The organism is Burkholderia sp. AW49-1 (assembly GCF_053427845.1).
In genome coordinates this window covers 1-57384 of sequence record NZ_JBSAXF010000020.1, presented here as the reverse complement: position 1 = coordinate 57384, position 57384 = coordinate 1, and the positions used below count along the sequence as shown (strand labels likewise).

Genomic DNA, 57384 nt, shown 5'->3' with positions numbered 1-57384 from the left:
GGACCGGCGTATTGCCGAACACGGAGCTTGCCGATGCCGCCGGCATCGCCTGCGACGACGGCATCCTTGTCGATGCGTTGGGCCGCACCTCGGTGCGGAACGTACTGGCCGTCGGCGATGTGGCCAACATGGCGCAGCCGCCTTTCCCGGGTAGTCCAGCCAGAATGCGGTTTGAATCTATCCAGGCCGCCAGCGACGGCGCGCGCGCCGCGGCCTCGGTGCTGGTCGGTCAGCCGCAACCGCTTTCGGCCATACCATGGTTCTGGAGCGAGCAGCACGACCTGAGATTCCAGATGGCCGGTCTGCCATCGTCCGGAGACCAGGTGGTGTTGCGCGGTGCACCCGCCAGCGATCGCTTTACGGTGTTCTACCTGCACGACGGTGCGATGGCGGCTGCGCATTCCGTGAACCGGCCGTCGGACCACGTGCTGGCGCGCAAGCTGATCGCCCAGCGATCGCGTATTCCCGCTGCGACGCTGGCCGACCCGACGGTGGATCTCAGATCCATGATCGACGCCGGACAGGTGAATTGACCGTCATTTTCGGTGTACACCGGGCGCCTCGCGCATGCGAGTCACCGGTCGTATGTCGGCCATCACGTGAATCCGCGTGCGCTCCGGCAGCGGATTCGGTCGCGGAAGATGACGAGCAGGGTGGTGGCCGCAGCCGTCGGAATGGGTGCGAGGCACCCTGCATTGCGGTCGGGCTCGGTGATCGGGCCGCGCCGGCTCGTCCGGCTTCTATCCGTCGTTCCGAACCGGTCTTTTAGTATGCGAAGGCAGCTCGCCGAAGAGTGCCAGGTAGTCCTCGGCGAAATGGCTCATGTGGAAGAATCCCCATCGGGCGGCGGCGTCACCGATCAGGAGTTTGGATGGATGCGTCGACATCAGGCTTCGACGCACGCCGTTGAGCCGCACGGACCGAAGGTAATTCAACGGCGTCGTTCCGGTCACGGATCGAAAGCTGTTCTGCACGGTACGCCGGCTGACCTGCAGTTGCCGGCACAGCTCCATCACGCTGGGAACCTTGACGCTCTCGGACATGGTCAGGTGATGACATTTCTCGACGATGAAACTTTGGGTGGAACTGCCGTTGCGTTGGCGTAGATTGCAATCCGGGCTGCTGATCAGTCGAATCATTTCATGAAGAACGAATTGCTCGAACGGGCCTTCGTCGTGCTGGATAGTGCCGCCTTCGTCGTCGGCGAACGCCTCGGAAAATATCGCAAGCAGGCGACGGCGGCACGCGTTCAGGCGCTGTCTGGGCAACGTGATGACGGGTTGCTTGAGGAGCGTGGTGATCGCGTGGGCGTTCGCAACGGTCGATAGTGCCGATTCGAACATATCGCGATCGAAGTTGATCGAGAGCATGTCCATGCCCGTTGGCATATGAAACATGAACTCCTCGCCGCTACGCAGGAAGAGAACGCTGTTGCAGTCTGCCTTGCGGCCTTGCATGACGACCGGTCCGGACGCCGAAATCGGTATGGCGAAGCAAATCTTTCCCGACGGAGCTTCGCCGTGTTGAACGACGCGCTGGTTTATCCGTTCCCGGAATAGGTGGCAGCGCGCGCTCGCAAGTTGCATCAGCGAGCTTTCGAGCGAACCCGCCGATATCTGGCTGTAGGTTTGATTCCAGTGCTTGATCGACGCGGCGTGGGCATTCACGTCATCAAATCGGTCGATGCTCTTCATGACAGGAAACCTCGACGGGGCGGCGAAGGACGTGCGTAGCGCGACTGATCGTTTTTTGGGCAGGAGAAATTCTGCGAACAAATCGTGTGTTATCCCAGCGGGGGAAACCCGCGGATGTCGAGCCGGGACGCGCGAGCCCGTCCGCCGGTCCGATGACTCCGTCAAGTTCGGCGTGTCGAGGCGCCGTAAGCAGTTGCGACTGCTACGAAGTCCGATGTCGGCGATGCGATGTGCGGCGGGGTGATCGAAGATTGCGCTAGAAATTCGCGACGATAATCAGGTTGGCATAGAAGTTTGCGGCCGCGCTGCCGGTCTGATTTCCGCCGTTTGCAGCGTATTTTCGCGGTTTGTAGACACCGAAGTTCGGGGAAAACTGGAGATGCTTGGTCAGAGCCCAATCCAGATAGAGTGTCAGCTCGGACGCGTCGAGATCGAGGGTCGAGCGATTGGACAACGTCCGGAAGTTGAAATACATCAGGGTCACGGTAAATTTTTCGGACGGGTGGACTGTGAGCCCGACGTCCTGGATGCGCGTATTGAAGTTGTATGAAAACGAATAGTTGGATGCGATTTCACCCTGGTAGCGATCGCCGAATCCGCCCTGGAACAGCGAGTCGAAATCCTTCGAATAACGCGTGTAGCGATAGCTCAACGACGGCTGCCACCGGACATTCTGGAACGTATATCCGGCTTCGGCATACCACCCGTTGTCGTTGCCGGATCGTTTGGTTTGGTATGCATATTCGAACGCGAAGTGCGTATTGGAGATCCCGGCGTCACCGTCGCCTCGAATGCTGTACGTGTTCATCCCCGGGCGATCGAGGCGGCTTGGGGTACTGACATATCGCTTGTCGATGCTGATGCCATGGACAAAGGTGAGCCCGAGCGTTCCCGGCTGGGCCGTATAGTCCAGGGTGCCTACGGCCAGTTCGGTATCGGCTTGCAGATGATTGTTCGATTTGAGCCAGATTGCGCTTCCATGCCATCCGGTGTCGCCGCCCAGTCGTAGCACCGCGGTTCGCGAGAAAGCCACGCGCGATGCCAGGTAGTAAGCGCCGCCGCGATCGTAGCGGCCGTCGTCCACAGCTCTGCCGGCACTGACTTTGTCGCCTTTGATCAGGAAACCGGAGCCCACGTTGACGTACTGGCTGCCGGCGGAAATGTCGATGCCGTCCTTTCCCAATGCAGGAATCGAGTCGCCGGATTTCCAGCCGAGGTAGGCGTCCTCGAGCGCGTTGCGGCGTTCGCGTCCGGTCGTAAAGCCGCCGGGGTCGCCGTCGCCCCACGTGGCCGAGCCGAGAAGACTCACGGCCCCGTAGATCGACCCTGCGCCGGGGATCGCCGTGCCGCCGCTCAAGCCATACTTCAGATAGCCTTCCTGCCATCGGGTAGCGCCCGGCCGGTCGATATAACTGCGCTGGACACTGAAGAACCCGTAGCCCACGCTCAGATTCGCGTCGATGTTCGTGCTCCCGTCGTTGTAGAACTCGTATGCGCTTGCAGGCGACGGAAATGTGCCGATGACGATCAGCGCTGGAAAGAAAATTCGGATAACGGAATACATGGAATTGTCCTGAAATGTGCGGCGCGCTGGAGTTTTTCTGCACGCGGTGTGCCCTGCGCAGCGCGCACTGTCGACGGGGGATGGCGCGTCATTGAAGTCGTCACGAGCACCGCGAATCGCGGGTTCGAGTGTTCAGTCGCGATGCCGTGAGGTGGTAGCCCAAATCAGCACAAAGTACGAGGGTCGGGTGCAGGCGGCGATGCGAAACGTGGCGGTGCAATCGAGCCGTTGCCGTTGGCGGTTTCCTTCCGCGAGGGTATTCCCCCGGTTCCGTATGGAGTTGCCATTTCTGGATAAACGGTTGTCTGGAGACGCTGTTTAATACTTGCGTCGAGCAGCCGACGGGTGTGCTCCCCTGGTCGACAGTGCGGCGGCATGGCGGCCGGGGCGAACTGGAATCGCGGGGGGCACCGCGCCGCATGAAGGAAAAGCCCGCGCGGGAATACCGCTCATCAGCGAATACGAGATGCCGGAAACGGAAGGGCGGCGCTTTCGTCGCAGCGTGGCGTGGGATGCACGAAAGACATTCGTGAAGCGACGCCGTGGGTCACGTGTTTCGCGCAGTGACCAGGCTCATCAACAGTGGAAACATTCACATGCACCGTCTGATAGAGAAAACCCGATACGTTGTCTTGATGGGAGTTTGGATCGTGGCAGGTACGGCCGCACCGGTTCGCGCGGAGGTCCCGCAAATGCCCACCGTCGTCGAAGTTCCACCCTCCGGTAAGCTGCCTCTGTCGTCGGCTTCCCGCCCTGGAACCGAATATATCGATTTGGCCAGATACGGGTACACCGAGAAGGAATACTACCTATCCGGTATCGCCCCGGTTATTACCGCGACAGGGAAGACGATGTTCCAGGCGCCATACCTGACACGGATTCTCGTCCGCGCACCGACCGACCCGGCCCGCTTCAATGGAACCGTGATAATCGAGCCGTTCAGCTGGTTCGGAGAGCGCGGCGCCGGTTGGATCCTTACCCGGAAATATCTGCTGAGTCGCGGATACGCCTACGTGGGATACACGCTCAATAGCAACAAGCCGGCGGTCGATCCGAAGTTCATATCGGACACGCCGAAGGAGCAGGCGGACCAGATCGCGTTGTATGGAAACATCGTCAATTTCGACTTCATGCGTCGCTTCGACTACGCGCGTTATGCGCCGCTGGGCGTGTATTACGATCCCGAGCATTTCGTGCTGGGCAACGTGCCGGACCCTTTCATTCCGCAATCGCAAGGCATCGGCGCCCAATTGGCGCGGATGTTGAAGTCCGATACGCCGCAAAGCCCGCTCGCGCCACTGAAGGTTCGGCGCGTCTATGTCGATAGTTGGGCCGTGACGGCGCAAGTATGGATGGACTATCTCGACCAGGGGCGTCACCAGCAATGGCGGATGCCGGACGGTCGTCCTTTGATCGACGCGTACATGGCGGGGCGCATGGCCTATGGCGAGGTGGGGGGCGAATCCATTCGCGTTCCGCGCAAGATGCCGGACGACGCACCGTTCGTGACGGTCTTCAGCGAATCCGAATTGATGCACGATGTGCTCGCCGGTATTCCGCTGCCGCCGGACACCGACAGCCCCAAGCTTCGCTATTACGAAGTGACGGGTATGCCGCACTTGCGAAAGGCCGATCTCGGCACGGGTGAGAAGGAGTGGGTGGCCGCCGATATCGGCAAGGGTAACGATCCGCGTTGCCGAACGCTCTATGACGAGCCGGTGGAGAACGTCGTATCGGCAATCCTGGATGGGATGGATAGATGGGTGCGGAACGGCGAGACCATGCCGAAGGCGCCAAGGGTCGTCCGCAACGGAAAGGCCGCGGTGCGCGATCTGGCAACTGGAAACATGGAGGGAGGGGTCCGTCCACCCTGGATTCAGGTGCCGTCCGCGACCTACATGACCGACCAGGAAACGGGTTGCGGTCTGATCTACGACACGAAGATTCCGTATTCGAAAAGCAAGATGAGAAAGTTGTACGGAAATTACCAGAACTACGAGCAGGAATTCGAGGCGGCGAAGGAAAAGTCGATCAAGGAGCGCTACCTCCTGCCGGACGATGCGGCTACGCTTCGGCCGATTGCGAAACCGGGGGACTTCTAGGGCCAGTTTTCATTCCAAGAAAGGTGTGGCGCGTTCAACTGGTCATCGCAATACCTTCTGGTCTAATGTCGCCCCAGGAGGTAAGGTAGGTGAGCAAGAAGAAGCGGTGTGGGCTATCCGCCGAACAAAAAGCGTTGTTGTGGCAAAGATGGAAAGACGGTGAGTCGTTAAGCGACATCGGCCGCTCGCTGGGCAAGCATGCAGCATCCATTCACGCGATTGTTCGACCGCACGGCGGCATCATGCCAACGGCAAGGAAGCGGCCGGCCCGCTGCCGGCGTCGACGTAGTGCTGGCGATGCCGCTCGCGGTGACGGTGCGATTAGCGATCGAAGGCGTGTCGGCGCTCATGTGACGGTCGCCATGCAGTTCGGCCCGCACGCGCCCGGACGCGGGCGCAAATGCCTTTCGAGGCTAGGCGCGGCGACCGGCACACCGGATGAATTGTTCTGAATTCGTCGGGCGGCGCGCGGGGCCGCGCTACACGCGGCGGCGGCGCCGCGCGCTCGCACCGGACGCGAGTTGCTTCAGCGTAGCGGGCGTGCCGTGGAGAAATGCGTCGACCAGCCGTTCGATTTCGGTGTCGAGATCGTCGGGCACCGGCAGCCCGTAGACCCACTTGCGAACGCCGAAATAGAAGATGCTCGCGTGCAGGCTCCAGACGAGCTCGATTTCCGCGTTGCGCTGGGCCTCAGTCGCCGGGGTGGCGATGTCGTATTCGTGGCGCAGCTCGCGCAGCACGGGCAGGAACACGCGTTCGCGCAGCCGCGACAGATAGCGCGTGTTGAAGCCCTCGCGGCTGAGCCCCGCGAAGATGAAGGTGCGGATCCATTCGCGCCGCAGGATGGTTTGCGCGTACGCGCGGTAGAACGCGACGAGCCGCTCCTGCAGCGGGACCGTGCGATCCGCGATCATTTTTTCCCAGTCGGGGCTCCACGTGTAGACCTCGTCGTACACGCGATCGATCAGCGCTTCCTTGCTCGGGAAATACCGGTACAGCAGCGGCTGGGTGACGCCGATCTGCCGCGCGAGCTCGCGCGTGCTGCCGGAAAAGCCGTGCGTCGCGAAGTGCTCGATCGCTTTCTCGACGATCTGCCGCTCGCGCGCTTCCGGCGCGAGGCGCCGGCCCGGCGTGACGGCGCTGCCGTCGGCGTCCGTCCCGCGCTCGCGGGCTGGCGTGCTGCGTTTTCTTTCGGTCATGCATCGGCTCCTGATCGCGTGCGTGCTTAAGCTATCGATCGAAAAATAACACGATCGGACCGCGAGACCGCTCGCGGCGTGCCTGTCGACGCAATGCGCGAACCGTTGCGCAAGCGCCTCGCATCGCGTCGAGCGCGTCGTCCGGCCGGGCGTCCGGGCGGCCTATTCAGGAAAATTCAGGCCCATCGCCATGACATTAAGACGCACCTTAACTAGTCTTGCTTCCGAACAGCCGTTTGGACCGGACGCCAGTCGGCACCGCCGGGCCGTTCGGCACAACCGGAGCGGAACATGCGTGATCTGATCTCGCCGGACGCACGCATCGCGTGCGCCGGCGCCACCGTCGCCATCCAGGAGGCCGAGTCATGCCGACGGTAACCGCGGCCGCGGCGCCCGATCGCGTGCGCGGCGAGGACGTGTTTCTCGCGTCGATCGCCGGCTACGTCGACACGCTCGGCTTCGTCGCGCTGTTCGGCCTGTTTACCGCGCACGTCACCGGCAACTTCATCCTGATCGGCTCGGGGCTGGCCGGCGTCGGGCAAGGGCTCGCGATCAAATGGCTCGCGTTCCCGGCCTTCATCGCCGGTATCGTCGGCGCGCGCGTGCTCGACCACCGGATGCGTTCGCTGGGCCACGGTCCGCGCGCGCGTTCGCTGTATGCGCTTCAGGCCGTGCTGCTGGCCGGGTTCATGCTGGCCGGCGTGATGGCGTCGCCGATCGCCGACGCCGATGCGCCGCGCACAATCCTGTGCGGTCTGCTCGGCGCCGCGGCAATGGGTGTCCAGAACGCGCACGGCCGGCTGACGGCCCGCTCGGTCGTCGCCAACACGGTGATGACGGGCAACGTCACGCAGGCGGTGATCGATGCGTTCGACTGGCTCGTGCCGCTTGCCGCGCCGGCCGAACGCGACGCCGCGCGCGTGCGACTGCGGCGCACGCTGCCGCCGGTCGCGGCCTTCGCGATCGGTGCGGGCGCGGGTGCCGCGGCGTACGTATTCGCCGCCTTCTGGGCGCTGGCGCTGCCGCTCGCCACCTTGTGCTTCCTCGCCTATCGATCCGGCCGGCCCGACGACGGGCCGGCATTACGCTGAATCCACGCGCGCCGCACGGCAGCGCTTGCCACTTTCAAGGAGAATTTCGATGATTGCACTGAAGTTGCGACAGGTATTGCGGATGACGGCCGCGTTGACGGCCGTGCTCGGCGCGTTGCTGGCGACCGCGCCGGCCCATGCCGACGAGACGCGTCTGCTCGAGACCTCGTCGGCGAAGGTGCCGGCCGTTTCGGTCGGCCCGCAATACGATACGACGCACGTGTGCGTCGCGCCGGAAGACTTCGACCGCTTCACCGACAGCTTCGTCGCCACGTTCGGCGGCAAGAAGTCGCAGCAGGGCGTGTTCCAGGTCACGCCGACGCCGAGCCAGACGATGTCGCAGCTCGTGTTCACGCCGTCCGGCACGATCTCGGTGTTCGGCTTCAAGACGCCGATCCCGTACCCGTTCTGCGAGGAGCGCACCGGCTACCTCGTCACCGACATGGACGTCGCGATGAAATCGGCGCGCGCGCACGGCGCGGACGTGGTCGTCGACACGTTCCCCGATCCGATCGGCCGCGACGCGATCATCCGCTGGCCGGGCGGCGTGAACATGCAGCTGTACTGGCACACCCAGGCGCCGCACTACGATCCGCTGCAGACCGTGCCGGAAAACCGCGTGTACGTGTCGCCGGAAAGCGCGAGCAAGCTGGTGCACGACTTCGTCGCGTTCTCGCGCGGCAAGGTCGTGTCCGACGTGCGCCGCGCGCCGGGCATCGAGATCGGCCGGCCGAACGACACGTACCGCCGCATCCGCATCGAGTCGGGCTTCGGCAAGATGACCGTGCTGGCCACCGACGGCCATCTGCCTTATCCGTTCGGGCGCGAGATGACGGGCTACGAAGTGGCGGACCTTGCGGCCACGCTGGAGAAGGCGAAGGCCGCCGGCGTGACGGTGCTGGTGCCGACCTTCACGTCGGACGGGCGCGATGCGGCGCTCGTGCAGTTCCCGGGCGGCTACGTCGCCGAGATCCACGCGCGGTCGAAGTGATGAAGCGCCGGTCGATGAGGCGGGCGTGGCGGAGCGTGTGGCCGGCCGCCGTCCTGGCGGGCGGCGTCGCGACGTACGCCGGGACGGCGGCCGGCGCAGAGGAAACCGCGGCGCCGGCCTCGACCGCCGCCGCGACGTGCACCGCGAAGCGTCCCGCGGTGCTGTTCAACCGCTGGCAGGAAGACTGGTCGGTGCTCGCGAATCCGTGCGTGCCGCGCAAGCCGCTCGACGGACTGAAGTACATCCCGCTGGGCGGCGACCCGTCGACTTACCTGTCGCTCGGCGCGAACCTGCGCGAGCGCTTCGAGCTGAACAACGCGCCGCTGTTCGGGCTCGGCGCCGCCCACGACGACAACTACGTGATCCAGCGCGCGACGGTGCACGCGGATCTGCGCTATGCCGGGCATTTCCAGGCGTTCGTCCAGTTCGTCGATGCGCGGCCGTACGGCAAGGACACGGTCGGCCCGGTCGACAAGGATCAGCTCGACATCGAGCAGGCGTTCGTCGCGTACGTCGACCAGTTGGGCGGCGGCACGTTCAAGGCGCGCGTCGGCCGGCAGGAAATGGCGTACGACTTGCAGCGGTTCGTGTCGGTGCGCGACGGGCCCAACGTGCGCCAGGCGTTCGACGCGCTGTGGGCGGATTATGAAATCGGCAACTGGCGGCTGATCGGCTATGTGACGCGCCCCGTGCAGTATCGCAACGACGCGGTGTTCGACGACGTGTCGAACCGGCACCTCAGATTCGACGGCGTGCGGATCGAGCACAACGCGGTGGGGCCGGGCGAACTGTCGGGCTACTGGTCGCGCTATACGCGCGACAACGCGCGCTACATCGCGGGGGCCGGCACTGAGCGGCGCGACGTGTTCGACCTGCGCTACGCGGGCAAGTCCTCCGGGTTCGACTGGGACACCGAGGCGATGCTGCAGACCGGGCACATCGGCCAGGACACGATCGGTGCATGGGCGTTCGGCGCGCTGGGCGGCTACACATTCGCGAAGACGCCGGGCACGCCGCGCATCGGCATCCAGGTCGACGGCGCGTCGGGCGACAAGCATCCCGGCGACGGACGCATGGGCACCTTCAATCCGCTGTTCCCGAACGGCTATTACTTCACGCTGGCCGGCTACACGGGCTACAGCAACCTGATTCACGTGAAGCCGTCGCTGACGTTCAAGCCGGCCGGCAACGTGACGGTGCTGACCGCGGTCGGCTTCCAGTGGCGCGCGACGACGGCCGACGCGATCTACGGGCAAGGGATGCAGGCCGTGCCCGGCACGGCCGGCAAGGGCGGCGCGTGGACCGGCATGTACGCGCAGGCCCGCGTGGACTGGCTCGTCAATGCGAACACGGCGCTGGCGGTCGAGGCGGTGCACTTCCAGCTCGCCGATTCGATTCGCGCGCTGGGCGCGCGCAACGCCGACTATGTCGGCGTGGAGGCGAAGTTCGGCTGGTGACGCGGCGCGCCGCGCGGCTCAGTGCTGCGCGCCGGCGAGCGTCTCGATGAAGTCGATGAACGCTGTGACGCGCTTCGAGCCGCGCTGATTCGGCAGATACAGCGCGGTGACGACCGAGCGCGCCGCGTCGGGCATGACGTCGTACGCTTCGAACAGCCTGCGCAGGCGGCCCGACTGGACGTCGCCGTCGACCAGCCAGTCGGGCAGCAGCGCGATGCCGGCGCCGTCGAGCGCGGCATCGCGCAACACTTCGCTGTGGTTCGACTTCAGCCGTCCGGCGACCAGCACTTTCGTCGTGCCGTGCGCATCGGCGAACGACCACGCCTGCTGGTCGCCGCCGAAGTGAAAGCGCAGGCACTGATGGTCGACCAGTTCGGCCGGGCTACCCGGCGCACCGTGCGCATCCAGGTAGTCGTGGCTCGCGACGACGAAGCGCTGGAAGGTGCCGAGCTGCCGCGCGACGACCTCCGCGGACGGCGCCGCCTCGCCGAGCCGGATCGCGACGTCGATCCGGCCCGCGACGAGATCGACGCGTTCGTCGGTGAGCTGCAGGTCGAGGTCGAGCTTCGGGTAGCGCGCGAGGAAGGCCCCGATGTGCGGCGCGATGCGACGCATGCCGTACGCTACGGGCACCGACACGCGCAGCGGTCCGGACGGCTCGTCGCCGCGATCCGAGACGAGCGCGTCGGCTTCCGCGAGTTCCTCCAGCAGCCGCTTGGCCCGCGCGTAGTACACGGAGCCGGCATCGGACAGCGTGACCTGGCGCGTCGTGCGGTTCAGCAGCACGGTGCCGAGCGATGCCTCGAGCGCATCCACCGCGCGCACCACCGACGAGGCCGCGAGATCGAGACGCCGCCCCGCGCTCGAGAAGCCGCCGGCTTCCGCTACTTCCACGAACGCGCGCAGCGCGGAGAATTTGTCCATGTCGTTGCCTTTGTGCATGCCGCAACGATGCGTTGCGTGCCGCTCGCATTCTATCGCTGGCCGGCAAGCGCTATCTTCGAGACTGCAATCAACAGGAGAGCGCAATGAATTCCGTCGAAGTCACGATCACCTACGACCTCATCTGCCCGTGGTGCTGGATCGCCGAGCGCAGGCTCGCGGAGGCGATCGACGAAGCCGGGCTCGCTGGCGACGCGAAGGTCCGGTTCGTGCCGTTCGAACTGAACCCGACGATGCCGGCCGCGGGCATGGACCGCAAGGCGTACCGCAGCGCGAAGTTCGGCAGCTGGGCGCGCTCGCAGGCACTCGACGCGCAGGTGGCTGACGCCGGCCGCGCGGCGGGCCTCGTGTTCGATCATGCGCGGATCGCGCGCACGCCGAACACCCGGCTCGCGCACCGGCTCGTCTGGTTCGCGCAGCAGCGCGGCGGCGCGGCCGCGCTCGTCGATGCGCTGTTCGCCGCGTACTTCCGCGACGGCCGCGACATCGGCGATGCGAACGTGCTGGTGGAGCTTGCGGCGGGTGCCGGTCTGGCCGGCGACGCGGTGCGGGCGCTTCTCGCCTCCGACGAAGGGCTCGACGCGGTGATCGCGCTCGAGGCCGATGCGGTGCGCGCAGGCATCGCGTCGGTGCCGTCGACGCGGATCGGATCCACGGTCGTCAGCGGCGCGCAGCCGGCCGCCGTGTTTCGCGACGCGTTGCTCGCCGCGCATCGAATTCATCATCCCGTCGCATGAATCCGGCCCGAGGCCGCGGCGCGTCGATTTTCAGAACGTTTCATATCCGGCTCAGGATTATTGCGAAAGCGGCCGGTACGCTCGATGTCGCGTGCATTTCGCCTGCCGGAGCGGCAGGCGCCGCGCGACGTCGACACGCAACCGGGGAACTCGGACATGAACACACTGAACCGGCGCATGCGCACGTTGCGCTCGGGCGCCATGGTGCTCGCCGCATGGTGCGTCGGCCTTCTGGCCTCGGGCGCGCTTGCCGCCGGGCCGGGCGGCGGCAGCCAGCCGCCCGGCTTCTACCGGCAGAAGCTCGGCGACCTGCAGATCGTCGCGCTGTCCGACGGCACCCATCCGTTTCCGGTCGATACGGTGTTCCGCGACGTGTCGAAGGATGAAGTCCGACGCGATCTCGATCGCGAGTTTCTCGAGCCGCCGGTACAGGGGTCGATCAACGCGTTCCTGGTCGACACGGGATCGAAGCGGATTCTCGTCGATACGGGCGCCGGCGTGCTGTACGGCGACTGCTGCGGCAAGCTGCTCGACAATCTGCGGGCGGCAGGCTACGCACCGGAGCAGATCGACGAGGTGCTGCTCACGCACCTGCACAAGGATCATGTCGGCGGCATCGTGTCGGACGGCAGGATGACCTTCCCGAACGCGGTCGTCCGGGTGAACGAGATCGAGGCGAATTACTGGCTCGACCCGGACAACAAGGCGCAGGCGCCGGCGTTCCTGGCATCGTTTTTCGACGCGGCGGCCGCGTCGGTCGCACCTTATGTCGCCGCCGGCCGCTTCAGGACGTTTCGCGGCGAAGCGACGCTCGCCCCGGGCATTCGCGCGGTGCCGATGCCCGGCCACACGCCGGGCCATACGGCCTATCTGATCGAGAGCGGCGATGCCGGGCTGCTCGCGTGGGGAGACATCGTGCACGTCGCGGCGATCCAGTTGCGGGATCTCGACGCGACCGTCCAGTACGACAGCGATGCCAGCGAGGCCCGCCGCACGCGGCGCGACGTGTTCAAGCGCGTGGCCGACCGGCGCTATCTTGTCGGCGCCGCGCACATCGCGTTTCCCGGGCTCGGACACTTGCGCAGGGACGGGGCGCGGTACGATTGGGTGCCCGTCAACTACGACGCGACGCCGTCGCGATGACGGGACGATGCCCGCGATGGCGTCAGCGCGACATGCCGCGCCGCCATGCGCCGGGCGGATGGCCGACGATGCGCGCGAAGAGGCGGTTCAGGTGACTCTGGTCGGCGAAGCCGCACGCGGCCGCGATTTCCGCGAGCGTCATGTCGGTCGTCTCGATCAGCTCGCGGGCGCGCATCACGCGCTGCTCCAGCAGCCATTGATGCGGCGTGCGCCCCGTCGTGCGCGAGAACGCGCGGATGAAATATCCGCGCGACAGATCGCATTCGTTCGCGACTTCCTCGATCGATACGCCGAGATTCGCCTTCTCCATCAGCAGTTCCTTGGCGAGCGCCGTCTTGGCCGGCGACAGCAGGCCCTTGCGCTGCAGGTCGCGCGCATGCGCACTGCCGTACCGGCACGCGAGATGCGTGCCGATCGCGACGCCCATCTGCTCGACGAACAGCGTGTTCAGCGCACCCGGCACGTCGAGGCTGTCGGCGACCGCGTGCGCGAGGTGGCCGAGCACCGCGTCCTGCACGTCGGGCGCGCAGGTCAGGCCGGCGATTTCGGTGCCGTCGTGCTCGCGGCCGAGCTGGCCGAGGTAGCTGTGCGACAGCTCGATCAGCATGAAGTCGAACTTGCCGTACAGGTCGGCGCGGAAATTCCGGGAAAAGTCGCGGATGTAGATGGAGTTGTGCTGAAACCGTCGCTCGGATTTGCCGGTGCCGCCGTAGATCGTGCGCCGATGCCCGCCGTTCAGCGATACGCCGATCAGGAAGCCGCGATCGCTGGCGGCCATCTCGATGCGCTCGAATTGCTCGTCGCGCATGCATTTGCGATGGAGCGTCAGGCCGCCGGCCGACCTTTCAATATCCTTGGAAAGCAGGCTCGACATGCATCCGAGCGTGTCTTTCGGTGGCGCCGCGGCGGGCGCGACGAGGGCATCTGACATGATGGAGCGTCCTTCGAGGGGTACGGCGCGCGAGCATTCTTGCGCGCAGTTTATACGGCGCGCCCGACAGGCCCACTGTAACTTGAATAAATGTCCGCTTGCTGATGAAAAATGCGTCGGCCGGGCCGGCTCATTGTGCCAGCGCGCGAACGATTTCGCCGGCGCCCGAACGGCCCGCGGAGACAGCGGGCCGAATGATACTGCCCCATTCGGGTTCGCGCCGCCCGGCTGTTCGCCGCGTGCCGTCGCGGCGGGCGCCAGTGCATTTTCATTCAAGATTTTTCTTTATGCGGCGTTTAGACTCGGCCCACTTTTTGACATTTCGTGCCCCGCGTGCCGCGCAGGCCCGGTGCGGGCTTCCGCCCCGGTGAACCGTGCGTTCACATGGCGGTCATCGTGGGGAACCTGGAGGCGGCCATGATCCAGATCGGGAATTTGTCGGTGGACTTCGAGCAGCGCGACATTCGCCATCACGGCGCGTCGCTGCGGATTGGCGCGCGCGCGCTCGACATACTGGAAGTACTGCATCGCGCGAACGGATCCCTCGTGTCGAAGGACGACATCATGGACGCGGTATGGCCGGGCCTGATCGTCGAGGAGAACCGGCTGCAGGTGCACGTCGCGACGCTGCGCAAGGCGCTGGGCCCGAACCGCGACCTGATCAAGACCGTGCCGGGGCGAGGCTACCTGCTGATCGCGCATCCGCCGGTCGCGCACACCGTGGCGCCGCACGCGCCCGAGGTGGCGCACGATACCGAAGCAACCTCCCATCCGGTGCCGCTCGTCGGGCGTCAAACCGAGATCGGGCAGATCGTCGACATGCTCGAACGGGTGCCGGTCGTCACGCTCGTCGGCGCGGGCGGCATCGGCAAGACGAGCCTCGCCGCGCGCGTCGCGCATGAATTGCGCGCGCGCTCGGGCGAACGCGTGCTGTTCGTCGAACTGGCGTGTGCGACGACGCGCGACGACGTGCTGCGCGCGATTGCCACCGAACTCGGGCTCGACGCGGCCGGCGTGCCCGCCGTCGAGCGGATCGGCGATGCATTCGCCGCGTCGCGTGGCCTGCTCGTGCTCGACAACGCGGAGCACGTCGTCGATCTGGTGGCCGACCTCGTCGAAACGCTGACGACGCACAGCGCGGCGCTGCGCGTGCTCGTTACGAGTCGCGAGCCGCTTCATATTTCGGTCGAAGCCGTGTTTCGCGTGAGCCCGCTGGCGGTGCCGGACGGGCGCGCATCCGCCGACGAGATCGTGCGCCATTCCGCCGTCGAGCTGTTTCTGGCGCGGATTCGCGCCGCCACACCCGATTGCGTGGTCGATGCGGCTGGCCTCAGGTTGATCGGCGATATCTGCCGGCGCCTCGACGGGTTGCCGCTCGCCATCGAACTCGCGGCCGCGCGCGTCGCGACGCTCGGGCTCGAGGTCGTCGCGGCGCGTCTCGACGACAGGCTGAACCTGCTGACGGGCGGGCTGCGGTCGGCCTTGCCGCGCCACCAGACGCTGCGTGCCACGTTCGACTGGAGCTACGTGCTGCTGGATGCGGCCGCCCGGTCGCTGTTTCGCCGCATGGCCTGCTTCATCGGTCCGTTCACGTTCGATGCCGCGCGCGACGTCGCGATGGACCCGGGCATGCCGGCTGCCGAGATGGTCGCGCTGCTCGGCGAGCTGGTTGCGAAGTCGCTGGTCGCCGTCGAGTTCAACGGCGCGCAGGCGCGCTACCGGCTGACCGAATCGACCCGCGCATACGCGCTCGAGAAACTGCACAACGAAGGCGAATTCGACGCGGTCGCCGCACGTCATGCGCGTTACGAACACGAGCATGCGGAAGCGCCAATACTGGCGGCCCAGGCACAGCCCGCGCACGCCGCAGGACTGCGCCCCGAAGCGGACGTGGCGCTGCTTCGCGAACGCGCGGCGGCCGGCCCACAGGCCGCGGAAATCGACGGGCTGGCGCAGGCGTTGCTCGAGCCGGCGCGCATGCGCGAATGTTCGATACCCGCGCGACGGGCACTCGACGCACTCGACGCCGGCGCACCGGGGGCCGTCGACGCCGCGCGCGAGATGCGTCTGCGCGCGGCCTATGCGGCTGCACTGCTGCATACCGACGGCGATACGCACACGGCCGCCGCGATGTGGGACAGGACGCTCGCCCTCGCGGGCCGGATCGACGACGAGGCGTTCGACGCGCGCGCGCTGGTCGGGCTGTGGAACACCATGCTGACGCGCTCCGACATTCATGAATCGCTGCGCTATGCGACGCGCTTCGAGCGGGCCGCGCAGCGGCGGGGCGACCCGTCGCAGCGGCTGCTGGCGAGTGCGATGGTCGCGACCTCGCTGCATTACTTCGGCGAGCATGCGCAGGCGCGCGAGCGGCTCGAGGCAGCGACCGCCGAGCTGGCCGACGTCGGTGAACCGCCGTGCGCCGAAGCCGCGCTGGGCATCGACGTGGCGACGCTCGGCCGGACGATGCTGACGCGGCTCGTCTGGATGCAGGGCGATCCGGATTACGCGATGCGGCTGTCGGCGCAGGCGGTCGAATGCGCGCGCCGCAGCGGCTCGGGGCTGGCGTTGTGCGTCGTGCTCGGTGCCACGGCCGTGCCGATTGCGTTGCGCTACGGCGATCACGACGCCATCTCGGACTATCTCGCGACGCTGCGCGCGACCGCCGACGCGAACGGGTTCGACATCTGGCGCAACCATGCCGAATGTCTCGCCGGGCGGTTCGACATGCAGTCAGGCCATCCGGGCACCGGCCTCGCGCGGCTCGAACCCGCGCTTCGGCGCATCGAAGCGAGCGGGTTCCGACGGCTGCTCGCGCCGCTGGTCGTCGCCTACGCGGAAGCGCTGACGCGCACCGGCCGCGCGGCCGACGCATGCACGAAGCTCGATGCGACGCTCGCGCGCTGCCGCGCGCAGGGCGAGCATCTGTTCGTACCCGAACTGCTGCGCGCGCGCGGGCTGGCGACGCTCGAACAGGCCCGCGCCGCCGACCCGGATCGCGCGGCCGCGTGCGAAGCGGACGGGCAGCATCACCTGTTGACGGCGATCCAGGCAGCGAACGCGCAAGGCGCCGCGATGTGGGCGCTGCGCGGCACGCTGGACCTGGCCGATCACCTGATCGAGCGCGGGCGCATCGCGCAGGCATCGTCGCTGGTGGCCGACCTGTCGGGGCAGATCGACCCGCAGTCGCGCGCGTTCGACGTCCGGCGCCTGGCGCGCCTGCAGAACTTCGTTCGCCAGGAGACCAACGTATCGACCGGCCCGACGCGCGCGCGACGCGAGGCGGCGGATGCGATGCAGTCGGCGGCGTGACGGCGCGCGGGCCGATCGTTCAATGTTCAAGGAGGAAGGGATGGTCGGTGGATCGTCAAACCGGATGCATGCCGAGTGCGGTCGCATGCCGGCTTTCGGCGCGAACGGGGGGGGCTGACGGTGCTGGAGACGACGGCATTCGCCGAAGTGGCGGACCTCATCGTGTACAACGGCAAGATCGCGACGCAGGACGAGCGGCAGTCGTTCGTGACCGCGCTCGCGGTAAAGGACGGCCGGATCCTCGCAACCGGCAGCGGGCGCGACGTGATGCGTCATGCGCGCGACGGCACGCTGCGCATCGACCTGAACGGCCGCACCGTGATCCCGGGGCTGAACGATTCGCACCTGCACGCGATTCGCGGCGGCCTGAACTTCAACCTGGAACTGCGCTGGGATGGCGTGCCGACGCTGGCCGACGCGCTCCGCATGCTGCGTCGCCAGGTGCTGCGCACGCCGGCGCCACACTGGGTGCGCGTGGTCGGCGGCTGGACCGAATTCCAGTTCGCGGAAAAGCGCGGGCCGACGGTGGCCGAGCTCAACGCGATCGCGCCCGACACGCCGGTCTTCATCCTGCACCTCGGCGACAGCGCGCTGCTGAACGCGGCCGCGCTGCGCGCGATCGGCTACGGCCGCGACACGGGCGACCCGCCCGGCGGCGAGATCCAGCGCGATCGCCTCGGCAGGCCGACCGGCATGCTGATCGCGCGCCCGGACATGGGCATGCTGCACGCGGCGCTCGAGCGCGGCCCGAAGCTGGACCACGACGAGCAGATGAATTCGATGCGGCAGTTCATGCGCGAACTGAATCGCCTCGGCGTGACGAGCGCGATCGATGCCGGCGGCGATTTCCAGTCCTATCCGGACGACTATGGTGCGATCATGGCGCTCGCGAAGCGCGGCGAAATGACGGTGCGCATCGCGTACAGCCTGTTCGTGCAGCATGCCGGGGGCGAGGTCGAGGACTACGCGCAATGGATGACGCTGGCGAAACCCGGCGACGGCGACGCGTTCCTGCGCATGAACGGCGCGGGTGAACTGCTCGTGTATTCCGCGGCAGATTTCGGCAATTTTCTCGAGCCGCGCCCCGATCTGCCGGACGCGCTCGAGGCCGAACTGGCCGCCGTGGTGCGGCTGCTGGTGCGGCACCGCTGGCCGTTCCGATTGCACGCGACGTACGACGAATCGATCGGCCGTTTCCTGAACGTGCTCGAAGCCGTGCACCGCGAGGCGCCGTTCGACGGACTGCGCTGGTTCCTCGACCACTGCGAGACGATCTCGGATGCGAACATCGCGCGCATCGCCGCACTGGGCGGCGGCGTGACGATCCAGCACCGGATGGCGTTCCAGGGCGAGTACTTCATCGCGCGCTACGGCGCGCAGGCGGCCGCGCGCACGCCGCCGATCCGCGCGATGCTCGCAGCCGGGCTGCCAGTCGGTGCGGGCACCGATGCGACGCGCATCGCGAGCTACAACCCGTTCGTGTCGCTGTACTGGATGGTGTCCGGGCGCACCGTCGGCGGAACGGCGCTTTATCCCGAATGCAACCGGCTCAGCCGCATGGAGGCGCTGCGCCGCTACACGGTGGGCAGTGCGTGGTTCTCGAACGAAGACGATCGCAAGGGCGCGCTGGTGCCAGGCCAGTATGCGGATTTCGCCGTGCTGACGGACGACTATTTCACGATCGACGAGTCGCGGATCACGTCGCTGTCGTCGGTGCTGACGGTCGTCGACGGCAAGGTCGTGCACGCCGGCGACGAGTTCGAAACGCTGGCGCCGCCGCCGCTGCCGGTCAGCCCCGCGTGGTCGCCGGTGGTCGAGTTCGGCGGATTCGCGCGGCGTGGCTGGACGGCCTCGATGCCGAGGCGCGCGGCGGCCGACGGCAACCCGGATGCGCGCGTCATGCGCGGTCATGCGGGCCGTTTCGCGCAGCGCCTGCAGGCGGCCGCGCGGGAGGTCGTCGAGCAGTGCGAAGGATTGATCTGCCGCGGCGCTGCCTTTTAGGACGGCATGAGTCGACGGGCGGGATGGCGGTGCCGGTGCGTGGCGCGCGGCGAATGGATAATTTTGTGACCCGGCAACGGGCAGAAGGAGACGAGATGAGTGCTGCGCACACGTGTGCACCGGCCGCCGACGACGTTGCCGGCGTTCGCATTCCCCGGACGCCGATGACGATCGAAGCCGTCGAGGCCGCATGCGCGTCGCTGCCGCGCGTGATCGTCGATCATGCATGCCGGGTGTTCGTCCTCGCGTCGCTGGTCGCCCGCCGTGCCGGCGAAACGCTCGATGCCGATGCGCTGTACGTGGCCGCGATGTACGCGAACATGGGCTTGAGCCCGGCCTACTCCCGCTCGACCGAACGCTACGAGATCGACAGCGCCGATGCCGCGCGGGCGTTCCTGCTGCGGCACCACACGTCGCAGCACCTGTGCGACGACGTGTGGTGCGCGATCGCGCTGCATACGACGCCCGGCGTGGCCGCGCGCGCGTCGCCGCTCGCGCGTGCGCTGGCGTCCGCCGTGTCGACCGACCTGATGGCGACCGGCTTCGACGCGTATTCGGCGGACGAGCGCCGCGCGCTGCTCGCCGCCTACCCGCGCGGCGAAGGGTTCGGCGATGCGTTCCTCGACGCGCTCGCGCGCGGTGTCGCGCACCGGCCGGCGTCGACCTTCGGCACGTGGAGCGCGGATGTGCTCGATCGGGCCGATCCGGATTTTCTCCGGCCGAATTTCTGCGGCCGTGTGCTCGGTTCGCGCTGGCAGGACGCCTGAGCGCATTATTCGTCATCCTGATGATCTGGCCGGTCGCGGCGGCAGCGGGAGCTGCCGCCGGCGCCGTGCGCGGACGGTCAGGCGGTCAGGCCCGCCGCGTCGTGACGCGCGTAGTCGACGTATCCCGCGCGGTCGCCGCCATACCAGCCGACCGTCTTCGGCGCGGCGAGCGGCGCATTAGCCGCGATCCGCTCGACGAGGTCGGGGTTCGCGATGTATGCGCGCGCGAACGCGACGAGATCGGCATCGCCCGCGTCGATCAGCGCATTCGCGGCGTCCGGCGCGATGCCGCCGTTGACGATCAGCGTGCCGCGGTACGCGTCGCGCGTGTTGGCGACGATGCGCGGCAGGTCGGGCTCGCCGCTCCAGCCGTTGGTGTCCGCCGCGTGCACGTAGGCCACGCCGGCTTCGTCGAGCATGCGCCCGACGTAGGCGTAGGTCGCATCCGGATCCGCGTCGCGCACGTTGTTGTACTTCGCGTACGGCGAGATGCGCACGCCCACGCGATCGAGCGGCAGCACGCCGCCGACGGCGTCGACGATTTCCTCGAGGAAGCGCGCGCGGTTCGCGAGCGAGCCGCCGTAGCGGTCGTCGCGGCGGTTCAGCGTCGACGACAGGAACTGGTGCGGCAGGTAGCCGTTGGCCGCGTGAATCTCGACGCCGTCGAAGCCGGCCGCCTTCGCACGAAGCGCCGCCTGGCGGAATTCCTCGACCGTCGCGGCGACCTCGTCGGTCGTCATCGCGCGCGACGGCGTCGCATGAATCTTCGTGTAGTAGCCGTTCTGCAACTGCGCCCACACCTGCAACTGTTCGAGATCGTCGTTGACGCCGGACGGCGACAGCGGCGCCGCGCCGCCGAGCAGCGTCAGCGAACTGACCCGGCCGCCGTGCCACAGCTGCGCGAAGATGCGACCGCCGTTGGCATGGACCGCGTCGGTGACCTGCTTCCAGCCGGCCGCCTGCTCGTCGGTGACGAGCCCCGGCGTGAGTTCGAACGCCGCGGAGGCCGGGCTGACGTTGGTCGCTTCGGTGACGATCAGGCCGGCGGACGCGCGCTGGGCGTAGTACTCGGCCATGAGCGCGGTCGGCTGGCCGCGCGACGGCGCGCGCGAACGCGTCATCGGCCCCATCACGATACGGTTGGGAAGCGGCAGGCCGCGCAGATCGTAGTGGCTGAGCAGGGTAGACATGATGGATTCCTTGTGCGTGGGGCAGGGCGCCGCCGCGAATCATCCGGCTGCGGCCGGTGCGGCGGCTGGCCCTGCGGGAAGTCGGAGATGACGTGCCGGCAGCGTTCCGTTGCGCGAGAGGCCCGAGCGGCATTCGCGCGTGAACCGGTGCCGGCGCCGGTTCAGGCCTGTGCGTGGCGTTCCGCGTGCGGCCGCCCGATCACGAGGTAGTGGGCGAGCGCGACGATCGGGAACACGCCGGCGACGGCGGCGACGAGCGGCCAGCCGCCATGCTCGTACAGCGGGCTGGCGAGCGCGGAGCCGATGGCGCCGCCGACGAAGATGCTCGTCATGTACAGCGCGTTCAGGCGGTTGCGGCTCGCCGCATGCAGCGCATAGATCTCGCGCTGGCCGAGCACCATGTTCATCTGCACCGCGAAGTCGAGCACGATGCCGGTGACGACGAGGCCGTACAGCCCGGCGCCGTGGACCAGCGCAACCGCATACGACAAGGCGCCTGCGAACAGTGCGATCAGCGTGGCCCGCACCGTGTGGCCGGCATCCGCGAGGCGGCCGGCGACGGGCGCCGACGTCGCGCCGATCGCGCCGACCAGTGCGAACAGGCCGATGGCCGATTGCGACAGGCCGTAGTGACGCGTGAGCTCGACCGGCACGGCGGTCCAGAACAGGCTGAACGACGCGAACATCAGGCCCTGGTAGAACGCGCGATGGCGCAGCACCGGCATCGTGCGCACGAGATGCAGCAGCGAGCCGATCAGTTCGAAATAGGTCGCGCGATGATCGGGCTGGCGCGACGGGATCGTCAACGCGAGCACGGCCGTCACGAGCGTCATCAGCACGGCGGCGGCCGCGAACACGAAGCGCCAGCCGAACGCGTCGGCCACCACGCTCGACAGCGGACGCGCGAGCAGGATGCCGAGCAGCAGCCCGCTCATGATCGTGCCGACCACGCGGCCGCGCGAATGATCGGGCGCCAGGTGCGCGGCGAGCGGCACGAGGATCTGCACGGCGACCGAGCTGAAGCCGATCAGCAGCGAGATCGCGAGGAACGGCCCGGGCGTATGTACCATCGCCGCGGCCGCGAGGCTCGCGATCGACACGACGGCGGTCGTGATCATCAGCTTGCGGTTCTCGAGCAAGTCGCCGAGCGGCACGATGAAGAACAGGCCGAACGCGTAGCCGATCTGCGTCAGCGACACGATGAGGCTCGCGGTTTCGCCGGACATGTGCAGGCTGGGTGCGATGAGTTCGGTGATCGGCTGCGCGTAGTACAGGTTCGCGACGATCGCGCCGCAACTGAACGCGAACAGCAGGATGAGGCCCTGCGTGAGCTTGGTCGCGTGCCCGTGGGCCGCGAGCGGGGTGGATTCTGCTGACATGATCGACTCCTTGAAAGAGATGTCGGGAGCCCGTTCTTCGGGCGGGCGGTGCGATTGCCGATGCGGCGAAACGACAGCCGCCGCATTGCCGTCAAGATTATTGATCGATCGATAACAAGGGAATACGCCCGCTGCGCAATCGAGCATTGCGTGGCGCGCAAAGGGGGCGGATCGCGCGGGGAATCATTCGCGGGCGCCGTGCGGCAGCGTCGGCACGAGCGTGAAGCGGCGGGCCTCCGGCGCGGATATCGCGGCTCGCGAAGCCCATGAAACCAGTCTGGATCGCGCGGACTGAATTGTCCTGAAACGCCGCTTTAAATCATTTGATTCATGCGGCGCGCGACGAGGGTGTCGCTGTCAGCCGCGCTTGCCCTGCAGCGTCGGAATCTCGGCGAACAGGCCCGCGAGCCAGTCGACGAAGAGCTTGAGCTTGACCGGCGTATGCCGGTTGGGCGGATACAGGATCGAGATCGGCCGGGACGGCGGGTTGAAATCGGTCAGCACCTCGCGCAGACGCCCCGATTTCAGGTACGGCTCGACCAGGTACAGCGACGTCTTGATCAGGCCAATCCCCGCGAGGCCGCATTCGATGTAGGTGTCGGCGTCGTTCACCGCGACCGTGCCGCACATCTGCACGATGCGCGGTTCGCCGTCGACGACGAAATCCCACGGACGCGGCCGGCCCGTATCGGCCGAGATGTGGCTGACCGCGATGTGCTGCGCTAGGTCGTCCACCGTTTCGGGGGCGCCGCATCGTTCGAGATAGGCGGGGGCCGCGCAGGTGCAGGTGGTGAGGCTGCCGATCCGTTTCGCGACCATGCCCGAATCGTCGAGCGCGCCGATGCGCACGACGCAATCGACGCCTTCGCCGATCAGGTCGATCTGCCGGTCGGTTACGCCGAGTTCGACCGAGATGCCCGGATTGGCGGCGAGAAACTCCGGCAGCGCGGGCACCATGATCTGCTTCGCCATGGCCGGCGGCAGGTTCACCTTCAGGCGGCCGCGCGGCACGTTGCGCGCCTGCGAGACGGCCGCTTCCATGTCGTCGATCTCGCGCAGCACGCCGACGCAGCGTTCGTAATAGGCCTGCCCGTCCTCGGTCAGCGAGATGCGGCGCGTCGTGCGGTTCAGCAGCCGGCAACCGAGATGCTGTTCGAGCGTGCTCAGCAGCGCGGACACGCGCGGCGTCGTGAGTCCGGTCGTGTCCGACGCGCGCGTGAAGCTGCCCGTCTCGACGATGCGCGTGAACACGCGCATCGAAAGCAAGGTATCCATCGTTCAGAAATCTCCAGCCTGTCGATTGTCGGCGCCGGTGCGTGCCGGCGCGATCGGTTGTGATCCGCGGCTATGCGTCGATGCGTTTCCTGAGCGAATCGCCGGCGAACGGCATTTCGCGCATGCGCTGCCCGGTCGCGTCGAAGATCGCGTTGGCCAGCGCGCCGGCGGTCGGCCCCATCGACGCCTCGGCCGCGCCGAGAAACGGCGCGCCGGGGCGATTGATCAGGTGCACCTTCACGCTTTGTGGCGCGGCCGGGAAACGCAGGATCGGATAGCTGCTCCAGTCGAAACTGCGAATGCGCTGTGTATCGTATTTCAATGCCTCGTACAGCGTCCAGCTCGCGGCCTGCACGATGCCGCCCTCGATCTGGTTGCGGATGCCGTCGGGCGACACGATCTGGCCGGCGTCGACGGCGACTTCCGCGCGGTCGAGCGTCACGTGGCCCGTCTCCGGCACGACCGTGACCTCGACCGCGATCGCGACGTAGCCCATCAGGTTCTTGTATTTGCCGAACGCGAAGCCGACGCCGCGATTGCGTGCACGCGGCGGCCGCGGCCAGCCGAATTTGGTCGCGGCGAGCTGGATCACCTGGCGCGCGCGGTGATCCTCCATGTGGCGCAGGCGGAATTCGACCGGATCGACGCCGGCGGCGTGCGCCAGCTCGTCCATGAAGCTCTCGATGGCCCAGACGTTCGTGTGCGCGCCGAGCGAGCGCATCGCGGAAGTCTGCAGCGGCATCGTCGGCGAGAAGTTGTTGACGATGTGCATGTTCGGCAGCGCGTACAGCGGGATCGCATTGCGATCGCCGCCGCCCTCGGGCTGCAGCATCGGCGTCGACGGCGCGGATACGAACGGCGGCTCGAGCATGCGGGCGGGCAGAAGCCGGCCGGCGTTGACGATGCGCTCGTTGTGCGAACTGCTCCACAGCGCGTAGTTCCAGTCGACAATGCGGCCACCCGCATCGAGCGATGCGCTGAGCTCGGTGACCATCGCCGGCGTGAAGTGGTCCCACGTATGTTCCTGCTCGCGCATCCACTGCACGCGGATCGGCTTGCCGGGCATCGCGGCCGCGATCAGCGCCGCATGCGCGGCCGCGTCGTCCGCGCCGTTGTGCCCGTAGCAGCCGGAGCCCTCGGTATGGATGCAGCGCACGTTCGCCTTCGGCATCGACAGCATTTCCGCGAGCGCGTCGCGCAGCGGATAAACGCCTTGCGAGTGGGTCCACACGGTCAGCGTGCCGTTCTCGAGATGGGCGACCGAACACGATGGCCCGATCGAGCCGTGCAGCAGATAGTTCTTCAAGAACGTGGCGGAGAGCGTCTTCGTCGCCGGCGCGCTCGGCGCATGCGTGCTGGCGATCTCGATGCGTTGGGGCGCGATCCGCTTCAGGTCCGCGTGGACCGTCTCGCGGTCGGGCAGCGCCCGGCCGCCGGACCAGTGACAACCGGCGGCCAGCGCGCGCTGCGCGACCACCGCCTGCCATTCGCCCTGGGCGACGACGGCGAGCATGCTGCCGTTGCGCACGATCCGCACGACGCCCGGCATTTTCAGGATCGCGGCTTCGTCGAACGACAGCAGTTTCGCGTCGTACACCGGCGGCATCACGACCCGCGCATGCAGCATGCCGGGCAGCGTCATGTCCTGCACGTAGCTGACGCCGCCCGTGACCTTGTTCGGAATGTCCACGCGCGGCAGCGACGTGCCGATCACGGCGAACGTGGCCGGCGGCTTCAGCGGCGACGTCGGCGTGGCGTTGCGGTGCAGGTCGACGGTGCGCACCGCGTCGGTGTAGCGCATCGTGCGGCCGTCCGGCGCCTTGATGACGGCGTCGGCGACGGTCAGCGTGCGCGGATCGACGCCGAACTGCTTCGCCGCGCCGTCGACCAGCAGACCGCGCACCTGCGCGGCGGCGTTCAGCAGCGCGGAGCCGCTGTCCGCCATCGTGTGGCTGCCGGCCGTCAGGCCTTCGTCGGGCGACGCGCCGGTGTCGGCGGTCAGGAACGTGATCAGCGAGGGCTTCATGTTCAGCTCCTCGGCGGCCACCTGCAGCAAGGCGGTGCGCACGCCGGTGCCGAGCTCGACCTTGCCGGTAAACACGGTGACCTTGCCGTCGGGCGCGATCTTGATCCACGCGTCCAGCAGCGGGTTGGTCTTCAGGCTGCCGGCCAGCGTTTCGGTGGCCTTGGCGACGTGGACGGCGGCGCCTTCGTCCGCGATCACGACCTCGGCGAGAGCGCGCGCGGCGGGCGCGAGGGTGAACGCGACGAAGAGCGCGCCGGAAACCATGAAGTGCCGGCGGCCTTCGTCGATGTCGTCGGGTGCGTTCATCAGATTTCCTTGTTGATCATGACGGGCGCGGCGGACGGTTCCGGCTCGGGCATCCCCGCGACCTGGCGTACGGCCGCCAGGATTCGCATGTGGGTGCCGCAACGGCACAGGTTCGGTTCCATGTGGGCGCGCAGCTCGTGTTCGGTCGGCTTCGGGTTGCGTTCGAGCAGCGCCTGCGCGCGCATGATCATGCCCGCGATGCAATAACCGCACTGCGCCGCCTGATGATCGATGAACGCCTGCTGCAACTTGCCGGGATGCTCGGCGGTGCCGAGGCTTTCCAGGGTCCTGACGCGACGCTCGCCGAGCGCGGCGACCGGGATCAGGCACGAGAACATCGGCTTGTCGTCGACGATCACGGTGCACGCGCCGCATTGCCCGAGGCCGCAGCCGAACTTCGCGCCGTGCAGGTGCAGGTCGTTGCGCAGCGCGTACAGGAGCGGCGTCGAGGGATCGATGTCGAGCGTGTGTCGCACGCCATTCACGGTGAGGGCGATCATTGCGCGCGGTCCTCCTTTCTGAGCTTCGCGGCGAGGGTGTCGACGCCGGTCCATGCGGCGCGATCGGAATATGTTTCGCGGAGATAGGCGGCGAGATCCGCGATCTGCCCGTCGTCGTACTGGTCGATATAGGACGGCATGTAGTTCAGCGTGTCCTCGCCGTGCCAGCCGATACCGTTGAACATCATCTGGATCGCGTTGCGCGGCGTGTCGGCGGCGATCGCCGTGCTGAACGCGAGCGTCGGCCGCTCGCCGATCGACTGCATCGGCGACGCCGGCCCATGGCACTGCGCGCACGACGCCTGGAACAGCACCGCGCCGCGCTGTCCGGCGGGCGTCGTCGGGCCGTGTCCCGCGCCGGCCGTTGCCGGACGGGCGGGGGCCGGCTTCTGGATGGACAGGATGTACGCGGCGATCGCCTCGACGTCCTCCACCGGCACCGTCGCGAGATCGCGCGTGACCGGCAGCATCGGTCCGGCGGCCGCGACATGCTCGCTCGCGCGGCCGGTGCGCAGGTACGTGACCAGTTGCGCCTGCGTCCACGGCCGGACCGCGTGACCGAGCGTGTTGAGCGGCGGCGCTTCCCAGCCGTCGACGATGCCGCCGTCGAACGCCTTGCCGGCCTGTTCGCCGCCGATCGCATTGAGCGGCGAATGGCACGACGCGCAGTGCCCGAGGCCGTCGACGAGCGCCTTGCCGCGATTCCATTGCGCGGATTGCGACGGGTCGGGCTGGTATGCACCCTCGCGCAGGAACAGCACGTTCCAGAACGCGACCAGCGGCCGGAAGTTGAGCGGGAAGATCAGGTCGTTCGCCGGCGTCTTCGTCTGGACCGGCTCGCGCGTCATCAGATACGCGTATGCGGCCGCGATGTCCTGATCGGACATTCGCGTGAAATGGATGTACGGAAAGGCCGGGTACAGCGGATGGCCGTCGCGGGCGATGCCGCTGCGCAGCGCGCGCGCGAATGCCGCCTGCGACCAGCGGCCGATGCCCGTGTCGGCATCCGGCGTGATGTTGGTCGCGTAGATCGTGCCGAACGGCGTCGCGAGCGGCAGGCCGCCGGCGAACGGCTTGCCGTCCTTCGCGGTGTGACAGACGACGCAGTCGCCGAGCGCGACGACGCGCGCGCCTGCGCGAATGAGCTGCGGATCGAACGACGCGCGCGCGGGCGGATCGATCGGCGCGATCGACGGCCGGTACATGATGCCGATCGCGACCGCGAGGCCGACGACCGCGACACCTGCCGCGCCGAACCAGAGACGTTTGTGCTTCATGCGCGCTCCCGGCGAGCCGGTTCATTCAGCGTCGTGCAATTGGCGAGGCAATGGAAAGGGCGCCGGTCGCGCGGCTCGCACGATGCGGCGCGGATCCGCTTGCCGTGACAGGCGTGCCGGCGTGTGCCGGCAACGGAGGTTGCGGCCGGGGCCGACGGATGGCGATGGCGCATGGCCGACCGGTTCGGCCATGACGAGCCGGGCCGGCGATGGCGATTCGCGGCGGAGTTCATGTCGTCGTTCCAGAAGGTGGGATTGCGCGCGGGCCGTGGCCCGTGCGGCGGATGATGGGGGCAGTCTACGCGGCGGGCGGCGCCGTTACCTGAAACCGCGCTGAAACGTTCTGAACGCAGGCCACGGGCGGGTTTCGGGGTGCGGGCGCGATCGTCGATCGTCATCCGTCCGTGATCTGCGCGCGCTAGATCCGCAGCAGCTTGCCCGCGTTGCCGCCGAGTATCATCGAACGCTGTTCCGCCGTCAGGTCGACGCGATCGAGAAAGCGGACCGGTTGTTCGTAGCCCATGTCGAAGCAGTAGTCGCTGCCGAGCACGAGCCGATCGACGCCGACGTTCGCGATCAGGAAGTCCAGAACGGGCCCGGAATGAGACACCGTGTCGTAGCTGAAGCGCCGCAGATAGCTGCTCGGCTTCTGCGCGAGCCGGCGCGTTTCGGGGCGCACGGTCCAGCCCGCATCGAGGCGTCCCGCGACGATCGGCAACGCACCGCCCGCATGCGGCAACGTGAAGTGCAGGTCCGGGTGGCGATCGAGCACGCCGCCGAGGATCAGGTGCGCGGCCGCGATCGCCGTATCGAACGGATTGCCGAGCAGGTTGCTCAGGTAGAAATCGCCGAGCCGCGCGCCGCCGACCGTTTGCTGCGGATGCAGAAACACGGGCAGGTTCAGTTCCGCGATGCGCGCGAAGACCGGCGCGAACAACGGATCGTCGAGATCGCGGTTGTCGATGTTGGTGCCCATGTACACGCCGCGCACGCCGGGCAGCTGCGCGGCGCGTTCGAGTTCGTCGATCGCGTCGGTCGCGTTCAGCATCGGCAGCGTCGCGAGTACGACGAATCGTGCCGGATGCCGCTGGTAGACGCGCGACGCGGCCGAATTCCAGTCGCGCGCGAGCTTCGCATTGAACGGCCGGTCGCCCCAATACGCCATCGGCACGCTGAGCGACAGCGCCTGAACGTCGACGCCGGACGCATCCATGTCTTCGAGCCGTGCGTCGACGTCGATGAACTTCATCGGCAGTGGCCCGAGGCCGCCGGCGGGCGTCCGGAACGTGAACGATGCGTCGTCGCACGTGAACGACCCGCCGAAGCGCTTGCCCTCGCCGCCGACCAGATCGCAAAAGCTTTCGGGGTAGTAGTGCGCGTGGACGTCGATCGCACGCGGCCTCGGCAGCGACGGGACGGTCGATGCGGCCGGGGCGTTCGCGGTTTCGGCGGCCGATGCCGAACGGCCGGCCACGGCCGTGCCGGCGAGTGCGGCAAACGTGCCGAGCAGGCGTCGCCGGGCCGGCGACGGGCAGCAGGTGCAGGTCAACGTGGCGTCTCTCATGCGGATATCGACTCCTCGAATCGTGCGGCTCGGCCGCGTTGCGTGATGCCCGTTTCGCACGCGACGAGCTGGGTGTCGAACTGCGCGCGCTCGTGCCGCGCACGGGCCGAGCGATCGGTGACGGAGAACAGGACGACGCCGGCGAACGCCGCCGCCATCGAGAACAGTGCCGGGTATTCGTACGGATAGACCGCATGCGCGTGACCGAGCACCGTCACCCACACGGTCGGGCTCAGCACCGTGAGCGTGACGGCGGTGGCGAGCCCGAGCAGGCCGCCCAGTACCGCGCCGCGCGTCGTCAGCCCGCGCCAGTAAATCGAGAGCAGCAGCACCGGAAAGTTCGAGCTCGCCGCGATCGAGAACGTGAGGCTGACGATGAACGCGATGTTCTGCTTTTCGAACGCGATGCCGAGCAGGATCGCGAGCACGCCGAGCACCACGGTCGTCGCGCGCGCCACGCGCATTTCCTCGCGGTCGGACGCGCGCCCGCGGCGCAGCACGTTCGCGTAGAGGTCGTGCGAGATCGCCGACGAGCCCGCGAGCGTGAGTCCGGCGACCACGGCCAGGATGGTCGAGAACGCGACCGCGCAGATGAAGCCGAGGAACACGTTGCCGCCGACCGCATGCGCGAGGTGGATCGCTACCATGTTGGCGCCGCCCGTGACGGCGCCGGACGCATCGTGGTACTGCCGGTCCGGCGCGACCAGCGCGATGGTGCCGAAGCCGATGATGACGATCAGCATGTAGCCGATGCCGACGATGCCGGTCGCATGCAGGATGCTCTTGCGGGCCGCCTTGACGTCGCCGACCGTGAAGAAGCGCATCAGGATGTGCGGCAGACCCGCCGTGCCGAAGATCAGCGCGAGGCCGAGCGACACGGCCGAGACCGGATCGGAGACCAGGCCGCCCGGACGCAGGATCGCCGCATGCTTCGGATGCACGCTCACGGCCTGCGCGAACAGTGCGTCGAGACTGAAGCCGAAACGGCCTAGCACCATGAACGCCATGAACGCCGCGCCGGCGAGCAGCAGCACGGCCTTGACGATCTGGATCCAGGTAGTCGCGAGCATCCCGCCGAAGAATACGTAGACGACCATCAGCACGCCGACGACCAGCACCGCGATCGTGTAGTCGAGACCGAACAGCAGCTCGACCAGCTTGCCCGCGCCGACCATCTGCGACACCAGATACAGCAGCACGATGACGATCGAGCTCGACGCCGCGAATGCGCGGATCGGCCGTTGCCGCAGGCGATAGGACACGACGTCGGCGAGCGTGTACTTGCCGAGATTGCGCAGCGGCTCGGCGATCAGGAACAGGATGATCGGCCAGCTCGCGAGAAAGCCGACCGAATAGATCAGGCCGTCGTAGCCGCTCGTGAACACCAGCGCGGAGATGCCGAGCAGCGACGCCGCCGACATGTAGTCGCCGGCGATCGCCCAGCCGTTCTGGAGCGCGGTGATCCGGCCGCCTGCCGCGTAGTGATCGGCCACGCTGTGATTCTTGCGCGCGGCCCAGCGCGTGATGACGAGCGTCGACGCGACGAACAGCAGGAACATGCCGATCGCGACCGGGTTGTGCCCGTGCGCGAGCACCGCGGGGCTGGCCGCGAACGCCGGCGCCGTGCCGACGGCGGCGATCGATGCGAGGAGCAGGCGTTTCATTGCGCATCTCCGTCGCGAATGGACGCGACGAGCGCGTCGTGGACCGAATTGGCCTGGAACACGTACAGCGCGACCAGCGCGAACGTGACGACGAACATGCCGAAGCCGACCGGGATGCCCCACGGCGTCGGGCGGCCCGGCACGATCGGCTGGCCGAGCAGCGTCGGCGAAAACGCCAGCGTCAGGATGAACGCGAAATAGAGGGCGAGCATGAAGAGCGTCAGCGACCAGGCGAGCAGCCTTCTGCGCCTGACGAGCGTGCGAAAACGGGCATCGCGCAGCAGCGGATGCGGGGCCTGCGCCGGCGAGTCCGGATCGGGTGCGGTGCCGGCGGCGACCGGAAGCGTGTGGTTCACGGTGTCTCCTCGATGGATCGAATGTCGTGGCGGCGGTGCGGGCGTCGCGCGTGTCGTGCGCGCTGCCCGCCGTTGCCGGGCTCAGACGTGCGGCGGCACGGCGGTTTCCCGCATCACGACTTCCGGCGTTCGATAGCGGTCGGCCATTTCGCGCTCGGTGTCGTTTTTCAGTTGCGCCTGCATGTAGGCGCCGAGATGGCGCGCGTGCTGCACGATCGCGACGCCGAACGCCGTGCGCGTTTCGCTGTATTCGTTCAATGCGTCGAGCGTGTCGGCGCGCGTGGCGAGTGACGCGACGAGCGCGAGCGCATCGCAGGCGGCCTTCGTGACGCCCATTCCGCAATGCGGCCGAGCGACGAACGCGGCATCGCCGAGCAGCGCGATCCGGCCGAACGCCATGCGTGGCACTTCGAGGTCGTAGATCGGCTGGAACAGCGGCTGCGTCGCGCGCGACACGACTTCCGCGAACTGCGGCGCGAGCAGCGCGTGGGCCGCGTCCTCGAGATCGGCGAGGACGTCGCGCCGGATCAGCGTCGGCGGAATGCCGCCCGCCCACAGCTTGCCGGTCTCGTCGGTCAGCAGGTTCGGAAGGTCGGTGTCCTCGCTCGTCGCGCGATACCAGACGAAGTTGTAGCGGCGCTCGCCGGGCAGCGTGCTGTTGCCCTGGCCGGCGACCGGATAGCCGAGGATCTGTTCGTGCGGCGGCAGGCCGAATGCGAACTTGTCGAACAGGGTCGTGTGGGTCGCGTCCGACAGCGCGGCTTCGTCGACCAGCCCGCGCCACGCGACGTAGCCCGCGTATTGAAGCCGCGCGTCCGGCACGAGCCGTTCGCGAATCGCGGAGCGGAACCCGTCGGCCGCGACGACGAGGTCGGCGTGCACGACCGAGCCGTCGGAGAGCGTGACGGAAGCGTGCGCCGGGCCGTCCGACACGTCGGTCACGACGGCGCCCGGGTGATAGTGCTGATCGGGCAACGCCGCGCGCAGCACGTGATACATCTTGCTCCACGCGGTGAGCGTCTGCGGCAGCCGGCGCGCCGACGCCACGGCGCCGTCCTGCGACAGCGTGATGCGCGACTCGACCTTGACGCCGATCGATTCGTCGATGCGCACGCCCGCGGCGCGCATCACGTCGAACAGTTCCGGATGCGTGACGATGCCGGCGCCGCGGCCCGACAGCGCCTCGGGCACCCGCTCGTACACGTCCACGTCCCAGCCGTTGCGCAGCAGGAGGTTCGCGGCGAACAGGCCGCCCAGCGAGCCGCCGACGATGACGGCCTTGCGGTGGGTTGAAGTGACGTCGTTCATGTCAGTCTCCGATGGATGCGCGGGCCGCTGCGGCCGCGTCGGGAAGCGCCAGGCCCTCGACCTCGGCGGCAGGGAAGTTGAGTTCGATCGTCACGCCGGACGGATCCTCGATGAAGACCTGGTGCAGCCCGAGGCTCGGCACCGTGCGGTCGCGCCACGGGATGTTCTCGGCGCGCAGCGTGTGCCACGTCGCCTCGACGCCGGTCGCGAGGAGCGCGATGTGATCCACGGTGCCCGTGCCGGTGGCCGGCAGCGCCTTGTCGCCGAGATAGGCCGCGAGCCCGTCCGGGTTGGCCGGATCGACGCCGATGATGTGAACGATTCCGTAGTCGGCTTCGTCGCCGCCCTTGTAGAGCCACGCGCCCGGAAAGTCGAACGGCGGGCGATAGCCGCGTTTGAAGCCGAGCACGCGTTCATAGAACCGGCACGATTTTTCGAGATCGAGCGTGCGGATCGAGTAGTGCGCGAGTCTGGATACAGGCATGGGACACCTCGTGTTTATCGGGCGATAAGTTATCGTTCGATAAATTCTAGTGGAAAAGATCGGCAGGACAAAGCCGCGATCGAGCGGTGTTTACCCGCGGTCGAAAAGGGTGCCGGATGCCGGCGCGCGATGCGCTACGACGCGATCTCGCCGGCCATGACGTCGTCGGCGTAGCACCACACCCAGCGCTCGCCTGGCTCGATCGAACGGGCGAGCGGGTGGCCGGTTTCGTGGAAATGCCGGCTCGCATGCCGATTCGGCGAAGAGTCGCAACAACCGACTTGCCCGCAGCTCAGGCACAGGCGCAGATGCACCCACCGGCTGCCGGACTTCACGCATTCCTCGCAGTAGTCCTTGTCGGTATTCAGCACGCGTGCTTCGGCGAGGTGAGTGCAGGTCGTGGCCATCTTTCGCTCCGATGCCGGCGCCGCAGAGCGCTCGCAGCGCGGCCGGCGCGAAGCTGCGAGCGGAGGTGGACAGGCTTCATTGTGGACGGTCGCGGTGCGAGCGGACCTTAATTCTTATGAAGCGCGGCGGCGCGAAGGCGATGACGACGTACAGTCGCAAGTGCGGCCGACACGAAATGCGGCAACGCGGTCACCGGGAGGGTCTCATGTTGCAGTCTCAGCAGGTCAAGGTCATCGGTTTGCCGAACAGCAAGGAGGCCTATGCAATTCGCGACTTCCTGAAGCGCGGCGTGGTCGAGTACGCGTGGTGCGAACTGACGTCCGACACCGACTGCATGCGCGAGCTGGGCATCGCGCCGCTGCGCGACATCCGGCTGCCGGCCGTCGTCTTTCCGGACGGCACGCGCCTCTACCAGCCGACGCTGCCGGAGATCGCCGCCAAGCTCGGCTGGGTCGCCCGGCCGCGCTTCGTCGAGTACGACGTGTCGATCTACGGCGCCGGCCCGGCGGGCTTGTCGGCCGCTGTCTATGCGGCGTCGGAAGGGCTGCGGGCCGTCGTGATCGAGCGCGATGCGGTCGGCGGACAGGCGGGGACCAGTTCGCTGATCGAGAACTACATGGGCTTCCCGGACGGCATACCGGGCGCCGAACTGACCGAGCGTGCGCGCCAGCAGGCGGTCAAGTTCGGCGTCGAGCTGCTGATGATGCGCGAGGGCGTGCATGCGACGTTCGTCGACGGCAAGATTCGCGTCGACCTGGCCGACGGCTCGATCCTGACCGCGCGCGCGAATATCTGTGCGACCGGCATCGAATACCGCAGCCTCGGTTTGCCCGACGAACAGCGGTTTCTCAACGCAGGCCTGTTCTACGGCGCGGGATCGAGCGAAGCGTCGATGTGCGAGGGCAAGCACGTGTTCGTCGTCGGCGGCGGAAATTCGGCCGGCCAGGCCGTAATGAACTTCGCACGGCACGCACGCGAAGTCACGATGATCGTCCGCGGTGCGTCGCTCGCGGCGACGCTGTCGCGCTATCTGATCGACCGGATCGAGCGCATGCCGAACGTGACCGTCCGCTACGGCACGACCGTCGACGCGCTGCAGGGCGACGATCGGCTCGAGGCGATCGTGCTGCGCACGGAAGACGGCGCGCGTGAAGTGCTGCCGGCCACGCACCTGTTCGTCTGCATCGGCGGTGCGCCGAACACCGAATGGGCACGGGATACGAACATCATCCGCAACAAGGGCGGCTATCTGGTCACCGGCAGCGATCTTTACGACTGTCCGGCATTCCAGCGCGTGTGGCCGCTCGAGCGCCGGCCGTACTTTCTGGAAACGAGCGTACCGGGTTCGTTCGCGGCGGGCGACGTCCGGTCGGGTTCGGTCAAGCGGGTGGCGTCGGCGGTCGGCGAGGGGGCGATGGCCGTGACCTTCGTCCATCGATTCCTGAGCGAGGACGCGCACCGCCAGGGCGGAACCTGAACCGCGCGTTTGCCGCTGGTATCAGCGCGGCGTAGACACCGGCAGCCGGAACGTCATGACGGTACCGTGCCCGTCGCGTGGCGCGGCCTCGAGCGTGCCGCCATGCGCTTCGATGATCGAGCGGCAGATCGCGAGGCCCATCCCCATGCCGTGCGATTTCGTCGTGAAGAACGGGTCGAAGATCTGGTTCGCGATGTCCGCGTCGATGCCGGCGCCGCGATCGGCGATGCAGACGACCGCGTGGCCGTCGCCGACCTGCGATGTGATCTCGAGTTCGCGCGGCGCGATGAGTCCGTCCATCGCGTCGAGTGCATTGGTGACGAGGTTCAGGATCACCTGCTGGATCTGGGTGCGGTCGGCCATCGCGTGCACGCCTGCGCAGTGCAGGTCGACGCGCAGCACCACATGCTTCGCGTCGATTTCCGTCTCGGTGAGACGCAGCATGTCGCGAATCAGGTCGTCGATCGCGACGGGCGCAAGCGCGGGCGGTGCCTGGCGCGCGAGCGATCGCAACGCGCGGACGATGTCGGCCGCACGCACGCCGGACGCACGGATGTCCTCGAGACTCGCGAGCGCCTCGCCGAGGTCGGGTTGCGGGCCGCGCAACCAGCGCAGGCACGCGCCGACGCTCGACACGATGCTCGTCAGCGGCTGATTGATCTCGTGCGCGATCGATGCGGCCAGTTCGCCCATCACCGTCATGTGCGCGGTGCGCGCGAGTTCGGTGCGCGCGTGCCGCAGCTCGGCCTCGGTCTCGACCCGGCGGGCGTTCTCGTCGATCAGTTCCGCGTAGAGCCGCGCGGATTCGAGCGCGTTGGCAGCCTGCGGTGCGAGCACTTCCAGCATCGCGATGCGCCGCGGCGAGAACACGCCGTTGCTCAGTGCATTCTCGAGATACAGCACGCCGATCAGCGCGCCCTGTTTCAATAGCGGCAGGCAGAACAACGAGCGCGTCGGGTGCGCGCGCAGGCTGTCGACGTGGTCGGGAACGCCGTCGCGCTGCGCATTCGCGAGCACGATCGGCTTGCGGGTCCGCGCGACGGTGTTCAGGATCGACAGCGGCACGTCCTGTTCGGTCGGCTCGCTGCGGGCGATGTCGACGATCACGTCGCTGCCCGCGATGCGCGCCACCGCCTCGATGGTCAGCCGGTCGCGCCGGGCGAGCAGCAGCAGGCCATGGCGTGCGCCGGCGTACACGAGCATGTTGCGCATCAGCGTCTGGATCAGGCGCTCCAGCACGATTTCCTCGGACAGCGAGTGGGCCACGCGCATCGCGAGCGCGAAATCGAGATCCTCGCACGCGGGCGCTGCCGGGCCACCCGGCGACGGATCCATCACGAGGAACGGATGCCGCGCTTCCATCGCCAGGGTCTTGCCGGTCGCGCCCCAGCGCCGGTAGCACGCATGGGCGAGCCGCAACTGATGGCGGGCATGGCCGGCGAGCCCGAGCGATGCGGCATGCTCCGCGGCCCGTTCGTGCGCGAGCGCCTGTTCGTGCACGAAACCGCGTTCCGCCGCGAGGCCGGCCGATGTTTCGTACTGCTGCATTGCGGTGACTTGCTCGCCGCGCACGCGCGCGAATTCGGCGTCGATCAGCGCAAGCTTGTTGAGAAACGTACCCGGATTTCGCTCGCTCCACGCCGCGAACCTGGCACGCTGCGGCGCGAAGCGCTCGAGCAGGCGATTGGGCGGCGTTGCGCCGTCGTCGGCCGCGAGGCCGGCCAGCACGCTGAACAGGTGGAAATCGGCAAGCATGATGTGCGCGGGCGTCGACCACGCACTCGATGCGGCCGCTTCGAGCGATTCGCGTGCCGTCGCCGCATCGCCGAAGATGAACGCAGCCTGGCCGACGAGCACGTCGGTCCAGAACGCCAGGACCGACATCGGGGTCCGGGTCGACGCGCGGGCCCGCCACGTGCCGATCCGACGGTCCTGGCCGAACTGCAGCGCGTCGATGAATTCCGATTGGGTGGAGACGAGGTCGACGATGTCGTCGTAGTGCGTGCCGCGCGCGATTTCCAGCAGCGGGTCGATTTCGTCGCGGATCGCGGGCAGCGCTTCACCCATCGACAGCAGATCGCTGACGATGTGGTTGCAGCTGTAGCACATCCAGCGCAGCTCGGCGCTCGCATTGCCCGCGGCTTTCGCATCGCGTGCGCGTTCGAGTGCATAGGACAGCGGCTGCGTCCAGACGCTCACCTGGTCGAGCGCGATCAGCGTGGCGGAGCGATAGCGCTCGAAGCCGTGGCGGTCGACCAGCGCGAGCGCGACCTTGGCGAATTCGAAGCCGTCCTCATACGCGTCGTGATGCTCGGCGATGCTGACGCCATACCACGCGAGCCCCTGCACCGACGCGGCGGTGACGCCGTGGCGCAGCGTCAGCCGCACCATCGTCGCGAAATGCAGCAGCATCAGCCCGCCGCTCGGATAGAACATCGCGGCTTCGAGCGCGGTCAGCAGCGCCATCGCGGCTTCGACGCGCGTGTCGGTCATCACGGGCAGGTCGACCAGATCGGCGATGGCGCGGCCGTCGAGCGCCGTGTGCACGGCCTCGCAGGCCGCCGCGAGATCGGCCTCGGCCGGCTCGGCGGGCAGCTCGACGCCGAGCAGCGCCAGCCCGGCCAGCGCGACGTCGATGGCTTGCCGGTAGTGCGACTCGACCGTGAGCTGCGCGGCCTTCAGCCGATGCGCCTCAGCCCGGTCGGCGGGCGTGCGCGTCCGCGCCATGAGCATGTCGATCGCGTCGGACGCCTGCGCGGTTTCGCCGATCGCGAGCAGCAGGCCGCCGCGCAGTATGCCGATCCGGCTTGCGAGACCGTAGTGTCGCGACCACGCATGCGGGCCGAGCAACGATTGCGCCAGCGCCAGCAACGACAACGCGCGATCGCGCGCGGCGGCCGTGGCGGCGGCCGCCGCGGCGTCGGTCAGCGCGCCCGCGAACGCGAGCGCGAGCGCGTCGTCGAGCGGCACGTCTTTCGCCAGTTCGATCTGGGCAGCCAGTGCCAGCAAGGATTCGGGCGACGGCGCGTTCGCGCGTGCCAGCATCGCGGCGGCGATCCGCGCGTGGCGCAGCGCGCGCTCCGGGCTCCCCGTGAGCGCGTAGACCGCCTCGAGGATGCGGTCGTGAACGAAGCGCCAGCGGTCGCCGGAGAGCGACACGAGGCCCATCTGGCGCGCCGGGTCCAGCCAGAAGCGGAGTTCGGCCAGCGTTTTGCCGGCGGCGGCGCGCAACAGCGCTTCGTCGGTGTCGATGCCGATACAGGCCATCAGCGCCAGCAGCGTTCTCGATTCATGCGGCAAGCGCTGCATCCGGATCGCCAGCAGGCTCACGACATTCTCGGTCTGGTGGTGCGCGTCGATGTCGCCCGCGCTCCATTGCCACGTTTGCAGCACCGGATCGTAGCCGAGCAGTTGCTCGTCGATCAGCGTGCGCAGCAGCTGCTGGATGTGGAAGGGATTGCCGCCCGTCCTGCGATGCACGATGTCGCCGAGCCCGGACAGTCGGCCCGGCGCTTCCCCGAGCATGCCGGACAGCATGCGCGTGACGTCGGGCGCGCCGAGCGGCGCCAGCGTCAACGACGACCGGCGGCCGCGATCGATCTGCTGGAGGAAGCGACGGAACGCCGGCGGGTAGTCGTGCGACGGCCCGCTCCGGTAACCGGCGACGATGCAGCAATGCGCCGGCGGATCGAGCATGATCGATGCGAGAAACGCGAGCGTCGCGTCATCGGCCCACTGGATGTCGTCCAGCGTCATGACGAGCGGTTCGGCCGGCGCCGCGAACGCGCGGAATGCATTCACGACGATCTGGCATAGATGACCTGCCGGAATCGCATCGGTATGGTCGAACGCGACGGGCTCGACATCGAGGAGCCACGCGGTTTCCGGGAAGATCGCGGAGAGGATGCTGGCCTGCCGGCCCACGCGCTCGCGCAGCCGCGCGGCGATCACCGCGATTTCGTCGTCGCGCCTGGCCAGCGCGCTGCCGAACAGCGCGCGCAACGCCTGCAGCACGGGCGCATACGGCCGTGCGGGCTGGAACTGATCGACCTTGGCCGACGTGCACCAGGCCGTGCCGGATGCCGCGCGCGCATGGCGGATGAAGTGTTCGGCAAGCGCGGTCTTGCCGACGCCGGCCGGCCCGTCGATCAGGACGACGGCCGTCTCGCCGGTGCGCGTGACGGCTTCCAGGGTCGCCTCGAGCAGGCGGATCTCCGCGTCACGACCGACCGGCAGGTCGGGCGCGTGCAGACCGGCGAACGGATCGCGGCCGCCGAGCGCGAACGGTTCGACGTGGCCCGCTGCCCGCCAGTCATGCAGGATCCGTTCGAGATCGTGCTGCACCGTTTCACAGGACGGGTAGCGATCGGCGGGCTCCTTGGCGATCAGCTTCAGGATCAGATCGTTCAGGATGACGGGGACGTCGGCGCGAAATGCCGTGGGCGGCGACGGTTGTATCGCCACGTGCGCGTGGACCCAGTCGGACGTCGACGCGGCCTTGTAAGGCATCGCGCCGGTCAGCAGGCGGAACAGCGTGATGCCGAACGCGTACAGGTCGGCGCGCTCGTCGACGGATGCGCCTTCCGACACTTCCGGCGCCGCGTATGCGGCGAAATCCGTGCGCATCGTGCCCGCCGCCGCTTTTTTCGTGCCGCGCTCCCGGGCATGGGCGAACGCGCGGAGCATGACCGTGCCGTCCGGTGCGATGACGAAACTGGCCGGCTGGAGATCGCCGTGCAGCCAGCCGTGCCGATGCAGTTCGCCGAGCGCGCGTGCGGCGCCGATCGCGGTTTCGAGGAAGACGTCGAGCGGCAGTTGCCCGTCCGTCAGCGTGTCGAACGCACGCACGTCCAGGCGCGGATAGACGAGCACCGGGCCGTCGGCCGCACGGATCAGCGCCGTCGGCGCGAGCGCCCGCGCCGGTTCCAGGAGCCCGGCCAATGTGTATTCCTGCTCGAACTGCCGGCAGCGCTGATCGGATACCCAGCCGGTCTGGCACGCCGACCACACATCCCCCGTTGCGGCGTCGGTCAGGTCGAACGTCAGGACGTCGCCCGAGCGCACCACGTTCGACAGGCGGGCGCGCGCGAGCCAGTCGGCATCCATTCGATTCAAGTCGTCCGGGTCACGCAAGGGCTGATTCACGGTTGGGGCAGGCTGGGTGGAGCAGGTCGGAAACGGCTCGCGATGCGGGATCGGCCGGGCTCGGGTCGCGCGCGTCCGGGCGGCGACCCGTGCATTGTCCGTCAGCCCGGCGGATTTTGCAGGCCTCCTGCGCCCCGCCGACCGGTCCATGCCGGACTAAACCTATGGATAATGTTCGCGGCGCCGGTTGCGACCTACGATACGGTCAAGCCTTCCGGCATGCATTGGCACGGCCGGACGGGCAACCCAGAAGCGCGTCGTCTCGCGAGGCGGCGCAAGGTGCCACGCAGCATAAGCGAGTGCGGATCATGTACACGTTCGGGCAGGTGACGGTTTCCCTTGAATGCCGCGAGGTTTGCGTCGACGGGCAGCCCCGGTACGTCGGCGCCCGGGCATTCGAGATCCTCGAACTGCTGGTGAAGGCGGCCGGCCGGCTCGTATCGAAGGACGAGATCATGCAGGCCGTGTGGCCGCACACGATCGTGGTCGAGAACAACATCCAAGTCCACATCTCGACGCTGCGCAAGCTGTTCGGCGGCAAGCACGGGTGGATCCGGACCGAATCGGGTCGCGGCTACCGGCTCGCACCGCCGGCCGACCACGCACAGGCCGATCGTCCGCCGGTCGCGTTCGAATCGGCGGGCGCGGCCCGCGCGGGCGCCGCGCCGCGCAAATGCCCGATGATTGGTCGTGAGACGGAAGCGGCCGAACTGCACGCGCTGCTGGAGTGCGAGGCGCTCGTCACGCTGGTTGGCCCCGGCGGCGTCGGCAAGACGCATCTGGCGCTGGAGGTCGCGACGGCCTGGTCGGCGGCGCGCGGGATCGAGATGGTCCGGGTCGATCTGGCCGGCCTGCAGGTCGGCGCGACTCCGGCGTCCGCGGTGCTGGGCGCGCTCGACCTGCCGCGCGGTGCATCCGCGCGGCCCGCCGATGTCGTGCGGGCGATCGGCGAGCGGCGCGTCGTGCTGCTGTTCGACAACGCCGAGCCGTACGTCGACGATCTGGCGGATCTGAGCGAAGCGATCGCGGATACGAATCCTGGCGCGATACTCGTCGTGACGAGCCGGGAGCCCTTGCGTGTGGCGGGCGAGCGGGTCTATCGCGTCGGTCCGCTGTCGGTGCCGCCGGCCGGCGCGAACGCCGGCGATATCGCCGCGAGCGGCGCGGTCCGGATGTTCCTGGCGCGTGCGCGCGCGATGGGCACGGACCTTCCGGCAGATGCGAAAACCCTCGACGCGATCGCAACCATCTGCCGCCGCCTGAGCGGCCTGCCGCTCGCGCTCGAACTCGGGGCGGCCCGTGTCGCGTCGCTCGGCATCCAGGGGCTGGCGGCGGATCTCGACAAGTCCGTGCTGTCGCTGTCCGGCGGCCTGCGCACGGCCCACCCGCGCCAGCAGACCCTCAGGGCCACCATCGAGTGGAGTTACCGGCTGCTCGACGATATGGAGCGCACCGTGCTGTGCCGTCTCGCCGTGTTTCCGGATGCGTTCCGGCTCGATGCGGCCTGCGCGCTCGCCGCCTGCGACGAACAGGGCGCGGAGGAGGTGCTGGACGCGCTCGTCGGCCTTGCATCGAAATCGCTTCTGGTCGTCCACTCGATCGGGCTGTCGAAGCATTACTCGTTGCTCGAGGTCGTGCGCGCGTATGCGCTCGAGAAACTGGCGGAATCGGGCGAAGCCGGGCGCCTCCATGCGCGGTGCGCATCGTTTGCTGCCGACACGCTCGCGGACACGCCGCACCCGGCGCCGGTCGAGGCGTCGGCGCAACCCATGCTGCTTGCCGGATCGTGGGAGTGAGCCGCGTGCCGCACGGCGATGTTCTCGATTGACCCAATTTTCTGGTTCTTATTTCATGGCCCTTGTTTGCATCATCGATGACGATGCGTCGGTCCGAAAGAGTCTTGCCAGCCTGCTGAAATCGGCGGGCCATACCGCATTGCCGTTCGCGTCGGGCGAGGAATTCCTCGCGACCGGCCCGCTGGACGACGCGGCGTGCGTGCTGCTCGACCTGAAGATGAAAGGGATGGGCGGTCTCGACGTCCAGCGCCTGCTGGCGCGGCGCAACGCGGCGCTGCCGGTCATCCTGATGTCGGCGCACGGCGACGACGAGTCGGTCCGCCGGGCGCTCGCGCAAGGCGCGGTCGCGTTCCTGCGCAAGCCGTTTCCATCTGACGACATGCTCGACCTGATCGATCGGATCGCATCCGGCGCACCGCCCACGTGAACGGCCCGCCGGCCGTCACGTTGCGCGTTCAGGCGTAACCGCCCGGATTTTTCTCGGTTTATCATTCGATAATGAAGCGGATGACTACACAGGGAATGCGATGGCGAGCACGCCGGATATGACTTCGAACCGTAACCACGGTGCGGGCGATCCCGCGCCGATCGTCTATGTGGTCGACGACGACGATACGCTGCGGCGCGCACTGAGCGCGCTGTTGCGCTCGGCGGGATTTCGCGTCGAGACGTTCGCGACGTCGCGCGCGTTCCTCGCCTTCGAGCGGCCCGACGCGCCGAGCTGCCTGATCCTCGACGTGCGCCTGGCCGACGAGAGCGGGCTCGCCGTTCAGGAGCAAGCGGTGCGCGCGGGCCTGAACGTGCCGATCCTGTTCATGACGGGCTACGGCGACGTACCGACCACCGTGAAGGCCATGAAGGGCGGCGCGCTCGATTTCCTGACGAAGCCGTTCGACGACGAGACGATGCTCGATGCGGTAGGCCGTGCACTGGCCCGCGACGGCGAACGCCTCGTTCGCGAGCGCGCGCTGGATGCGGTGCGGCAGGCTTATGCATCGTTGACGCCGCGCGAACGCGAGGTCATGAGCCACGTGATCGCGGGCCTGATGAACAAGCAGATCGCGTCGAATCTCGGGCTGCAGGAAATCACGGTGAAGGTGCATCGTGCGCAGGTGATGAAGAAGATGCAGGTCCGCACACTGCCGGATCTCGTGCGCCAGGCCGAGGCGCTCGGTGTGCGTCCGGCCGGCGCGGGCGACTGAGCGGGCGCGCCGGGGTGTTCGACGCGACGGCATTGGCGTACCCGCCGTCGAAGGCGATCCATGAGACGTCACCGCTTCGCCGAATGCGTATGGGAGCGATGGATGCGGCGCACCTGCGCGGAACACCGCAAAAAAGTTAGCCAAGCTTAAGAGCGGCGTGAAAATACCTGACGCCGTTCCAGCGACGGCGGAACGCACGTTCAGGCATTTTCAGATCGGCCCGGCGCGATGCGTGTCGCCCGCCGAGGCCGACGCCGGCGGCGTCCACCCGCCGCCCAGCGCGCGCACGAGACCGATCGTCGCGATCGCGAGCGCCTGGCGGCTGTGAATCAACTGGCGCCGCGCGCTCAATGCATCGCGATCCGCGTCGATGACTTCCAGATAGCTGACGTAGCCGTGCGCATAACGGCTCAGCGACAACCGCGCCGCCGCCTCGGTGGCGCGGGCCGCGCCGTCGTAGCGCACGATTCGCTCCTTCTGCGCGGCGATGTCGTCGAGCGCGTCCTGAACCTCGCGCAGCGCACCGAGCGCGGTCGCGCGATAGTTCGCGTCGGCGACGTCGGCGCCCGCCGTCGCGGCGGCCACCTCGGCGTCGCGCTTGCCGCCGTCGAGCAGCGTTTCGGCGATGCTCGCGCCGAGTCCCCACAACGAACTGTTGCGATCGAGAAACGTGCCGAGATCGCGGCTGGCGAAACCGCCCTGCGCGGTCAGCGTCAAGGTCGGCAGCCACGCGGTGCGGGCGACGCCGATGTCGAGCGATGCCGCGTCGACACGGCGCGCGGCCGCATAGACGTCAGGCCGTTGCGCGAGCAGGGTGGACGGCAGGCCGGGCGGCACGTCCGGGACGCGAATGGCCGATGCGGTCGGCGCGACGGCGAATGCGGTCGGCGACACGCCGGTCAGCACGGCGAGCGCGTCGACGAGATTTTCGCGCAGCCGCTTGCTGTCGGCGAGATCGGCGCGTGCCGTATCGAGGTCGGCCGATGCGCGCAGCGCGTCGAGATCGCTCGCCGCGCCGGCCCGCACGCGCGCGGCGATCACGTCGAGCGCGGTGCGCCGCAGCTGGATCGCGCGCGCGAGCGTCGCGAGATCCTGTTCGACGAAATGGAGCGTCAGGTAGTCGGCCGCGACGTCGGTCGCGACGCGCAGGCGCACCGCCGCGCGATCGGCATCCGCCTGCAGCACGTTCTGCCGGCCGATCTCGGCGTCGCCGCGCAGGCGCCCCCACAGATCGACTTCGTAGCTCGCGTTGAACGGCACCGACCAGTTGTGCATCGTGCGTTTCGGCAATGCGTTGTCGACTGTGCCCGACACGCGCGCGCGGCTGAACGACGGCGCCACGCCGGCCGTGGGCGCCAACGCGGCTTCGCGCACGCCGAGCAGCGCCTGCGCCTGATCGACGCGCGCCGTGGCGGCGCGGATGTCGGGATTGCCGTCGAGCGCGGCATCGACGAGCGTGACGAGCGGTGGCGCACCGAACCACGTGGGCCACTCCGCGAGCGGCGGCCCGGATTCGTGCGCCGCATCCGTGTGGCGAAACCGGTCGGATCCGACCGGTACGGGCGCGAGCGGCCGCGGCGCGATCGTGCACGCGCTGAGCAGGCCGGCGGCGAACAGGGCGGCGATGCGGATCATGGTCGCGTGCGCTCGCGCTGCAGCGTGACGACGACCGACAGGCCGGGCCGGATGCGCGGCTCGCTCGATGCCTGGCCGTCGAGCAGGATCTTGACGGGCACCCGCTGCGTGACCTTCGTGAAGTTGCCGGTCGCGTTGTCGGGCGGCAACAGGGCAAACTGCCCGCCGGTCGCGGGCGACAGGCTGTCGACGTGTCCGCTGAAGGTCCGGTCCGGCAGCGCGTCGAAGCGCAACTGCACGACGTCGCCGGTGCGCACGTGCCGCAGCTGGGTCTCGCGGAAATTCGCGACCACCCACGGGTGCGGCTCGACGAGCGTCAGCAGCGCCTGGCCCGGTGCGACGTGCTCGCCGGTCTCGACGGTCTTCTTGCCGACGTAGCCGTCCGACGGCGCGACGACCGTCGTGTATTGCAACTGAAGCTCCGCGTCGCGCAGCTCGGCGTCGTTCTGGTTCGACACGGCGGCGGCGGCCTGCCACGCGGCCTGCGCGCCGCGCTGCTGCGCGTCGGCCGCGGCGACGCGCGCGCGGGCGGACGTGCGTGCCGCATTGGCGGCATCGAATTCCTGCTGAGACAACCCGCGCGGCGTTTCGCGGGTCAGCTCGCGCGCGCGGGCGTAATCGAGTTCGGCCTTCTCGGCGTCCGCATGCGCCGACACGCGCGTCGCCTCGGCCTGCTCGACCAGCGCCATCGCGCGGCTCGCATCGGCGTGTGCCTGCGCGACGCGCGCCCGCTGCAGCGCGACGCGCACGTCGAAGTTGCGCGGGTCGAGGCGGACGAGCGGTTCGCCCGCGTGCACGAACCGGTTGTCGTCCACCAGCACGCGCTCGACCGTGCCCGCCACGCGCGGCGAGATCACGTGCAGGTGGCCCGTCACGTAGGCGTCGTCGGTGCCGCGCTCATGCGCATCGAATTCGTAGACGAGCAGCGCGACGAGCAGCAGCGCGCAACCGGCGATCAGGACGATCGGCCACTTGCGTGAGCGCGCGGCGGGCGGGGACGGTGCGTCCGGCGGGTTCTGGGTCACGGTCGGGATACTCCATCGAACAGACGTTTTTTCTCGCATCGCGCTATGCTTGCGCGAGCCTCATGTGTGGAAATCACTCGACGATGAACACCACGTTCGCCCCCGGCGGCGCGACACCGGGGCCGGCCGCCGCGCCGGCCGCTGACGTACCGACGTTTCGCTCGATCGCCGCGATCGCGTCCGTGCTGCTCGGCGCGATCATCGGTTCACCGCATCGCAGATGTTCGTCGGCCCGCTCGCGATCGCGGCGGCCTTCGTGTTCGGCACGCGCCGCGTGCTGCTGGCGGGCGCGTCGGTGTTTCTCGTCGTCGAAAGCATGCTGCCGCTGTGCACGAACTTCGGCACGTTCATCGTGTTCCAGAGCCTCGCCGGCTTCGCGTCCGGCGTGTTCGTGCCGCTGACCGTCGGCTTCGTCGTCCGCACACTGCCGCCGCGGCTCATTCCGTTCGGCATCGCCGCGTATGCGATGAACCTCGAGATGTCGCTGAACCTGTCTGCGACGCTCGAAGGTTGGTACAGCGAACATTTGAGCTGGCGCTGGCTGTTCTGGCAAAACGCGCTGCTGACGCTTCCGTTCATCGTCTGCCTGCTGCTGTCGCTGTCGAACGAGCCGATCAAGCGTTTCGCGTCCGGTATGGACGCGCGCGGCATGCTGCTCGGCGCCGGCGGATTCACGTGCCTGTGCATCGCGCTCGACCAGGGCGAACGGCTGTTCTGGTTCCAGTCGCCGTTGATCGTCGCGCTGCTGTGCATCGGTATCCTGATGGTTGCCGCATTCCTGATTCACGAGCTCACGTCCCGGCGGGCCGGGATCGATCTCGGCTACCTCGCGCGGCCCAACATCGCATGGCTGATCGTGCTCGTCGGCCTCGTGCGCTTCACCGTGCTCAACACGAGCTTCATCCCGTCGGTGTTTCTCGCGAGCACCTACGGGCTGCGTCCGCTGCAGATCGGCGATACGCTGCGCTGGATCGCGATTCCGCAACTGCTGTTCGCGCCATGCGTCGCGTGGCTGCTGCAGCGTGTCGATCCGCGTCGGATGATCGTGGCCGGCTTCCTGATGGTGGCGGTTGCGTTCGCGCTCGGCGCGCGTCTCACGTCCGCCTGGGCCGAACCCGACTTCATCCCGTCGCAGTTGCTCCAGGCGCTCGGGCAGACGATGGCGCTCACGTCGGTCATCTACTTCTTCGGCAAGCACGTGACGGCCGAGCACGCGCTGACGTTCGGCGCCGTCGTGCAGACGACGCGCCTGCTGAGCGGGCAGCTCGGCACGACGTCGATCGCGGTGATCCAGCGCATCATGGAAGCTACCCATTCGAATCTCGTCGGTCTGCATGTCACGCTGTCGGATCCGCAAACGCTCGACCGCCTGCGGGCCGGCGCGGCGTCGCTCGTGTCGCACGGCGCCACCTTCGCGGCAGGCGACCAGGCGGCCTATGCGCTGCTCGACCGGGCGGTCCGGGTCCAGGCGACCACGCTCGCGCTGGCCGACAACTTCCGGGTCGCGATGGCGGTTGCGGTTGCAGGGGTGATGATCGGCATGCTGCTCAGGCCGGCGCGCGCACCGTAAGCACCCGCCATCGCGCAGCGACGATCTTGGCGATCGCGCTCGCCGCAACGAGATGGTGCCGGCCTGAAAAATCCTGAATCTTGCTGAAGCGCGCCGGCGCAACGGCCGGACGCGCCGTGCCGCGACGCTTATGCCTTCAGGAACGCGAGCAGTTCGGCATTGATCAGATCGGCATTGACGACGCACATCCCGTGCGATCCGCCGGGAATCACCTTCAGCTGCGCGTGCTTCACGATCTTCGCGGACAACCGCGCCGAATCGTCGATCGGCACGATCTGGTCGTCGTCGCCGTGCAGGATCAGCGTCGGGACGTCGATTTTCTTCAGGTCCTCGGTGTAGTCGATCTCGGAGAATTCCTTGATGCACAGATACTGGCCGTGCACGCCGCCCATCATGCCTTGCGCCCAGAATGCGTCGATCGTGCCTTGCGACGCCTTGGCGTTCGGGCGGTTGTAGCCGAAGAACGGCACGGCGAGATCCTTGTAGAACTGCGAACGGTTCTCGGCGACGTTCTTGCGGATGCCGTCGAATACCTCCATCGGCAGGCCGCCCGGGTTGGACGCCGATTTCACCATTTGCGGCGGCACCGCGCCGATCAGCACGGCCTTCGACACGCGCTTCGTGCCGTGGCGCCCGATGTAGTGCGCGACTTCGCCGCCGCCGGTGGAATGGCCGACGAGCGTGGCTTCGCGCAGGTCCAGCGCATTCATCAGCGCCGCGAGATCGTCCGCATACGTGTCCATGTCGTTGCCCTGCGACGGCTGGCTCGAGCGGCCGTGACCGCGCCGGTCGTGCGCGATCACGCGGAAGCCGTGCTGCACGAGGAACAGCATCTGCGCGTCCCATGCATCGGCGCACAGCGGCCAGCCGTGCGAGAAGACGACCGGGCGGCCGCTGCCCCAGTCCTTGAAGTAAATCTGCGTACCGTCTTTCGTGGTGATCGTGTTCATCGCATGGGCTCCTTGATGGGCGGAAGCGGCGTGTTTGGGCGCGGCGGCAGCGGCGGCCGGCAGCGTGGCGGCGGCAACGGCGGTCGCGCCGGCCAGCAACATGTCTCGGCGACGCGCCGAGGGAACGGCGTCGTTATCTGCGGGACGCATGGGAACTCCTTGAACGTGCGGTGGAACGGTGCCGCGCTGGTTGGTTGGGTCGGATCTGCCCGCCTGCGGCGATCGCGCCGGCAGCCGGCATGCGTTCGCGTTCGCGCCCGCGGGCGCGCAACGTAGCGAACGAATGCGGACAGGAGCCTATCGCGCGGCCGCGCGTCCTGTACTGAAATCGCGCTGAATTGTCTTGAACGGAGTGGCGGCGCGCGGCGCGTGACCGCATCGGTCAGAAAAATTAAGCCCGGCATCAAGACTCTTTAGCGTCGGCCCGCTATCGTCAACGTCAGGTCATCGTGTCGCGGAGCGTGCCAGTTCGCGGCGGCGGATGACGCATCGCGATGCGCCCGGTGTGACACGTCCGGCCCGTCGCCATTTGCCTGGATACGTTGCCATGAACGCCTTCACTCGCTGGGAACACGTGATGACACTGCTCGACCCGTCGCCCGCGGTGAGTCGCAGTGCGTTGTTGCAGCTTCGCGACGCGGACGCCGCGCGCCGCCGCCATCGTGACGAGGCGCCACCCGCCTCGAGCGGCGATTCGCGCCGCCGATGCGCGATCGTCGCGGTCGAGCGACAGACCGATTCGTCGGTGTTGATATCGTGGAGCGATCCGACGCGATGTCGCTACGACGAGCAGCGCTGGATCAGCGCCAAGTCGCGCGCCCTCGGGCGCTGCGCGCTGACCGGCACGACGATTCGTCCCGGCGACGCGATCTACAAGCCGCAGTGGCGCGGCGCCAAGCGTCCCGCGAACTATCGGGAGGTGATCCTCGCGGCCGAGCTGGACCGGTTCATCGTCAAGCTGTCCCGTTCGTGACCGCGGCCGGCGGCCGCGGCCCCTTGACACTCGAGGAATCAGCATGAGCACGTTCACGACACGAGACGGCGTTTCGATTCACTACAAGGACTGGGGCGCGGGGCGTCCCGTCGTGTTCATTCACGGCTGGCCGCTGAATGCGGACATGTGGGACGTCCAGATGCATCATCTCGCGTCGAACGGCTTTCGCGCCATCGCATACGACCGGCGCGGGTTCGGACGGTCCGGCCAGCCGTGGACGGGATACGACTACGACACGCTCGCGGACGATCTCGCGACGCTGATCGACACCCTCGGGCTGCGCGACGTGACGCTCGTCGGCTTTTCGATGGGCGGCGGCGAAGTGGCCCGCTACATCGGCCGGCACGGCACGCGCCACGTCGCGAAGGCCGTGCTGATCGGCGCGGTGACGCCGCTGGTCGTGCGCCGCGACGACCATCCGGACGGCGTCGACGTCGCCGTGTTCGACGGCATTCGCGCGGGCATCGTGGCGGACCGCGCGGCATTCTTCGAAAGCTTCTGGCCGTTGTTTACCGGATCGAACCGCGCGGCTTCCGCGATCTCGCGCGCCGCGCTCGACTGGACGTCCTTCATGGCGCTGCAGGCAGGGTTGAAGGGAACGCTCGATTGCGTCGGCGCATTCTCGGAAACCGATTTCAGGACGGATCTCGACCGCTTCGATGTCCCGACGCTCGTGATTCACGGCGACGACGATCAGACGGCGCCGCTGTCCCTGACGGGGGCCGCTACCGCGCGGCGCGTGCCGAACGCGACGCTGAGCGTCTACGAGGGCGGCCCGCACGCGCTGTATCTGACGCACGGGCAACGGTTGAACGACGAACTGCTGGCGTTCGTCCGCGCATGACGCGACGGTGGAGGACGGCGGCGTAGCGGGCACGGCCGGCCGTGCTCAGTCCGCCCATTGAGACCCAAGCAGCAGGCCGCGGAAATTCGTCCGACGATAGTCCGGGTCGCAACGCTCGAGCGCGTCGGGTCGGTGCACACGTTGCCGAACGCGGTCTCGGGGCGATGCGCGGTGCCCGCAGCGCGTGCCTCGGGGAACAGCTCCTTGAAACACGGGCCACGCGGCCACGCGTTCGCGATCTCGTTGCGTTCGGCGCGGCTCACCTCGTCGAAACGACGCGCGAAGAGATCCGTCTCGATGCCGGCGCCGAGCAATACGGTCAGGGGCGTCATGCAAGGGTGAATGCCGAAGGACGAACTCGGTGCCCATCGTCTCGCGCCGCGCCGCTGAATGTCTCGAGCGCGGCCGGAATCATTCTGAAAGGAAGAATCGCCCGGCCGCCGGAACGGGCATCGGTTTCGCCAGAATGCCGCGAATCACGTTTTTCCGGAACATTAATGCGATTCATTCAATTCGCCACGGCAAACGGCGGGCGGCCAAAGCGAATTCGGAATGATGGGGTTTTGTCGCCCGAAAATGATTCATCGGTGAATCGCTGTTTCGCTTATTGGCGATGCTGCCGGACGCCGTGATGCGCGATCCTGCGCGGGTGCGACAGTAAATGCCGGCACGTGGTACGCGTTCCTGGTTCTCATCGATTCAAAAAATTTGTCCATTGGGTTCTGATAATTTGAATCATTGTTCGAAGCGAATGCCGTAGCATTGCCACGGTAGCGGTGTCATTTCTGACAGGGCATCGACGAATGGAAAACGATTAAGAATTCACATGATCCGGATTGGAACGCTTCACGTCTTTCTCGACAGACGTGAAATTCGATCGAACGGCAAACTGCTGAGAATCGGCAGCCGCGCATTCGAAATTCTCGAACTCCTGATTCGGGCGAACGGTGCATTGGTGTCGAAGGACGAGATCATGCAGCGCGTGTGGCCGCACACGGTCGTGGAGGAAAACAACCTGCAGGTGCATGTCGCCGCGTTGCGCAAGGCGCTGGCCGGCGACCGGAACCTGATCGTCACGGTGCCGGGGCGCGGCTACCGGCTGGTCGGCGGACAAGCCGAGCGCGCGGCACCCTTGCGCCCCGCGACGTCGCGGCTGGCGCAGGCGCCGACGGAACTCATCGGCCGGGAACAGACGGTTGCCGAGGTCCTGGCCGCGCTCGACACCGCACGCGTCGTGACGCTGGTCGGCGCCGGCGGGATCGGCAAAACGCGAGTCGCGCTCGAAGCAGCCATGCGCGCCGAAGCGAGCTTTCCGGACGGGGCGGCGTTCGTGTCGCTTGCGACGGTTGCGTGTCCGCAGTTCGTTCCCGACGCGCTGGCCGGCGCGTTCGAGCTTGCGCAGCCGGCGGGATCGCTGACGCTCGAGGCGGTACTCGCCAGCGTCGCACATCGGCGGATGTTGCTGGTGCTCGACAATTGCGAACATCTGCTCGACGCCGCGGCGCGGATCGCGACCGCGCTGACCGAGGCCGATGCCGGCCTTCGCGTGCTTGCGACGAGCCGAGAGGCGCTGCGCATCCAGGGAGAGCGGCTGTGTCCGGTTCTGCCGCTCGAGGTGCCCGACGCGGGCGCGGACGAACGCGAGATCGTGGGCGCGAGCGCCGTGCAGCTGTTTTCGGCGCGCGCCCGCGCCGCCGATCCGCGCTTTCCGCTCGACGAACGCAGCCTGGCGCTGATGGCGTCGGTCTGCCGGCGCCTCGACGGCCTGCCGCTCGCGATCGAACTGGCCGCGGCCCGCGCGGCCGTGCTCGGCATCGACGTGCTCGCCGCGCATCTCGACGACCATTTCCGGTTGCTGACCGGCGGTTTTCGCACGGCGTTGCCGCGTCATCAGACGCTGCAGGCGATGTATGACTGGAGCTACCGCCTGCTCGGCGACGCGGAACGCCTGCTGTTGCGCTGGCTCGGCGTGTTCCGGGACGGTTTCTCGATCGACGCGGTACGGGCGATCGTCGGCACGAAGGGACTGGCCGGCGCGGACCTGCTCGATACGATCGCCGGTCTCGTGTCCAAATCGCTGCTGAGCCTGGAGAGCGCGCACGGCACGCCGCGCTACCGGTTGCTGACGACGACGCGCGCCTATGCGCTGCAGCAGCTCGAGAACAACGGCGAGTGCGCGGCCGCGGCGCTCGCGCATGCGAACTACTTTCACACGCTGTTCCGGCTTGCGCCCGGCGACGACGACGGGCAGCTCGCGGAATCGCGGCTCGACGTGATCCGGCGCGAGCTCGGCAATCTGTGCGCGGCGCTCGACTGGGCGTTTTCGCCGAATGGCGACGTGCAGGTCGGCATCGCGCTGGCGGCGGTCGCGGTTCCGTGCCTGTTCGACCTGTCGCTCGTGGACGAATGTCGCGAACGGGCGCGCACGGCGCTCGACGCGATGCGCGATCTCGACGACACACCGGAGCACGCCGACGCGCGCGTGCGGCTGCTGGCCGCGTATGCGGCCGCGCTCGCCCATACGTCGCGGCCGACGCAGATCGCGCACGACGCATGGTCGGCCGTGCATGCGCTCGGGTTCGAGGCGGGCGAGGCCGAGGTGTCGCCGCGCGACGCGTAGCACCCGTGTGCCGACGGCACATTCAGAACATTTCAGACCGAATACAGGACCTGGCCGGCCGGCGCGTCTACATTGCATGCGCGGGGACTGTCCGCTCATCGCTGTCGCGACGCCACTGACTGCCGGCGCAGGGTCCCCGCCCGTCGCGAAGCGCACCCTCAGCCCATTCCAGCATGCCGAACCTGTCCGACACGGTCGCCTACGGCGCGCCGATCGTTCTTGCCGACCTGATTGCGTGGCGGCTGCTTGGGGCCGGCCGTTCGACGACGAAGGCGATCTGGCGCTGCGCGTCGTTCGCCGCGTTGACTTATGCGCTGTTCTCGACCGGCGTGAGCCCGCTCGCGGTGCCGTCGTCGCCCGACCGCCTCGACCGCCTTGCGATTCAGGCGATCGCCGTTGCGTGGTGGCTGCAGTGCGCGCTTGTGTTCACTCTGATGCTCGATCATCTGCTGCTGCCGCGTGCGTGGCGCAACCAGCGGCTGTTTCATGACATCGCGGCGGGCGCCGTGTTCGGTGCCGCGGCCGTCGCGGCGTTGGGCTACGTCCTCGGGTTGCCGCTGAGCGGGGTGGTCGCGACGTCGGGCGCCGTGGCGGTCATCCTCGGCCTCGCGCTCCAGAACACGCTGAACGACGTGTTCTCGGGCCTGGTCCTGAATACCACGCAGCCGTTTCGCCTCGGCGACACGGTGTCGATCGGCGAGCTCGAAGGTCGCATCGTCGAAAGCAACTGGCGCGCGACCAAGATGATCAACGGCCTCGGCAATCTGGTCGTCGTGCCGAACAGCGCGGCGGCCAAGGCGACGATCGTCAACCTGAGCGAGCCCGCGAGCGTGCACGGCGTGACGCTGACGATCGAGATCGATCCCGGCGTGCGGCCCGCCGTGGTCGTCGACGCGCTGGATCGTGCCGCCGCCAGTTCGCTCGACGTGCTGACGCGCCCCGCGCCGGTCTCGGTCGTCAAGGCGTTCAGGACCAACTCGATCGAATACGAGCTCATCTGTTACGTCGACACGCTGCAGAAGAAGATCGAGGTCCGCAACCGCCTCTACGATCTGACCCATCGGCACCTGGCCGCCGCGGACGTCGCGTTGCGCCCGCTTGCCGGGGCCATCGCGGAGCATCGTCCGGTTTCGCGCGGGCAGCGCCTGTTGCGTGCGGTCGAACTATTCCGGCAGCTCGACGACGCGGATCTGGCAGTGCTGGCCGACGCGCTGGCGTCGCGCGTGTTCCACAAGGGCGAGGTGATCTACGCGTCGAATGCCGGTGCGCGGCTGCTGACCATCGTCGGCAGCGGTGTCGCGTCGGTGTTCGTGCCGGGCGCGGCCGGCGACATGGAGGTCAGGCGCATGGCGCCCGGCGACGCGATCGGCCAGTCCGTCGTGCTCGCCGGCACGCGGCTTCATGCGAGCGTCTACGCGGTGACCACCGTGACGGCGTATCAATTGAGCAGCCGCGACCTGTCGCCGCTGATCGCCAGGAAGCCTGAACTGGGACGGCTGATGTGCGAATCGCTGACCGAGCACATCGCGACCGAGGAGCGGATGCTGATCCCGCCGGCCGCGAAGGCTCACGCGTCGTTCAATCTGATCGAGTGGCTCGAGAAGGAGATGAAGCGCCTGCACGATGCGTTCGGTTGACGCGGTTTCATGGCGTTCGGCCGGGGAATCAGGCAAGCGTGGTGAACCGGTCGACGAGGTCGTGGCGATCGAGTTGCTCGACCCACCAGTGCAGTGCGCGTCCGGCTTCGTCGCCGCGCCACGCGATGTAGCAATGGGTCGTGTCGCGCATGCCGGTCACCTGACGCGCGACGAGCCTGCCCTGCGCGATCGCGCGTGCCGCGATGCAGTCCGGGAGCGTGCCCACCGCGAGTCCTTCGCATTGCGCGGCCAGTTTCGCGGCGAGCGTCGGCACCGCGAGATACGGTTGCCCGGCATCGACGGCGACCGAACGCGGCTGCAGTTCGCGGGAGGTATCGGAGATCACCGCGCCGCGATGCTCGACGACCGACGCCATCGACAGCGGCTCCGGCAGCGCCGCGAGCGGATGGTCGGGAGCGACCGCGAACACGTGCCTGAGCGTGCCGATCGGCCGCGTCACGATGTCGGGCAGCTCCGGCGGTTCCCCCGACGCGCCGACGACCAGATCGGCGCGGCGCGAAATCAGCGCATCCCAGGTGCCGCCGAGCACTTCGGTGGAGAGTCGCAGCCGCGTGTCCATCTCGAGACCGTAGAACGCATGCACGTACGGCCACATCGCCTCGAAGGGCAGGATCTCGTCGACGCAGATGCGGACCTCGGTTTCCCAGCCTTGCTGCGCGCGCTGCGCCTTGCGTTCGAGCTGTTCGGCGGCATGCAGAAGCCGACGGCCTTCCTCGACGACGACGCGGCCCGCGTGCGTGAGCCGCGCCCGGCGCCCGCTTCGGTCGAACAAGGCGACGTCGAGGTCGCTCTCGAGCTTTTGTACGAGGTAAGTCAGCGCGGACGGTACGCGGTGCAGCAGTTCCGCGGCTTCGGCGAACGTACCGGTGCGGTCGATCGCGTCCAGTGCTTCGAGCGCTTCGAAGGACAGCTTCATGGCGAATTCCACGGGGGAAAGGGCATCGGGCTGTCATGTTAGCGTCAAGCGGCACTGAATCCAATACGGGTCGGGGCGATTGATCGTCCGACGCGGCATTGCCGCATCCGGTCAACGCATGCCGGTCAGGTCGGCGTGGATTCGCGGCGCTTCGCGGCAGCGTCGGACGCGTGCGCGCCAGGCAGCGCGCCGAACATGTGCTGACTGCACTTCGCGTCGCTCCACGCGGTTCCGAGGCGGATTCCGCCGACCATCCGCCGCGCGACGGGAAGAATCTGTTCGCCGACCAGAATGCCCAGCAGGCCAATCAGGGCGACGGTCGGCGGCGCCGGCGATTGCACGCCGATCAGCGCGTAGACGATGCCGGCGAGCATGCCGGCGAAAAGCGAAGCAGTGTACGGTTTCATGGAATTGGAATGGAGTGACGGCCGGGTGAAAAATCTGGATAACTACCGATCTGGCGTCGATCCGAAAGTCTCGGTTCAGCCTATCAGGTCCGTGCGTTCGTCACGTGTCGATTCAACCAAATTCAGATCTCTTAAGACTGAATGTCGAGGGTCACGAGAATCAGAACGATTAATTGGCGTGATCGAGAATTTGCGTATTGAATGATGCGGGCCGGCTGTCGAACCTCCCGACACAGCGCATCGGACGCCTCGCGGATTCGTCGGCGAGGCGAGCCTTATTTTTCTCCGCGTCAAAGGACATCACCGCCATGAGCAACCCGAAGCTTGAAGTACTTACTCCGCACAACAGCCAGCTGATCTTCATCGACCAGCAGCCGCAGATGGCGTTCGGCGTTCAGTCGATCGATCGCCAGACGCTGAAGAACAACGTCGTCGGTCTCGCGAAGGCCGCGAAGGTATTCAACATCCCGACCACGATCACGACCGTCGAAAGCACCAGCTTCTCGGGTCACACCTATCCCGAACTGCTCGACGTGTTCCCGAACCAGAAGACGCTGGAACGCACGTCGATGAACTCGTGGGACGACCAGAAGGTGCGCGACGCGCTGGCCGCGAACGGCCGCAAGAAGGTGGTCGTGTCGGGCCTGTGGACGGAAGTCTGCAACACGACGTTCGCGCTCTGCGCGATGCTCGAAGGCGACTACGAGATCTACATGGTCGCCGACGCATCGGGTGGCACGACGCAGGCCGCGCACGACTTCGCGATGCAGCGGATGGTGCAGGCGGGCGTCGTGCCGGTCACCTGGCAGCAAGTGCTGCTCGAATGGCAGCGCGACTGGGCGCACCGCGAGACGTACGACGCCGTGATGGCGATCGCGAAGGAACATTCGGGCGCGTACGGCATGGGCGTCGACTACGCGTACACGATGGTCCACAAGGCTGCGCAGCGCACCGCGACGCCGCACGAGTCGATCCCGGCCGTCCCGGCGAAGTAAGCGCGGACAGCTCACGACTGTCGATGCCGAAGCGGCGTGTCCGATCCGGACGCGCCGCCTCGGCGATGCGTCGACGCGGACGGCAGATCGTGAACGATTCACGATGCCGTCCGTCCGGCGTTTGCCAGGACATAGGGCCTGCATTTCAACTTGTCCGGGAGATTGATCGTATGGAACCTTATCTGGTTTCCCTTGGTGCGGGCGTGCTGATCGGTGTCATCTACAGCGCAATCAAGGTCCGCTCTCCCGCGCCGCCGCTGATTGCACTGGTCGGGTTGCTCGGCATGGTGATCGGCGTGCAGGCCATCCCCACCCTCAAACAGCTCTTTGGCTTCTGATCGAAGCGAGGTGATGCACATGACCGCAACCGGGACCCAACCGGATCTGATCCTCCATAACGGAAGATTCACGACCCTCGACCGCACGAACCCCGTCGCGACCTCCGTCGCGATCAAGGACGGCCGCTTCGTCGCGGTCGGCCG

At 67.7% G+C, this 57384-nt stretch carries 48 protein-coding genes (1 of these 48 only partly in view); 22 read left to right on the top strand and 26 right to left on the bottom strand.

The genetic code is table 11. The features are described 5' to 3' along the window. On the top strand, positions 1-533 hold the 3' end of the coding sequence (locus tag ACV22W_RS24955) for an NAD(P)/FAD-dependent oxidoreductase (protein WP_448022296.1). It extends 724 nt beyond the left edge of the window; the window shows 533 of its 1257 coding nt (coding positions 725-1257); its start codon lies off the left edge, out of view; it ends in the stop codon at positions 531-533. Positions 534-740: 207 nt separating this feature from the next. Here the strand turns inward: ACV22W_RS24955 and ACV22W_RS24950 are convergent, their stop codons facing one another. Both ACV22W_RS24950 and ACV22W_RS24945 read right to left on the bottom strand, forming a co-directional pair. Further along, complete coding sequence (locus ACV22W_RS24950; protein WP_448022295.1) at positions 741-1694, bottom strand: helix-turn-helix domain-containing protein; 954 nt, start codon at positions 1692-1694, stop codon at positions 741-743. Positions 1695-1950: 256 nt separating this feature from the next. After that, the gene (locus tag ACV22W_RS24945; protein WP_448022294.1) at positions 1951-3258 is read right to left on the bottom strand and encodes a hypothetical protein; all 1308 of its coding nucleotides are present in this window, start codon (positions 3256-3258) and stop codon (positions 1951-1953) included. 692 nt (positions 3259-3950) lie between these two features. On the opposite strand from ACV22W_RS24945, the gene ACV22W_RS24940 reads away from it, so the two are divergent. Next, on the top strand, positions 3951-5360 hold the full coding sequence (locus ACV22W_RS24940) for an alpha/beta hydrolase domain-containing protein (protein ID WP_448022293.1): 1410 nt from the start codon (positions 3951-3953) through the stop codon (positions 5358-5360). An 89-nt stretch (positions 5361-5449) separates the two neighbouring features. After that, positions 5450-5812: a hypothetical protein gene (locus tag ACV22W_RS24935; protein ID WP_448022292.1), complete on the top strand. Its 363-nt coding sequence runs from the start codon at positions 5450-5452 to the stop codon at positions 5810-5812. Positions 5813-5839: 27 nt separating this feature from the next. On the opposite strand, the gene ACV22W_RS24930 is transcribed toward ACV22W_RS24935, so the two are convergent. Beyond that, a complete protein-coding gene (locus ACV22W_RS24930) occupies positions 5840-6559 on the bottom strand; it encodes a TetR/AcrR family transcriptional regulator (RefSeq protein WP_448022291.1) in 720 nt (239 codons plus the stop codon). A 365-nt stretch (positions 6560-6924) separates the two neighbouring features. Between ACV22W_RS24930 and ACV22W_RS24925 the strand changes: the two genes are divergently transcribed. From ACV22W_RS24925 to ACV22W_RS24915, 3 genes are read left to right on the top strand one after another with little or no spacing between them, the layout of a single operon-like run. Then, positions 6925-7650, top strand: a complete 726-nt coding sequence (locus tag ACV22W_RS24925) for a YoaK family protein (protein WP_448022290.1) — start codon at positions 6925-6927, stop codon at positions 7648-7650. A 49-nt stretch (positions 7651-7699) separates the two neighbouring features. Further along, positions 7700-8641, top strand: coding sequence for a glyoxalase (locus ACV22W_RS24920; protein WP_448022289.1), 942 nt, complete (start codon positions 7700-7702; stop codon positions 8639-8641). Continuing rightward, positions 8641-10098 carry an alginate export family protein gene (locus ACV22W_RS24915; protein ID WP_448022288.1) on the top strand — a complete coding sequence of 486 codons (1458 nt, stop codon included), beginning with the start codon at positions 8641-8643 and terminating at the stop codon, positions 10096-10098. Before ACV22W_RS24920 ends, ACV22W_RS24915 begins: the two co-directional genes overlap by 1 nt. A gap of 18 nt (positions 10099-10116) precedes the next feature. Here ACV22W_RS24915 and ACV22W_RS24910 read toward each other — a convergent pair whose 3' ends face one another. Next, positions 10117-11022, bottom strand: a complete 906-nt coding sequence (locus ACV22W_RS24910) for a LysR family transcriptional regulator (protein ID WP_448022287.1) — start codon at positions 11020-11022, stop codon at positions 10117-10119. 104 nt (positions 11023-11126) lie between these two features. On the opposite strand from ACV22W_RS24910, the gene ACV22W_RS24905 reads away from it, so the two are divergent. Together ACV22W_RS24905 and ACV22W_RS24900 are read left to right on the top strand one after the other, a co-directional pair. Continuing rightward, entirely contained in the window at positions 11127-11777 is a 651-nt protein-coding gene (locus ACV22W_RS24905) for a DsbA family oxidoreductase (protein WP_448022286.1), read from the top strand. Between the two features lie 156 nt (positions 11778-11933). After that, positions 11934-12920, top strand: coding sequence for an MBL fold metallo-hydrolase (locus tag ACV22W_RS24900; protein WP_448022285.1), 987 nt, complete (start codon positions 11934-11936; stop codon positions 12918-12920). A gap of 22 nt (positions 12921-12942) precedes the next feature. On the opposite strand, the gene ACV22W_RS24895 is transcribed toward ACV22W_RS24900, so the two are convergent. After that, complete coding sequence (locus ACV22W_RS24895) at positions 12943-13851, bottom strand: helix-turn-helix domain-containing protein (protein ID WP_448022284.1); 909 nt, start codon at positions 13849-13851, stop codon at positions 12943-12945. A gap of 417 nt (positions 13852-14268) precedes the next feature. On the opposite strand from ACV22W_RS24895, the gene ACV22W_RS24890 reads away from it, so the two are divergent. From ACV22W_RS24890 to ACV22W_RS24880, 3 genes are all read left to right on the top strand, one after another. Beyond that, the gene (locus tag ACV22W_RS24890; RefSeq protein ID WP_448022283.1) at positions 14269-17163 is read left to right on the top strand and encodes an ATP-binding protein; all 2895 of its coding nucleotides are present in this window, start codon (positions 14269-14271) and stop codon (positions 17161-17163) included. 120 nt (positions 17164-17283) lie between these two features. Beyond that, entirely contained in the window at positions 17284-19164 is a 1881-nt protein-coding gene (locus tag ACV22W_RS24885) for an amidohydrolase (RefSeq protein ID WP_448022327.1), read from the top strand. Between the two features lie 95 nt (positions 19165-19259). Then, complete coding sequence (locus tag ACV22W_RS24880) at positions 19260-19931, top strand: phosphohydrolase (protein ID WP_448022282.1); 672 nt, start codon at positions 19260-19262, stop codon at positions 19929-19931. Positions 19932-20008: 77 nt separating this feature from the next. On the opposite strand, the gene ACV22W_RS24875 is transcribed toward ACV22W_RS24880, so the two are convergent. From ACV22W_RS24875 to ACV22W_RS24815, 13 genes are all read right to left on the bottom strand, one after another. Continuing rightward, positions 20009-21121: an alkene reductase gene (locus tag ACV22W_RS24875; RefSeq protein WP_448022281.1), complete on the bottom strand. Its 1113-nt coding sequence runs from the start codon at positions 21119-21121 to the stop codon at positions 20009-20011. Between the two features lie 161 nt (positions 21122-21282). Beyond that, complete coding sequence (locus ACV22W_RS24870; protein WP_448022280.1) at positions 21283-22500, bottom strand: MFS transporter; 1218 nt, start codon at positions 22498-22500, stop codon at positions 21283-21285. A gap of 357 nt (positions 22501-22857) precedes the next feature. Further along, positions 22858-23775 carry a LysR family transcriptional regulator gene (locus tag ACV22W_RS24865; RefSeq protein ID WP_448022279.1) on the bottom strand — a complete coding sequence of 306 codons (918 nt, stop codon included), beginning with the start codon at positions 23773-23775 and terminating at the stop codon, positions 22858-22860. A gap of 70 nt (positions 23776-23845) precedes the next feature. Continuing rightward, positions 23846-26107 (bottom strand): molybdopterin cofactor-binding domain-containing protein, encoded by a 2262-nt coding sequence (locus ACV22W_RS24860; RefSeq protein ID WP_448022278.1) that lies wholly within the window; start codon positions 26105-26107, stop codon positions 23846-23848. Further along, positions 26107-26607, bottom strand: a complete 501-nt coding sequence (locus ACV22W_RS24855) for a (2Fe-2S)-binding protein (RefSeq protein ID WP_448022277.1) — start codon at positions 26605-26607, stop codon at positions 26107-26109. Before ACV22W_RS24855 ends, ACV22W_RS24860 begins: the two co-directional genes overlap by 1 nt. Continuing rightward, complete coding sequence (locus ACV22W_RS24850; protein WP_448022276.1) at positions 26604-27884, bottom strand: c-type cytochrome; 1281 nt, start codon at positions 27882-27884, stop codon at positions 26604-26606. Before ACV22W_RS24850 ends, ACV22W_RS24855 begins: the two co-directional genes overlap by 4 nt. Next, positions 27881-28282 (bottom strand): hypothetical protein, encoded by a 402-nt coding sequence (locus ACV22W_RS24845; protein WP_448022275.1) that lies wholly within the window; start codon positions 28280-28282, stop codon positions 27881-27883. Before ACV22W_RS24845 ends, ACV22W_RS24850 begins: the two co-directional genes overlap by 4 nt. A 20-nt stretch (positions 28283-28302) precedes the next feature. Further along, positions 28303-29448 carry an amidohydrolase family protein gene (locus ACV22W_RS24840; RefSeq protein WP_448022274.1) on the bottom strand — a complete coding sequence of 382 codons (1146 nt, stop codon included), beginning with the start codon at positions 29446-29448 and terminating at the stop codon, positions 28303-28305. After that, complete coding sequence (gene actP / locus ACV22W_RS24835) at positions 29445-31112, bottom strand: cation/acetate symporter ActP (RefSeq protein WP_448022273.1); 1668 nt, start codon at positions 31110-31112, stop codon at positions 29445-29447. Before actP ends, ACV22W_RS24840 begins: the two co-directional genes overlap by 4 nt. Then, complete coding sequence (locus ACV22W_RS24830) at positions 31109-31468, bottom strand: DUF485 domain-containing protein (RefSeq protein ID WP_448022272.1); 360 nt, start codon at positions 31466-31468, stop codon at positions 31109-31111. Before ACV22W_RS24830 ends, actP begins: the two co-directional genes overlap by 4 nt. A gap of 81 nt (positions 31469-31549) precedes the next feature. Then, positions 31550-32776 (bottom strand): FAD binding domain-containing protein, encoded by a 1227-nt coding sequence (locus ACV22W_RS24825; protein WP_448022271.1) that lies wholly within the window; start codon positions 32774-32776, stop codon positions 31550-31552. Position 32777: 1 nt separating this feature from the next. Beyond that, positions 32778-33260: a VOC family protein gene (locus ACV22W_RS24820; protein WP_448022270.1), complete on the bottom strand. Its 483-nt coding sequence runs from the start codon at positions 33258-33260 to the stop codon at positions 32778-32780. 134 nt (positions 33261-33394) lie between these two features. Next, the gene (locus ACV22W_RS24815; RefSeq protein WP_448022269.1) at positions 33395-33667 is read right to left on the bottom strand and encodes a ubiquitin carboxyl-terminal hydrolase 14; all 273 of its coding nucleotides are present in this window, start codon (positions 33665-33667) and stop codon (positions 33395-33397) included. Positions 33668-33873: 206 nt separating this feature from the next. Between ACV22W_RS24815 and ACV22W_RS24810 the strand changes: the two genes are divergently transcribed. Next, a complete protein-coding gene (locus ACV22W_RS24810; protein ID WP_448022268.1) occupies positions 33874-35145 on the top strand; it encodes an NAD(P)/FAD-dependent oxidoreductase in 1272 nt (423 codons plus the stop codon). 21 nt (positions 35146-35166) lie between these two features. Here the strand turns inward: ACV22W_RS24810 and ACV22W_RS24805 are convergent, their stop codons facing one another. Then, positions 35167-40251 carry a trifunctional serine/threonine-protein kinase/ATP-binding protein/sensor histidine kinase gene (locus ACV22W_RS24805; protein ID WP_448022267.1) on the bottom strand — a complete coding sequence of 1695 codons (5085 nt, stop codon included), beginning with the start codon at positions 40249-40251 and terminating at the stop codon, positions 35167-35169. Positions 40252-40598: 347 nt separating this feature from the next. On the opposite strand from ACV22W_RS24805, the gene ACV22W_RS24800 reads away from it, so the two are divergent. From ACV22W_RS24800 to ACV22W_RS24790, 3 genes are all read left to right on the top strand, one after another. Beyond that, positions 40599-42086: a winged helix-turn-helix domain-containing protein gene (locus tag ACV22W_RS24800; RefSeq protein ID WP_448022266.1), complete on the top strand. Its 1488-nt coding sequence runs from the start codon at positions 40599-40601 to the stop codon at positions 42084-42086. Positions 42087-42141: 55 nt separating this feature from the next. Continuing rightward, positions 42142-42513 (top strand): response regulator transcription factor, encoded by a 372-nt coding sequence (locus ACV22W_RS24795; protein ID WP_448022265.1) that lies wholly within the window; start codon positions 42142-42144, stop codon positions 42511-42513. A gap of 118 nt (positions 42514-42631) precedes the next feature. Then, positions 42632-43288, top strand: coding sequence for a response regulator transcription factor (locus ACV22W_RS24790; RefSeq protein ID WP_448022264.1), 657 nt, complete (start codon positions 42632-42634; stop codon positions 43286-43288). Between the two features lie 210 nt (positions 43289-43498). Here the strand turns inward: ACV22W_RS24790 and ACV22W_RS24785 are convergent, their stop codons facing one another. Genes ACV22W_RS24785 through ACV22W_RS24775 form a run of 3 tightly spaced genes read right to left on the bottom strand, consistent with a single transcriptional unit; the run spans position 43499 to position 46150 of the window. Beyond that, the gene (locus tag ACV22W_RS24785) at positions 43499-44923 is read right to left on the bottom strand and encodes an efflux transporter outer membrane subunit (protein WP_448022263.1); all 1425 of its coding nucleotides are present in this window, start codon (positions 44921-44923) and stop codon (positions 43499-43501) included. Next, positions 44920-45987 (bottom strand): HlyD family secretion protein, encoded by a 1068-nt coding sequence (locus tag ACV22W_RS24780; RefSeq protein WP_448022262.1) that lies wholly within the window; start codon positions 45985-45987, stop codon positions 44920-44922. Before ACV22W_RS24780 ends, ACV22W_RS24785 begins: the two co-directional genes overlap by 4 nt. A gap of 34 nt (positions 45988-46021) precedes the next feature. Continuing rightward, positions 46022-46150 (bottom strand): hypothetical protein, encoded by a 129-nt coding sequence (locus tag ACV22W_RS24775; protein WP_448022261.1) that lies wholly within the window; start codon positions 46148-46150, stop codon positions 46022-46024. A gap of 18 nt (positions 46151-46168) precedes the next feature. On the opposite strand from ACV22W_RS24775, the gene ACV22W_RS24770 reads away from it, so the two are divergent. Then, complete coding sequence (locus tag ACV22W_RS24770; RefSeq protein ID WP_448022260.1) at positions 46169-47518, top strand: MFS transporter; 1350 nt, start codon at positions 46169-46171, stop codon at positions 47516-47518. A 128-nt stretch (positions 47519-47646) separates the two neighbouring features. On the opposite strand, the gene ACV22W_RS24765 is transcribed toward ACV22W_RS24770, so the two are convergent. Continuing rightward, positions 47647-48468, bottom strand: a complete 822-nt coding sequence (locus ACV22W_RS24765; RefSeq protein ID WP_448022259.1) for an alpha/beta fold hydrolase — start codon at positions 48466-48468, stop codon at positions 47647-47649. A gap of 547 nt (positions 48469-49015) precedes the next feature. On the opposite strand from ACV22W_RS24765, the gene ACV22W_RS24760 reads away from it, so the two are divergent. After that, on the top strand, positions 49016-49441 hold the full coding sequence (locus tag ACV22W_RS24760) for a DUF3331 domain-containing protein (RefSeq protein ID WP_448022258.1): 426 nt from the start codon (positions 49016-49018) through the stop codon (positions 49439-49441). Positions 49442-49484: 43 nt separating this feature from the next. Next, positions 49485-50306, top strand: a complete 822-nt coding sequence (locus ACV22W_RS24755) for an alpha/beta fold hydrolase (RefSeq protein WP_448022257.1) — start codon at positions 49485-49487, stop codon at positions 50304-50306. A 328-nt stretch (positions 50307-50634) separates the two neighbouring features. On the opposite strand, the gene ACV22W_RS24750 is transcribed toward ACV22W_RS24755, so the two are convergent. Beyond that, entirely contained in the window at positions 50635-50814 is a 180-nt protein-coding gene (locus ACV22W_RS24750) for a hypothetical protein (RefSeq protein ID WP_448022256.1), read from the bottom strand. Between the two features lie 318 nt (positions 50815-51132). On the opposite strand from ACV22W_RS24750, the gene ACV22W_RS24745 reads away from it, so the two are divergent. Together ACV22W_RS24745 and ACV22W_RS24740 are read left to right on the top strand one after the other, a co-directional pair. Then, on the top strand, positions 51133-52926 hold the full coding sequence (locus ACV22W_RS24745; RefSeq protein ID WP_448022255.1) for an ATP-binding protein: 1794 nt from the start codon (positions 51133-51135) through the stop codon (positions 52924-52926). Between the two features lie 173 nt (positions 52927-53099). Further along, a complete protein-coding gene (locus ACV22W_RS24740; RefSeq protein ID WP_448022254.1) occupies positions 53100-54563 on the top strand; it encodes a mechanosensitive ion channel domain-containing protein in 1464 nt (487 codons plus the stop codon). Between the two features lie 28 nt (positions 54564-54591). Here the strand turns inward: ACV22W_RS24740 and ACV22W_RS24735 are convergent, their stop codons facing one another. Then, positions 54592-55500, bottom strand: coding sequence for a LysR family transcriptional regulator (locus ACV22W_RS24735; RefSeq protein ID WP_448022253.1), 909 nt, complete (start codon positions 55498-55500; stop codon positions 54592-54594). 125 nt (positions 55501-55625) lie between these two features. After that, complete coding sequence (locus tag ACV22W_RS24730) at positions 55626-55907, bottom strand: XapX domain-containing protein (RefSeq protein WP_059534379.1); 282 nt, start codon at positions 55905-55907, stop codon at positions 55626-55628. Between the two features lie 308 nt (positions 55908-56215). Here ACV22W_RS24730 and ACV22W_RS24725 point away from each other — a divergent pair, with 308 nt between their 5' ends. Together ACV22W_RS24725 and ACV22W_RS24720 are read left to right on the top strand one after the other, a co-directional pair. After that, entirely contained in the window at positions 56216-56902 is a 687-nt protein-coding gene (locus tag ACV22W_RS24725) for a hydrolase (protein WP_175911383.1), read from the top strand. A gap of 170 nt (positions 56903-57072) precedes the next feature. Beyond that, entirely contained in the window at positions 57073-57240 is a 168-nt protein-coding gene (locus ACV22W_RS24720; RefSeq protein WP_059534375.1) for a DUF1427 family protein, read from the top strand. Positions 57241-57384 lie beyond the last annotated feature (144 nt).

What these genes read in the sequence shown, in the direction of transcription:
- ACV22W_RS24950 (WP_448022295.1), bottom strand. Translation starts at nt 1,694, where the DNA reads ATGAAGAGCATCGACCGATTTGATGACGTGAATGCCCACGCCGCGTCG.
- ACV22W_RS24945 (WP_448022294.1), bottom strand. Translation starts at nt 3,258, where the DNA reads ATGTATTCCGTTATCCGAATTTTCTTTCCAGCGCTGATCGTCATCGGC.
- ACV22W_RS24940 (WP_448022293.1), top strand. Translation starts at nt 3,951, where the DNA reads ATGCCCACCGTCGTCGAAGTTCCACCCTCCGGTAAGCTGCCTCTGTCG.
- ACV22W_RS24930 (WP_448022291.1), bottom strand. Translation starts at nt 6,559, where the DNA reads ATGACCGAAAGAAAACGCAGCACGCCAGCCCGCGAGCGCGGGACGGAC.
- ACV22W_RS24925 (WP_448022290.1), top strand. Translation starts at nt 6,925, where the DNA reads ATGCCGACGGTAACCGCGGCCGCGGCGCCCGATCGCGTGCGCGGCGAG.
- ACV22W_RS24920 (WP_448022289.1), top strand. Translation starts at nt 7,700, where the DNA reads ATGATTGCACTGAAGTTGCGACAGGTATTGCGGATGACGGCCGCGTTG.
- ACV22W_RS24915 (WP_448022288.1), top strand. Translation starts at nt 8,641, where the DNA reads ATGAAGCGCCGGTCGATGAGGCGGGCGTGGCGGAGCGTGTGGCCGGCC.
- ACV22W_RS24910 (WP_448022287.1), bottom strand. Translation starts at nt 11,022, where the DNA reads ATGGACAAATTCTCCGCGCTGCGCGCGTTCGTGGAAGTAGCGGAAGCC.
- ACV22W_RS24905 (WP_448022286.1), top strand. Translation starts at nt 11,127, where the DNA reads ATGAATTCCGTCGAAGTCACGATCACCTACGACCTCATCTGCCCGTGG.
- ACV22W_RS24900 (WP_448022285.1), top strand. Translation starts at nt 11,934, where the DNA reads ATGAACACACTGAACCGGCGCATGCGCACGTTGCGCTCGGGCGCCATG.
- ACV22W_RS24895 (WP_448022284.1), bottom strand. Translation starts at nt 13,851, where the DNA reads ATGTCAGATGCCCTCGTCGCGCCCGCCGCGGCGCCACCGAAAGACACG.
- ACV22W_RS24890 (WP_448022283.1), top strand. Translation starts at nt 14,269, where the DNA reads ATGATCCAGATCGGGAATTTGTCGGTGGACTTCGAGCAGCGCGACATT.
- ACV22W_RS24880 (WP_448022282.1), top strand. Translation starts at nt 19,260, where the DNA reads ATGAGTGCTGCGCACACGTGTGCACCGGCCGCCGACGACGTTGCCGGC.
- ACV22W_RS24875 (WP_448022281.1), bottom strand. Translation starts at nt 21,121, where the DNA reads ATGTCTACCCTGCTCAGCCACTACGATCTGCGCGGCCTGCCGCTTCCC.
- ACV22W_RS24870 (WP_448022280.1), bottom strand. Translation starts at nt 22,500, where the DNA reads ATGTCAGCAGAATCCACCCCGCTCGCGGCCCACGGGCACGCGACCAAG.
- ACV22W_RS24865 (WP_448022279.1), bottom strand. Translation starts at nt 23,775, where the DNA reads ATGGATACCTTGCTTTCGATGCGCGTGTTCACGCGCATCGTCGAGACG.
- ACV22W_RS24860 (WP_448022278.1), bottom strand. Translation starts at nt 26,107, where the DNA reads ATGAACGCACCCGACGACATCGACGAAGGCCGCCGGCACTTCATGGTT.
- ACV22W_RS24855 (WP_448022277.1), bottom strand. Translation starts at nt 26,607, where the DNA reads ATGATCGCCCTCACCGTGAATGGCGTGCGACACACGCTCGACATCGAT.
- ACV22W_RS24850 (WP_448022276.1), bottom strand. Translation starts at nt 27,884, where the DNA reads ATGAAGCACAAACGTCTCTGGTTCGGCGCGGCAGGTGTCGCGGTCGTC.
- ACV22W_RS24845 (WP_448022275.1), bottom strand. Translation starts at nt 28,282, where the DNA reads ATGACGATCGACGATCGCGCCCGCACCCCGAAACCCGCCCGTGGCCTG.
- ACV22W_RS24840 (WP_448022274.1), bottom strand. Translation starts at nt 29,448, where the DNA reads ATGAGAGACGCCACGTTGACCTGCACCTGCTGCCCGTCGCCGGCCCGG.
- actP (WP_448022273.1), bottom strand. Translation starts at nt 31,112, where the DNA reads ATGAAACGCCTGCTCCTCGCATCGATCGCCGCCGTCGGCACGGCGCCG.
- ACV22W_RS24825 (WP_448022271.1), bottom strand. Translation starts at nt 32,776, where the DNA reads ATGAACGACGTCACTTCAACCCACCGCAAGGCCGTCATCGTCGGCGGC.
- ACV22W_RS24820 (WP_448022270.1), bottom strand. Translation starts at nt 33,260, where the DNA reads ATGCCTGTATCCAGACTCGCGCACTACTCGATCCGCACGCTCGATCTC.
- ACV22W_RS24815 (WP_448022269.1), bottom strand. Translation starts at nt 33,667, where the DNA reads ATGGCCACGACCTGCACTCACCTCGCCGAAGCACGCGTGCTGAATACC.
- ACV22W_RS24810 (WP_448022268.1), top strand. Translation starts at nt 33,874, where the DNA reads ATGTTGCAGTCTCAGCAGGTCAAGGTCATCGGTTTGCCGAACAGCAAG.
- ACV22W_RS24805 (WP_448022267.1), bottom strand. Translation starts at nt 40,251, where the DNA reads ATGGATGCCGACTGGCTCGCGCGCGCCCGCCTGTCGAACGTGGTGCGC.
- ACV22W_RS24800 (WP_448022266.1), top strand. Translation starts at nt 40,599, where the DNA reads ATGTACACGTTCGGGCAGGTGACGGTTTCCCTTGAATGCCGCGAGGTT.
- ACV22W_RS24795 (WP_448022265.1), top strand. Translation starts at nt 42,142, where the DNA reads ATGGCCCTTGTTTGCATCATCGATGACGATGCGTCGGTCCGAAAGAGT.
- ACV22W_RS24790 (WP_448022264.1), top strand. Translation starts at nt 42,632, where the DNA reads ATGACTTCGAACCGTAACCACGGTGCGGGCGATCCCGCGCCGATCGTC.
- ACV22W_RS24785 (WP_448022263.1), bottom strand. Translation starts at nt 44,923, where the DNA reads ATGATCCGCATCGCCGCCCTGTTCGCCGCCGGCCTGCTCAGCGCGTGC.
- ACV22W_RS24780 (WP_448022262.1), bottom strand. Translation starts at nt 45,987, where the DNA reads ATGCGAGAAAAAACGTCTGTTCGATGGAGTATCCCGACCGTGACCCAG.
- ACV22W_RS24775 (WP_448022261.1), bottom strand. Translation starts at nt 46,150, where the DNA reads ATGATCGCGCCGAGCAGCACGGACGCGATCGCGGCGATCGAGCGAAAC.
- ACV22W_RS24770 (WP_448022260.1), top strand. Translation starts at nt 46,169, where the DNA reads ATGTTCGTCGGCCCGCTCGCGATCGCGGCGGCCTTCGTGTTCGGCACG.
- ACV22W_RS24765 (WP_448022259.1), bottom strand. Translation starts at nt 48,468, where the DNA reads ATGAACACGATCACCACGAAAGACGGTACGCAGATTTACTTCAAGGAC.
- ACV22W_RS24760 (WP_448022258.1), top strand. Translation starts at nt 49,016, where the DNA reads ATGAACGCCTTCACTCGCTGGGAACACGTGATGACACTGCTCGACCCG.
- ACV22W_RS24755 (WP_448022257.1), top strand. Translation starts at nt 49,485, where the DNA reads ATGAGCACGTTCACGACACGAGACGGCGTTTCGATTCACTACAAGGAC.
- ACV22W_RS24750 (WP_448022256.1), bottom strand. Translation starts at nt 50,814, where the DNA reads ATGAATCGCATTAATGTTCCGGAAAAACGTGATTCGCGGCATTCTGGC.
- ACV22W_RS24745 (WP_448022255.1), top strand. Translation starts at nt 51,133, where the DNA reads ATGATCCGGATTGGAACGCTTCACGTCTTTCTCGACAGACGTGAAATT.
- ACV22W_RS24740 (WP_448022254.1), top strand. Translation starts at nt 53,100, where the DNA reads ATGCCGAACCTGTCCGACACGGTCGCCTACGGCGCGCCGATCGTTCTT.
- ACV22W_RS24735 (WP_448022253.1), bottom strand. Translation starts at nt 55,500, where the DNA reads ATGAAGCTGTCCTTCGAAGCGCTCGAAGCACTGGACGCGATCGACCGC.
- ACV22W_RS24730 (WP_059534379.1), bottom strand. Translation starts at nt 55,907, where the DNA reads ATGAAACCGTACACTGCTTCGCTTTTCGCCGGCATGCTCGCCGGCATC.
- ACV22W_RS24725 (WP_175911383.1), top strand. Translation starts at nt 56,216, where the DNA reads ATGAGCAACCCGAAGCTTGAAGTACTTACTCCGCACAACAGCCAGCTG.
- ACV22W_RS24720 (WP_059534375.1), top strand. Translation starts at nt 57,073, where the DNA reads ATGGAACCTTATCTGGTTTCCCTTGGTGCGGGCGTGCTGATCGGTGTC.